The sequence below is a fragment of the Umezawaea sp. genome (assembly GCF_036375055.1).
Classification (GTDB): domain Bacteria; phylum Actinomycetota; class Actinomycetes; order Mycobacteriales; family Pseudonocardiaceae; genus Umezawaea.
Window position 1 is genome coordinate 1 of record NZ_DASUSQ010000026.1, and the last position, 56,621, is coordinate 56,621.

53 protein-coding genes (1 of these 53 running past the window's edge) are annotated in these 56,621 nt (G+C 73.0%); 40 read left to right on the top strand and 13 right to left on the bottom strand.

The annotated features are described in order from the left end of the window. Positions 1-601, top strand: a 601-nt coding sequence (locus VFZ92_RS08265; protein WP_330875214.1) for an McrB family protein, incomplete at its 5' end; no start/stop codon positions are given. Further along, positions 598-1,761, top strand: coding sequence for an McrC family protein (locus tag VFZ92_RS08270; RefSeq protein WP_330875215.1), 1,164 nt, complete (start codon positions 598-600; stop codon positions 1,759-1,761). The genes VFZ92_RS08265 and VFZ92_RS08270, both read left to right, overlap by 4 nt. A 9-nt stretch (positions 1,762-1,770) precedes the next feature. Here VFZ92_RS08270 and VFZ92_RS08275 read toward each other — a convergent pair whose 3' ends face one another. Then, positions 1,771-2,619: an NYN domain-containing protein gene (locus tag VFZ92_RS08275; protein ID WP_330875216.1), complete on the bottom strand. Its 849-nt coding sequence runs from the start codon at positions 2,617-2,619 to the stop codon at positions 1,771-1,773. Positions 2,620-2,652: 33 nt separating this feature from the next. Beyond that, positions 2,653-3,357, bottom strand: a complete 705-nt coding sequence (locus tag VFZ92_RS08280) for an SDR family oxidoreductase (RefSeq protein ID WP_330875217.1) — start codon at positions 3,355-3,357, stop codon at positions 2,653-2,655. Positions 3,358-3,469: 112 nt separating this feature from the next. Between VFZ92_RS08280 and VFZ92_RS08285 the strand changes: the two genes are divergently transcribed. The 8 genes from VFZ92_RS08285 to VFZ92_RS08320 all read left to right on the top strand — a co-directional run bounded on the left by VFZ92_RS08285 (position 3,470) and on the right by VFZ92_RS08320 (position 14,874). Beyond that, on the top strand, positions 3,470-3,937 hold the full coding sequence (locus VFZ92_RS08285) for a helix-turn-helix domain-containing protein (RefSeq protein WP_330875218.1): 468 nt from the start codon (positions 3,470-3,472) through the stop codon (positions 3,935-3,937). Positions 3,938-4,037: 100 nt separating this feature from the next. Continuing rightward, positions 4,038-4,499, top strand: a complete 462-nt coding sequence (locus VFZ92_RS08290; RefSeq protein WP_330875219.1) for a helix-turn-helix domain-containing protein — start codon at positions 4,038-4,040, stop codon at positions 4,497-4,499. Positions 4,500-4,618: 119 nt separating this feature from the next. Then, entirely contained in the window at positions 4,619-7,954 is a 3,336-nt protein-coding gene (locus tag VFZ92_RS08295; RefSeq protein ID WP_330875220.1) for a serine hydrolase, read from the top strand. Between the two features lies 1 nt (position 7,955). Further along, positions 7,956-8,897, top strand: coding sequence for a GNAT family N-acetyltransferase (locus VFZ92_RS08300; RefSeq protein WP_330875221.1), 942 nt, complete (start codon positions 7,956-7,958; stop codon positions 8,895-8,897). Beyond that, the gene (gene menC, locus VFZ92_RS08305) at positions 8,894-10,000 is read left to right on the top strand and encodes an o-succinylbenzoate synthase (RefSeq protein ID WP_330875222.1); all 1,107 of its coding nucleotides are present in this window, start codon (positions 8,894-8,896) and stop codon (positions 9,998-10,000) included. Before VFZ92_RS08300 ends, menC begins: the two co-directional genes overlap by 4 nt. Before the next feature lie 82 nt (positions 10,001-10,082). After that, positions 10,083-11,717 carry a helix-turn-helix domain-containing protein gene (locus VFZ92_RS08310; RefSeq protein ID WP_330875223.1) on the top strand — a complete coding sequence of 545 codons (1,635 nt, stop codon included), beginning with the start codon at positions 10,083-10,085 and terminating at the stop codon, positions 11,715-11,717. 113 nt (positions 11,718-11,830) lie between these two features. Next, positions 11,831-13,837 (top strand): glycosyl hydrolase family 28-related protein, encoded by a 2,007-nt coding sequence (locus tag VFZ92_RS08315; RefSeq protein ID WP_330875224.1) that lies wholly within the window; start codon positions 11,831-11,833, stop codon positions 13,835-13,837. Positions 13,838-13,875: 38 nt separating this feature from the next. Beyond that, positions 13,876-14,874: an ADP-ribosylglycohydrolase family protein gene (locus VFZ92_RS08320; protein ID WP_330875225.1), complete on the top strand. Its 999-nt coding sequence runs from the start codon at positions 13,876-13,878 to the stop codon at positions 14,872-14,874. A gap of 52 nt (positions 14,875-14,926) precedes the next feature. Here VFZ92_RS08320 and VFZ92_RS08325 read toward each other — a convergent pair whose 3' ends face one another. Next, a complete protein-coding gene (locus VFZ92_RS08325; RefSeq protein ID WP_330875226.1) occupies positions 14,927-15,499 on the bottom strand; it encodes a PadR family transcriptional regulator in 573 nt (190 codons plus the stop codon). Between the two features lie 70 nt (positions 15,500-15,569). Between VFZ92_RS08325 and VFZ92_RS08330 the strand changes: the two genes are divergently transcribed. Continuing rightward, positions 15,570-15,962, top strand: coding sequence for a nuclear transport factor 2 family protein (locus VFZ92_RS08330; RefSeq protein ID WP_330875227.1), 393 nt, complete (start codon positions 15,570-15,572; stop codon positions 15,960-15,962). A gap of 22 nt (positions 15,963-15,984) precedes the next feature. On the opposite strand, the gene VFZ92_RS08335 is transcribed toward VFZ92_RS08330, so the two are convergent. Then, on the bottom strand, positions 15,985-17,169 hold the full coding sequence (locus tag VFZ92_RS08335) for a hypothetical protein (protein WP_330875228.1): 1,185 nt from the start codon (positions 17,167-17,169) through the stop codon (positions 15,985-15,987). Between the two features lie 120 nt (positions 17,170-17,289). On the opposite strand from VFZ92_RS08335, the gene VFZ92_RS08340 reads away from it, so the two are divergent. The 5 genes from VFZ92_RS08340 to VFZ92_RS08360 all read left to right on the top strand — a co-directional run bounded on the left by VFZ92_RS08340 (position 17,290) and on the right by VFZ92_RS08360 (position 22,113). After that, the gene (locus VFZ92_RS08340; RefSeq protein ID WP_330875229.1) at positions 17,290-17,805 is read left to right on the top strand and encodes a hypothetical protein; all 516 of its coding nucleotides are present in this window, start codon (positions 17,290-17,292) and stop codon (positions 17,803-17,805) included. A 139-nt stretch (positions 17,806-17,944) separates the two neighbouring features. After that, a complete protein-coding gene (locus VFZ92_RS08345; RefSeq protein ID WP_330875230.1) occupies positions 17,945-19,339 on the top strand; it encodes an extracellular solute-binding protein in 1,395 nt (464 codons plus the stop codon). Next, the gene (locus tag VFZ92_RS08350; protein WP_330875231.1) at positions 19,326-20,240 is read left to right on the top strand and encodes a sugar ABC transporter permease; all 915 of its coding nucleotides are present in this window, start codon (positions 19,326-19,328) and stop codon (positions 20,238-20,240) included. Before VFZ92_RS08345 ends, VFZ92_RS08350 begins: the two co-directional genes overlap by 14 nt. Beyond that, positions 20,237-21,058 (top strand): carbohydrate ABC transporter permease, encoded by an 822-nt coding sequence (locus tag VFZ92_RS08355; protein ID WP_330875232.1) that lies wholly within the window; start codon positions 20,237-20,239, stop codon positions 21,056-21,058. Before VFZ92_RS08350 ends, VFZ92_RS08355 begins: the two co-directional genes overlap by 4 nt. Next, positions 21,058-22,113: an ABC transporter ATP-binding protein gene (locus VFZ92_RS08360; RefSeq protein ID WP_330875233.1), complete on the top strand. Its 1,056-nt coding sequence runs from the start codon at positions 21,058-21,060 to the stop codon at positions 22,111-22,113. The genes VFZ92_RS08355 and VFZ92_RS08360 overlap by 1 nt, the downstream gene beginning before the upstream one ends. Here the strand turns inward: VFZ92_RS08360 and VFZ92_RS08365 are convergent. Then, entirely contained in the window at positions 22,077-22,862 is a 786-nt protein-coding gene (locus VFZ92_RS08365; RefSeq protein ID WP_330875234.1) for a response regulator transcription factor, read from the bottom strand. The genes VFZ92_RS08360 and VFZ92_RS08365 overlap by 37 nt on opposite strands. A 142-nt stretch (positions 22,863-23,004) precedes the next feature. Here VFZ92_RS08365 and VFZ92_RS08370 point away from each other — a divergent pair, with 142 nt between their 5' ends. Continuing rightward, positions 23,005-23,535: an RICIN domain-containing protein gene (locus VFZ92_RS08370; RefSeq protein ID WP_330875235.1), complete on the top strand. Its 531-nt coding sequence runs from the start codon at positions 23,005-23,007 to the stop codon at positions 23,533-23,535. Positions 23,536-23,578: 43 nt separating this feature from the next. On the opposite strand, the gene VFZ92_RS08375 is transcribed toward VFZ92_RS08370, so the two are convergent. Beyond that, positions 23,579-24,343: an alpha/beta hydrolase gene (locus VFZ92_RS08375; protein WP_330875236.1), complete on the bottom strand. Its 765-nt coding sequence runs from the start codon at positions 24,341-24,343 to the stop codon at positions 23,579-23,581. A 91-nt stretch (positions 24,344-24,434) separates the two neighbouring features. On the opposite strand from VFZ92_RS08375, the gene VFZ92_RS08380 reads away from it, so the two are divergent. Both VFZ92_RS08380 and VFZ92_RS08385 read left to right on the top strand, forming a co-directional pair. Further along, positions 24,435-24,998 carry a TetR/AcrR family transcriptional regulator gene (locus VFZ92_RS08380; RefSeq protein ID WP_330875237.1) on the top strand — a complete coding sequence of 188 codons (564 nt, stop codon included), beginning with the start codon at positions 24,435-24,437 and terminating at the stop codon, positions 24,996-24,998. An 87-nt stretch (positions 24,999-25,085) separates the two neighbouring features. Continuing rightward, on the top strand, positions 25,086-25,499 hold the full coding sequence (locus VFZ92_RS08385; protein WP_330875238.1) for a hypothetical protein: 414 nt from the start codon (positions 25,086-25,088) through the stop codon (positions 25,497-25,499). Here the strand turns inward: VFZ92_RS08385 and VFZ92_RS08390 are convergent. Then, positions 25,486-26,451, bottom strand: a complete 966-nt coding sequence (locus tag VFZ92_RS08390) for a phosphotriesterase-related protein (protein ID WP_330875239.1) — start codon at positions 26,449-26,451, stop codon at positions 25,486-25,488. The two genes, VFZ92_RS08385 and VFZ92_RS08390, sit on opposite strands and share 14 nt — an antisense overlap. Positions 26,452-26,467: 16 nt before the next feature. Beyond that, positions 26,468-27,343 (bottom strand): LLM class F420-dependent oxidoreductase, encoded by an 876-nt coding sequence (locus VFZ92_RS08395; protein ID WP_330875240.1) that lies wholly within the window; start codon positions 27,341-27,343, stop codon positions 26,468-26,470. 108 nt (positions 27,344-27,451) lie between these two features. Between VFZ92_RS08395 and VFZ92_RS08400 the strand changes: the two genes are divergently transcribed. The 15 genes from VFZ92_RS08400 to VFZ92_RS08470 all read left to right on the top strand — a co-directional run bounded on the left by VFZ92_RS08400 (position 27,452) and on the right by VFZ92_RS08470 (position 45,092). Further along, positions 27,452-29,614: an acetate--CoA ligase family protein gene (locus tag VFZ92_RS08400; RefSeq protein ID WP_330875241.1), complete on the top strand. Its 2,163-nt coding sequence runs from the start codon at positions 27,452-27,454 to the stop codon at positions 29,612-29,614. Beyond that, entirely contained in the window at positions 29,611-30,372 is a 762-nt protein-coding gene (locus VFZ92_RS08405) for an enoyl-CoA hydratase/isomerase family protein (RefSeq protein WP_330875242.1), read from the top strand. Before VFZ92_RS08400 ends, VFZ92_RS08405 begins: the two co-directional genes overlap by 4 nt. Continuing rightward, positions 30,369-31,520 carry an acyl-CoA dehydrogenase family protein gene (locus VFZ92_RS08410; protein ID WP_330875243.1) on the top strand — a complete coding sequence of 384 codons (1,152 nt, stop codon included), beginning with the start codon at positions 30,369-30,371 and terminating at the stop codon, positions 31,518-31,520. Before VFZ92_RS08405 ends, VFZ92_RS08410 begins: the two co-directional genes overlap by 4 nt. Beyond that, complete coding sequence (locus VFZ92_RS08415; RefSeq protein ID WP_330875244.1) at positions 31,517-32,557, top strand: acyl-CoA dehydrogenase family protein; 1,041 nt, start codon at positions 31,517-31,519, stop codon at positions 32,555-32,557. The genes VFZ92_RS08410 and VFZ92_RS08415 overlap by 4 nt, the downstream gene beginning before the upstream one ends. After that, positions 32,554-33,339 (top strand): enoyl-CoA hydratase/isomerase family protein, encoded by a 786-nt coding sequence (locus VFZ92_RS08420; RefSeq protein WP_330875245.1) that lies wholly within the window; start codon positions 32,554-32,556, stop codon positions 33,337-33,339. The genes VFZ92_RS08415 and VFZ92_RS08420 overlap by 4 nt, the downstream gene beginning before the upstream one ends. A gap of 74 nt (positions 33,340-33,413) precedes the next feature. Then, entirely contained in the window at positions 33,414-34,739 is a 1,326-nt protein-coding gene (locus VFZ92_RS08425; RefSeq protein WP_330875246.1) for an ABC transporter substrate-binding protein, read from the top strand. Positions 34,740-34,744: 5 nt separating this feature from the next. Beyond that, positions 34,745-35,482, top strand: coding sequence for an ABC transporter ATP-binding protein (locus VFZ92_RS08430; protein WP_330875247.1), 738 nt, complete (start codon positions 34,745-34,747; stop codon positions 35,480-35,482). After that, positions 35,479-36,387, top strand: coding sequence for a branched-chain amino acid ABC transporter permease (locus VFZ92_RS08435; protein WP_330875248.1), 909 nt, complete (start codon positions 35,479-35,481; stop codon positions 36,385-36,387). Before VFZ92_RS08430 ends, VFZ92_RS08435 begins: the two co-directional genes overlap by 4 nt. Continuing rightward, the gene (locus VFZ92_RS08440) at positions 36,384-37,463 is read left to right on the top strand and encodes a branched-chain amino acid ABC transporter permease (protein WP_330875249.1); all 1,080 of its coding nucleotides are present in this window, start codon (positions 36,384-36,386) and stop codon (positions 37,461-37,463) included. The genes VFZ92_RS08435 and VFZ92_RS08440 overlap by 4 nt, the downstream gene beginning before the upstream one ends. After that, the gene (locus tag VFZ92_RS08445) at positions 37,463-38,227 is read left to right on the top strand and encodes an ABC transporter ATP-binding protein (RefSeq protein WP_330875250.1); all 765 of its coding nucleotides are present in this window, start codon (positions 37,463-37,465) and stop codon (positions 38,225-38,227) included. Before VFZ92_RS08440 ends, VFZ92_RS08445 begins: the two co-directional genes overlap by 1 nt. After that, positions 38,224-38,934, top strand: a complete 711-nt coding sequence (locus VFZ92_RS08450; protein WP_330875251.1) for a TetR/AcrR family transcriptional regulator — start codon at positions 38,224-38,226, stop codon at positions 38,932-38,934. The genes VFZ92_RS08445 and VFZ92_RS08450 overlap by 4 nt, the downstream gene beginning before the upstream one ends. 45 nt (positions 38,935-38,979) lie before the next feature. After that, complete coding sequence (locus VFZ92_RS08455) at positions 38,980-40,788, top strand: NAD(P)/FAD-dependent oxidoreductase (protein WP_330875252.1); 1,809 nt, start codon at positions 38,980-38,982, stop codon at positions 40,786-40,788. After that, a complete protein-coding gene (locus VFZ92_RS08460) occupies positions 40,785-41,519 on the top strand; it encodes an SDR family NAD(P)-dependent oxidoreductase (protein WP_330875253.1) in 735 nt (244 codons plus the stop codon). The genes VFZ92_RS08455 and VFZ92_RS08460 overlap by 4 nt, the downstream gene beginning before the upstream one ends. A 166-nt stretch (positions 41,520-41,685) precedes the next feature. Further along, on the top strand, positions 41,686-43,632 hold the full coding sequence (locus VFZ92_RS08465) for a hypothetical protein (RefSeq protein ID WP_330875254.1): 1,947 nt from the start codon (positions 41,686-41,688) through the stop codon (positions 43,630-43,632). Continuing rightward, the gene (locus VFZ92_RS08470; RefSeq protein ID WP_330875255.1) at positions 43,629-45,092 is read left to right on the top strand and encodes an ABC transporter substrate-binding protein; all 1,464 of its coding nucleotides are present in this window, start codon (positions 43,629-43,631) and stop codon (positions 45,090-45,092) included. Before VFZ92_RS08465 ends, VFZ92_RS08470 begins: the two co-directional genes overlap by 4 nt. A 7-nt stretch (positions 45,093-45,099) precedes the next feature. Here the strand turns inward: VFZ92_RS08470 and VFZ92_RS08475 are convergent, their stop codons facing one another. Beyond that, the gene (locus VFZ92_RS08475; RefSeq protein WP_330875256.1) at positions 45,100-46,536 is read right to left on the bottom strand and encodes a PLP-dependent aminotransferase family protein; all 1,437 of its coding nucleotides are present in this window, start codon (positions 46,534-46,536) and stop codon (positions 45,100-45,102) included. Here VFZ92_RS08475 and VFZ92_RS08480 point away from each other — a divergent pair. Both VFZ92_RS08480 and VFZ92_RS08485 read left to right on the top strand, forming a co-directional pair. Further along, a complete protein-coding gene (locus tag VFZ92_RS08480; RefSeq protein WP_330875257.1) occupies positions 46,535-47,437 on the top strand; it encodes a DMT family transporter in 903 nt (300 codons plus the stop codon). The genes VFZ92_RS08475 and VFZ92_RS08480 overlap by 2 nt on opposite strands. Before the next feature lie 113 nt (positions 47,438-47,550). Further along, a complete protein-coding gene (locus VFZ92_RS08485; RefSeq protein ID WP_330875311.1) occupies positions 47,551-48,591 on the top strand; it encodes an enoyl-CoA hydratase/isomerase family protein in 1,041 nt (346 codons plus the stop codon). An 8-nt stretch (positions 48,592-48,599) separates the two neighbouring features. Here the strand turns inward: VFZ92_RS08485 and VFZ92_RS08490 are convergent, their stop codons facing one another. Further along, positions 48,600-49,154 (bottom strand): YceI family protein, encoded by a 555-nt coding sequence (locus VFZ92_RS08490; RefSeq protein WP_330875258.1) that lies wholly within the window; start codon positions 49,152-49,154, stop codon positions 48,600-48,602. A 324-nt stretch (positions 49,155-49,478) separates the two neighbouring features. Between VFZ92_RS08490 and VFZ92_RS08495 the strand changes: the two genes are divergently transcribed. After that, positions 49,479-50,324 carry a hypothetical protein gene (locus VFZ92_RS08495; protein WP_330875259.1) on the top strand — a complete coding sequence of 282 codons (846 nt, stop codon included), beginning with the start codon at positions 49,479-49,481 and terminating at the stop codon, positions 50,322-50,324. Positions 50,325-50,369: 45 nt separating this feature from the next. Here the strand turns inward: VFZ92_RS08495 and VFZ92_RS08500 are convergent, their stop codons facing one another. Further along, positions 50,370-51,473: a winged helix DNA-binding domain-containing protein gene (locus VFZ92_RS08500; RefSeq protein WP_330875260.1), complete on the bottom strand. Its 1,104-nt coding sequence runs from the start codon at positions 51,471-51,473 to the stop codon at positions 50,370-50,372. Next, on the bottom strand, positions 51,470-52,501 hold the full coding sequence (locus tag VFZ92_RS08505) for an aldo/keto reductase (protein WP_330875261.1): 1,032 nt from the start codon (positions 52,499-52,501) through the stop codon (positions 51,470-51,472). Before VFZ92_RS08505 ends, VFZ92_RS08500 begins: the two co-directional genes overlap by 4 nt. 181 nt (positions 52,502-52,682) lie before the next feature. On the opposite strand from VFZ92_RS08505, the gene VFZ92_RS08510 reads away from it, so the two are divergent. Together VFZ92_RS08510 and VFZ92_RS08515 are read left to right on the top strand one after the other, a co-directional pair. Continuing rightward, the gene (locus VFZ92_RS08510; protein WP_330875262.1) at positions 52,683-53,984 is read left to right on the top strand and encodes a hemolysin family protein; all 1,302 of its coding nucleotides are present in this window, start codon (positions 52,683-52,685) and stop codon (positions 53,982-53,984) included. A gap of 273 nt (positions 53,985-54,257) precedes the next feature. Continuing rightward, complete coding sequence (locus tag VFZ92_RS08515) at positions 54,258-55,250, top strand: sporulation protein (RefSeq protein ID WP_330875263.1); 993 nt, start codon at positions 54,258-54,260, stop codon at positions 55,248-55,250. A gap of 103 nt (positions 55,251-55,353) precedes the next feature. Here the strand turns inward: VFZ92_RS08515 and VFZ92_RS08520 are convergent, their stop codons facing one another. Further along, the gene (locus VFZ92_RS08520; RefSeq protein WP_330875264.1) at positions 55,354-55,752 is read right to left on the bottom strand and encodes a MerR family transcriptional regulator; all 399 of its coding nucleotides are present in this window, start codon (positions 55,750-55,752) and stop codon (positions 55,354-55,356) included. Between the two features lie 185 nt (positions 55,753-55,937). Between VFZ92_RS08520 and VFZ92_RS08525 the strand changes: the two genes are divergently transcribed. Beyond that, positions 55,938-56,621, top strand: the 5' end (the start) of a protein-coding gene (locus tag VFZ92_RS08525) for a hemolysin family protein (RefSeq protein ID WP_330875265.1). It continues 723 nt past the right edge of the window; the window shows 684 of its 1,407 coding nt (coding positions 1-684); its start codon is at positions 55,938-55,940; its stop codon lies beyond the right edge, outside the window.

A 56,621-nucleotide genomic window follows, 5' to 3' on the forward strand; every position in this document is an offset into this window, starting at 1 on the left:
CAGCGGCGGGAGCGCGACCTTCGAACTGGTGCACGGTCCGCTGCGCCGCCTGGCCGAGTCGGCGGCGAAGGACCCGACGACGCCGCACGTCCTCATCATCGACGAGATCAACCGGGCGAACCTCCCCAAGGTGTTCGGGGAGCTGTACTTCCTGCTGGAGTACCGCGACGAGGCGATCGACCTCCAGTACTCGCCGGGCGACCGGTTCACCTTGCCCGCCAACGTCTTCGTCATCGGCACGATGAACACCGCCGACCGGTCGATCGCGCTGGTGGACGCCGCCATGCGGCGCCGGTTCGCCTTCGTCGAACTCCACCCGGACCTCCCTCCGGTCAAGGACCTGCTCGCGCGGTGGGCGTCGGCCAACGGCAAGGACGACGGACGAGCGGAGCTGCTGGCCAAGCTCAACGCCGCCATCGGGGACGACCGGGAGTTCAAGATCGGCCCGTCGTACCTGATGAAGCCGGATGCGGACCACGGCCTCGACCTCGTCTGGGAGCACTCGATCCTCCCGCTGCTCGAAGAGCACTACTACGAGCGTCTGTCCCGGCAGCGGGTGCACGACACCTTCGGCCTCGACGCGGTCCGCGCACTCCCGTGATCGTCCTGCCGGAGAACTCCGGGACGGGCAAGACCGTGCCGCTCACCCCGGCCCAGGTGGTCTACCTGAAGGGGTGCGGTCTGGTCGACGTCCGACCCAGCGGCGCCGACTTCACCCTGATCCCCAGGTCCAAGCGGGTGGGAGCCGTCCACGCCCACGGCCTCGACGTCGTGGTGACGCCGAAGGTGACCGTCCCGCGCCTGCTGTTCCTGCTCGGCTACGCGCTCAACCCCGGCTTCCGCCCGGAGAACGTCGAGGGCGTGGAGGCGGACGGGCTGTGGGCCGTCGTCGCGGAGACCCTGTGCCGCACCGTCGAACGGGCACTGGCCAGCGGCGTGCTCCTCGGCTACACCTCGCAGGACGTGACGAGCACGGTGATCCGCGGGCGCATCCGGGTCGGCGACCAGCTCGCGCGGCGGCCCGGTCGTGCGGTGCCGGTCGAGATCACGCACGACGAGTACACGGTGGACACCCCGGAGAACCGGGTGCTGCGGGCGGCGGTCGGCCGGATGCTCGCGGTTCCCCGCGTCGACGAGGGGATCAGGACCCGGCTGCGGCACCTGCGCAACCGGCTCACCGGCGTCTCACCCCTGGCCGCCGGGGCACCGCTGCCGCAGTGGCGACCGAACCGGCTCAACACCGCGTACCACCCGGCCCTGCGGATCGCGGACCTGGTGCTGAGGACGCTCTCGTTCGAGGTGGGGGAGGACGGCCTGTCGATCGCCGCCTTCGTCGTCAACATGGAGAAGGTCTTCGAGGACTTCGTGACCACCGCGTTGACCGAGGCGTGGAGTTCCGGGCCGGGGCGGACCGAGGGTCAGTACCCGGTGAAGCTCGACACCGGCGGTGCGATCTCGATGAACGTCGACGTGGTGCACCTGGTGGACGACGTGCCCCGGTTCGTCGTGGACGCCAAGTACAAGCTGGAGAGCGCGTCGGGCCGCTACCCGACCACGGACCTCTACCAGGTGCTCGCCTACTGCACCGCGCTCAGGGTCGACCGGGCCTGGCTCGTCTACGCCAGCGGCACCACCGGCGCCACGCCGCGGCGCATCCACAACTCGCCGATCACGATCACCGAGTACCCGCTGGACCTGGACGTGTCGCCGGAGGAGCTCATCGCCCAGGTCGAGCGCCTCGCGCGGTCGGCGTGGGCGTAGCCAACCCCGTCACTCGGGGCGGATCGCGTACGCCCTCGGGTACTTCCGGCCCGGCGTCGGTGTCGGTGAGCCGGTGAACGACACCCGCGTGCCGTTGGGCAGCACGGCGTGGTCCTCCGGGAGGTCGTCGCGCGAGACGAACCAGGACCCGCCGCGGGTGTCGGTGATGAACCCGTGCGACTGCCCGGCCCGCCACCCGGTCACGGTGCCGCGCCTGCGGCCGCGCGGTGTGCCGACGGGGGAGGCGACGGCCTCCGTCGACCGCACGAACGGGCTGCGCAGGGGGTAGTCGGGGCGGTCGGCGGGTGCGAACAGGGCGTCGAACGAGGGGGTGGACGTGGCCGCGGCGCGCAGCGGGGCCGCGGTGCGCGGTGTCCAGGCGGGCGGTGGCGCGCCGGGCGACGACCTGATGTCGACGACCGGCACGACCACGTGCACGCCGCGGGCGGACAGCCGCTTCGCCAGCGGGGCGAAGTCGGCGTCGCCGGTGACCAGCACGACCCACTCCAGCGGCACGGTCGTGGCGCGCTCCCACGCCTCCAGTGCGAAGTGGACGTCGACGCCCTTCTCCTTGCCGCCGTGCAGGGGGAGGTCGTGCCGGGTGATCCCGGCGGTGGCCAGGACGTTGTCGAACGACGTGGCGGGCGTCTGGATGCGTCCGCGCACGTAGTGCGCCTCGGGCACCAGGCAGTCGGCGAGGGGCGTTCCGGTCTCGGTGTGGGCGTACCAGCGCAGCGCGTCGTGGAAGCCGTCGAGCGCGATCCTGGCCGCCCGCTGGTGCGCGGTGGCGTAGAAGTCGCTCAGGTACGCGAACCAGGTGCCGTCGTAGAACACGCCGATGCGCTTGATCTGCCCCACCGGCGGAACCCTACCGCGCGCCGCCCGGCGGGCTCAGGACCCGACGAGTTGCGGGTACGCGTCGGTGACGGACTTGGCCGGGGCCGCCTTCGCCTCGCGGGCCGGCTCGCCGACGACGACCTCGTGGGCGCCCTTCTCGATCCCGTCCAGCGTCTCGTTCGCGACCCGCGAGGGCGCCAGCTTCGGCACGTCCACCGCCGCGGTCAGGTCCGTGTCGATGTAGCCCGCGTGCACGGCGACGACCTGCGTGCCCTGCCCGGCCAGGTCGAGGCGGGTCGAGTTGGTGGCCGACCACGCCGCCGACTTGGTCGCGGCGTACCCGCCGAGGAACGACGAGCCGCGCCACGACAGGTCCGACAGGACGTTGGCGACGACGCCCCCGCCGTTGGCCGCGAGCACGGGCGCGAAGGCGCGGCTCACGGCGATCAGGCCGAAGTAGTTCACGTCCATCAGCCTGCGCAGCTCGGCGTCGGAGCCGAGCACCGGTTCGAGCGAGCCGATCCCGGCGTTGTTGACCAGCAGGGTCACGTCACCGGCCCGGCGCACGGCGGCGGCGATCGTGGCGTCGTCGGTGACGTCGAGGTGCAGCGCCGTGACACGGGGGTCGGTGACGGTCGAGGTGTCCCGCACCCCCGCGTAGACCTTCGCCGCGCCGCGGTCGAGCAGCGCCTGCACGTACGCCGCGCCGAGGCCGCGGTTCGCGCCGGTGACCAGTGCCACCGCACCTGGGATCCGCATCGGGGTGCCCTTCGTCGAACGAGTTGGTCTGGTGATGAGACTGACCGTAGCACGGTAAGTCTGGTTAAGCGACTAACTGGGTCTGGTGACACGACTGAGGTAGGCTGGCGGCGTGTTGCACCGCGAGTACCAGACGCAGGTCTGCTCGGTCGCGCGCTCGCTGGAGGTCGTCGGCGAGCGGTGGTCGCTGCTGATCGTCCGCAGCGTCCTCCAGGGCGTCGTCCGCTTCGACGACCTCAAGGAGGCGCTGGGCATCACCCGCAGCGTCCTCACCACGCGCCTCCAGCACCTCTGCGCCGAGGGCGTGCTGGAGCGCACGCCGTACAGCGACCGGCCGCCGCGCTTCGAGTACCGCGTCACCGAGAAGGGCGCGGAGCTGTGGCCCCTGCTGGCCCACCTGCTGCGCTGGGGCGACAAGTACTACCCCGAGCCCGCGGGCGCGCCGCTGCTGGTGGAGCACGCCGAGTGCGGCGGGGCACCCGACGGGAACCTGGTCTGCGACCGGTGCGGCACGTCGCTGCGCGCGGCGAACGTCGAGGTCAGGCCGGGGCCGGGCAGCCCGGCGGTGGCCGAGGGCTGAGGCCCGGCGAGTCGGCCGGTCCGGCGCCGCTCGGGCCGCGGGCGGGCGTCGCCCGCGACCACTGGATCCCGATCGGCGACCCAGGGGTAGCATCGGGTGCATGGCCGACGTCAGGATGCAGGGCTCGACCTGCTCCGTCACCAGGAGCCTCGGGGTCCTCGGCGAGAAGTGGACCTTCCTCGTGCTGCGGGACGCGCTGGTCGGCACGACCAGGTTCGCCGACTTCCGCCAGTCCCTCGGCGTCGCGGCCGACGTGCTCAGCGACCGGCTGTCGACGCTGGTGGAGTTCGGCGTCATGACCAAGGTGCCCTACCAGGAGCCGGGCAGCCGGATGCGGTACGAGTACCACCTGACCGACGCGGGCCGTGCGCTGCACGTCGTCGTCGGCGCGCTCCAGCAGTGGGGCGACGAGCACCTGCCGTGGCCCGAGGGGCGCAGCATCGAGCGCCGGGCGCGCCGGACCGGCAGGCCGGTGCACGTGGCGTTCATCGACGACCTGGGCTACGAGGTGCCCGCCGACGACGTCGAGACGATCCGCACGGACGTCTACCCGGCGCGCTAGCCGGGGGGATCTTGGGCGCGGCGGACGAGTGCGGGGGCGACCACTGGTCCTTCCGCACCAAGACACGCGCGACCGGGTTCGGGAGGCTTCGGTAGGAGGACCTACCGAAGGAGAACCCGGTGACCCGTCGCCAGCGCACCGACGACCTGACCTCGTTCGCGGTACCGGAGCAGCCCGCGCTGTCCCCCGACGGGGAGCGGGTCGCCTACGTGCTCCGCACCGTCGACGCGGAGGCGGACCGGACCGATCGCGCGCTCTGGGCGGTGGGCACCCGGACGGGCTCGCCCCGGCGCCTCACCGGGGGACGGGCCGACACCGCGCCCGCGTGGTCGCCGGACGGGACGCGGCTCGCGTTCCTGCGGGCGCAGGACGGGCCCGCGCAGGTGTGGCTGCTGCCCGCCGACGGCGGTGAACCGGAGCGGGTCACGTCGCTCCCGCTCGGCGCGGGCGCGCCGGTGTGGAGCCCGGACGGGACGCGGATCGCGTTCGGCGCGGCCGTGGACCTGCACGCCGCGGACGGCGAGGACGACGGGGCGCGGGCACGGCGCGCGGGTGCGCCGGTCGTGGCCGACCGGCTGGACTACCAGGCCGACGGGGCGGGCCTGCTGCGCACGCTGCGCACGCACCTGCACGTCCTCGACGTCCGGACCGGCAGGACCGAGCGGGTCACCGACGGCGACTGGCACGCGGGCGACCCGGCCTGGTCGCCGGACTCCACCAGGCTCGCGCACTCCGCGAGCACGGCGGCGGACGGGGACCTCGTGCTCCGGGCCCCGGTGCACGTCGTCGACCTCGCCGACGGCACGTCGCGGCCCGTCGGCCTGCTCGACGGGTACGGCGGTCCGGTCACCTGGACCCCGGACGGCGCCGCGCTGCTGGTCGTCGGCACGGTCGGGCCGCCCACCGGCCACGCGGGCCTGCTGCGCGTGCCGCTGGACGGGTCGTCGCCGGTCGACCTCGCGGCCCCGCTGGACCGCAACGTCATGCCCGGCGGTCCCGGCTACCCCGGAGCCCTGCCCCGGTGGGTCGACGACGGCCGGAGCGTGCTCTTCTGCGCCCGCGACCGCGGCTGCACCCACCTGTACTCGGTGCCCCTCGACGGCGGCGGAGGTCCGGTCCCCGTGCTCGCGGGCGCCGGGCGGGTCGTGTCCGGCGTGTCCACCGCGGACGGCACGGCCGCCGTGGTGCTCGCGACGCCGGACTCCTACGGCGAGGTCGTCACCGTCGACCTGGCGACGGGGGAGGAGTCCGTGCTCACCGCGCACGGTTCCCCGGCCGACGTGGAGCTGTTCCCCCGCGTGGAGCGCGAGTTCACGATCTCCGACGGGACCACCGTGCAGGGGTGGCTCATCGGCGACACCTCCGCGGGGGGCCCGCTGCTGCTGGACGTCCACGGCGGACCGCACAACGCGTGGAACGGCGCGGCCGACGAGGTCCACCTCTACCACCAGGAGCTGGCCGCGCGCGGCTGGACCGTGCTGCTGCTCAACCCGCGCGGCAGCGACGGCTACGGCGAGCGCTTCTACACGGCGGCGCTGGGCGGCTGGGGCGAGGAGGACGCGGCGGACTTCCTCGAACCCCTCGACCAGCTGGTCGCCGAGGGCGTCGCCGACCCGCGGCGGCTGGCCGTGACCGGGTACAGCTACGGCGGGTTCATGACCTGCTACCTCACCAGCCGCGACGACCGGTTCGCCGCCGCGGTGGCGGGGGGCGTGGTCAGCGACCTCACCAGCATGGCGGGCACGGCCGACGTCGGGCACTTCCTCGCCGAGCTGGAGCTGGGCGGCCTGCCCTGGTCCGACCGCGACCGGTACGAGGCGATGTCGCCGTTCGCGCGGGTCGACCGCGTGCGCACGCCGACGCTGGTCGTGCAGGGCGCGGCCGACGTCCGCTGCCCGATCGGCCAGGCCCAGCAGTGGTACGCGGCGCTGCGCGAGCAGGGCGTGCCGACCGGGCTGGTGCTCTACCCGGAGGGCAGCCACCTCTTCATCCTCGAAGGCCGCCCGTCGCACCGCGTGGACTTCAACCGCCGGATCGTCGACTGGGTCGAGCGCTACGCGGGTGACGTCGCCGGGCCGCGCAGGCCCCGGATCGACGCCGAGCACTGGCGGCGCAGGCTCGGCGCGCTGGCCGAGCGCCACCGCGTTCCCGGTGCCGCGCTGGGGATCCTGCGGCTGCGCCCCGGCGGTGAGGACGAGCTGGTCGAGGCCGCGCACGGGGTGCTGAACCTCGACACCGGTGTGGAGACGACCACCGACTCGCTGTTCCAGATCGGGTCCATCTCGAAGGTCTGGACGGCGACGGTCGTCCTGCAACTGGTCGACGAGGGCCTGCTCGACCTGGACGCGCCGATCTCCGACGTGCTGCCGGAGCTGCGGCTGGCCGAACCGGACGTCACCAAGACCGTGACCATGCGGCACCTGCTCACCCACACCAGCGGCATCGACGGCGACGTCTTCACCGACACCGGGCGCGGCGACGACTGCCTGGAGAAGTACGTGGCGCTGCTCGCGGACGTGGCCCAGAACCACCCGCTCGGCGCGACCTGGTCCTACTGCAACTCCGGCTTCTCGCTGGCGGGCCGTGTGGTCGAGAAGCTGACCGGCGGCACGTGGGACCAGGCCGTGCGGGACCGGCTCCTCACCCCGCTCGGCCTGGAGCGGACGGTCACGCTGCCGGAGGAGGCCCTGCTGCACCGCGCGGCCGTCGGCCACGTCGGAGAGGGCGAGCAGCTCGTCACGGCGCCGCGGTGGGGGCTGCCGCGGTCGGTCGGACCGGCCGGGCTGATCACCTCCGCGGTGGCCGACGTCCTCGGCTTCGCCAGGATGCACCTCACCGGCGGCCTCGCGCCCGACGGCACGAGGGTGCTCGCCGGGTCGAGCGCCGAGGCGATGGCGGCGCACCAGGCGGACGTGCCGGAGAAGTTCACCCTCGGGGACTCGTGGGGGCTCGGCTGGATCCGGTTCGACTGGGACGGCCGCAGGCTGATCGGCCACGACGGGGCGACGATCGGGCAGAACGCCTTCCTGCGGCTGCTGCCCGACGAGGGCCTGGCGGTGGTGCTGCTCGTCAACGGCGGCAACAGCCGCGACCTGTTCCAGGAGCTGTACGGCGAGGTCTTCGCCGAACTGGCGGGCGTGACCGTGCCGACGCCCCTCGAACCGCCCGCGGAGCCCGTGGCCGTCGACGTGACCCCGCTGCTGGGCACCTACGAGCGGGCGGGCGCCCGGCTGGAGGTCCTGGACGGCCCGGTGCTGCGCACGACCGTGACCGGAGCGCTGGCCGACCTCGCGCCCGAGCCGACGCAGGAGTACGAGATGAGGGCCGTGCGCGAGAACCTGTTCGTGGTGAAGGACCCGAAGGTGCGCACCTGGACGCCCGTGTGGTTCTACTCGCTGCCGACCGGCGAGCGGTACCTGCACTTCGGTGTGCGCGCCACCCCGAAGGTGGGCTGAGGTGTTCCAGGCGGTCGGCCACGACCAACTCGACCGCCCCGGCTGGTGCGGGCGGACCATGACGGAGGGCGGCGCGGTGGCGACGATGGGTCCTGTGAACGAGCAGGAACACGCCCACGCCGCGGCCACGGCCGCCGGGGTCGAGGTGCGCGACGTGACCGGGCTGGCCGACCTCGAAGCGGTGTACCGCCTCTTCGACGGGATCTGGCGGCCCGCCCCGAACAACCCGCCGGTGACGACCCACCTGCTGCGCGCGCTGTCCAAGGCGGGCAACTACGTGGCGGGCGCGTTCGACGGGCCGGTGCTCGTGGGGGCCTGCGTCGGCTTCCTCGGGGCACCCGCGGGGCACGTGCTGCACAGCCACGTGGCGGGTGTGGCGTCGAGCGCGCTCGGCAGGCACGTCGGGTTCGCGCTCAAGCTGCACCAGCGCGCGTGGGCGGCCGAGCGCGGGATCGGGGAGGTCGAGTGGACCTACGACCCGCTGGTCGCGCGCAACGCGCACTTCAACATCACCAAGCTGGGGGCGCGGCCCGCGGAGTACCTGGCGAACTTCTACGGCGACATGGCCGACGACATCAACGGCGGCGACGACAGCGACCGGCTGCTCATCCGCTGGGACCTGCGCTCCGCCGCGGTCGCGGACGCCTGCGCGGGCACGCCGGCACCCGGTGACGTGCGGGCCGAGCTGGAACGGGGCGCGGTGGTCGCCCTCGGGCGGTCCGCGCACGGCACGCCGGTGGCGGGATCGGTGGAGGGGGAGACGCTGCTGGTGGCCGTGCCGCGCGACGTCGAGGCGCTGCGTGCCGCCGATCCCGGCGGGGCGAAGGAGTGGCGGGTCGCCGTGCGCGAGGTGCTCGGCGCCGCGCTGGCGGGCGGGGGCGGGATCACCGGGTTCGACCGGGCGGGCTGGTACGTCGTGACGAACGGGAAGGGCAGTCGATGAAGCTGACCGGAGTGGAGCTGCGCCGGGTCCGGATGCCGCTGGTGGCGCCGTTCCGGACGTCGTTCGGCACCCAGACCGCGCGGGACGTGCTGCTGCTGCGGGCGGTCACCGACGAGGGGGAGGGCTGGGGCGAGTGCGTGGCGATGTCCGACCCGCTCTACTCCTCGGAGTACGTCGACGCCGCCGCGGACGTGCTGACCCGCTTCCTCATCCCGGCGCTGGGCGGGCGCGGGCGGCTCGACGCGAACGCGGTCGCGCCCGCGCTGGAACCGTTCCGGGGGCACCGGATGGCGAAGGCGGCGCTGGAGATGGCCGTGCTCGACGCCGAGCTGCGCGCGGAGGGACGGCCGCTGGCGCGGGAGCTGGGCGCCACCCGCGACCGGGTCCCGTGCGGGGTGTCGGTGGGGATCATGGACTCGATCGGCGAGCTGCTCGACGCCGTCGGCGGGTACCTCGACGAGGGGTACGTGCGGATCAAGCTGAAGATCGAGCCGGGGTGGGACGTCGAGCCGGTGCGCGCGGTGCGCGAGCGGTTCGGCGACGACGTGCTCCTCCAGGTCGACGCGAACACCGCCTACACCGCGGCCGACGCGCGGCACCTGGCCCGGCTGGACCCGTTCGGGCTGCTGCTGATCGAGCAGCCGCTGGAGGAGGAGGACCTGCTCGGCCACGCGGAGCTGGCGAAGGTGATCAGCACGCCGGTCTGCCTCGACGAGTCGATCACCTCGGCGCGGTCGGCCGCCGCCGCGATCGCGCTGGGGGCCGCGGCGATCGTCAACATCAAGCCGGGCCGGGTCGGCGGCTACCTGGAGGCCAGGCGGATCCACGACGTGTGCGCGGCCCACGGCGTGCCGGTGTGGTGCGGCGGGATGCTGGAGACCGGGCTGGGCCGGGCGGCGAACGTCGCGCTGGCCGCGCTGCCCGGCTTCACCCTGCCGGGCGACACGTCCGCCTCGGGCCGGTTCTACCGCACGGACGTCACGGCGCCGTTCGTGCTCGACGACGGTCACCTGACCGTGCCGACCGGGCCCGGCCTGGGTGTGGAGCCGCTGGCCGACGAGCTGGAGGCGGTGACCACCTCGACGGAGTGGGTGCCGGTCTGAGTCGTCCGCCCGGACGAGTGAACGACCCGATTTCGTCCGCTCCGACGAACCCCCACCCGGCCGAGGGGCCTAGGTTTCGGGTATGACCCCGCGACCGCACGCCAGCCTCGGTCGGGTGCTCGACGACCTCGGCGCGACCCTGCTGGAACTCGTCCACGGCGGGCCCGACGTGGCGCGCGCCATCGGGGGCGTCGCCATCCACGACCCGCTGGACGACGCCGCGCCGCCGCCGGACGCGCTCGTGCTGGGCGTGGGGCTGGGGTCGCCCGCGGAGATCGCCGCCCTGCTGCGCTCGCTGAGCGGTCACGCCGCGCTCGGGCTCGTGGTGCGGGCACCCGTGCCGGTGTCGGAGGAGGTGGCCGCGGCCGTCGAGGACTCCGGGGTCGCCCTGCTCGGCCTGACCCGCGGCGCGTCGTGGGCGCAGCTCGCCGCGATGCTGCGGTCGCTGCTCGCCGAGGGCGACATCGGCGGGGTGGGGCCGGAGACGTTGGGCGGAATGCCGTCCGGCGACCTGTTCGCGCTGGCCAACGCGGTCGCCGCGCTCCTGGACGCCCCCGTGACGATCGAGGACCGCGGGACGCGCGTGCTGGCGTTCTCCGGCCGCCAGGACGAGGCCGACTCGTCCAGGGTGGAGACCATCCTCGGCCGCCAGGTGCCCGAGAAGTACGCGCGGGTGCTGTTCGAGCGGGGCGTGTTCCGCGACCTGTACAGCACCGACCAGCCGGTGTACATCGAGCCGGTGACGGCGTCGTCGCTGCCCCGCGTCGCGGTGGCCGTCCGCGCGGGCGACGAGGTGCTCGGCTCCATCTGGGCCGCCGTGCGCGCACCGCTCACCGCGGACCGCACCACGGCCCTGGTGGACGCGTCCAGGCTGGTGGCGCTGCACATGCTCCGCATCCGCGCCGGGGTCGACGTGGAGCGCAGGCTGCGCACCGACCTGCTCAGCACCGCCCTCGAAGGCGGTCGGGGAGCCCGCGACGCCCTGGACCGCCTCGGCCTCGCGGGCCGTCCGGTGGTCGTGCTGGCGATGGCGACCACCCACCCCGACGGGACCACCGCCACCGAGGCCGCGCTGGCCACCGAGCGCCAGCGGCTCGGCGACGCGCTCGCGATGCACCTGAGCGCGCTGCACCCGCGCTGCGCGACCGCCCTGATCGGCGACGTCACCTACGGGCTCGTGCCGTCGACCGCCGACGGCGACGAGCGCGCCCTCACCATCGCCGCCGACTTCCTCGACCGCGTCGGCGAGCGGACCAGGGCCGTGATCGCCGTCGGTCCCGTCGCGGCCGAGACCGCCGACCTGCCCGCGGCCCGCGCCAACGCCGACCGCGCCCTGCGCGTCCTGCGCGCGGGCGGCGCCCGGCGCACCGCCCGCCTGTCCGACGTGCACGTGGAGGCGCTGGTGCTGGAGCTGCGCGACCTGGCCGCGTCGCAGGGCGACCGCCCGACCGGCGCCATCGCGAAGCTGATCGCCTACGACGAGCGCCACACCGCCAACCTGGTCGAGACCCTGAGCGCCTGGCTGGACGCCTTCGGCGACGTCATCGCCGCCTCGGCCGCCGTCCACGTCCACCCGAACACCTTCCGCTACCGGCTGCGGCGGCTGGCGGAGATCGGCGACCTCGACCTCACCGACCCGGAGGCGCGCTTCGCGGCGATGCTCCAGCTCCGCGTCCTGTCCACGTCACCGCGCACCTCTTCGCAAAGAATCGACTGACATTCGCAAATCATCATTCAGTTCATGAAACTTCCCTACATCTCCTTGTGGCTGCGCTGACCGCAACCTAAGGTCGTCTCACCCTGTCGCCGGACGGAAGAGGCGGGTTCCCGATGTCACGGAGCACCAGTGGAGTCGCCGCTCGGCGGTGGACGGCGGTCGTGGTCGCCTCGGTGGCCGCCGCGAGCCTGTGCGCGGTGGGCACGGCGGTCGCCTCCGCCACCCCGGTGGTCACCCGCGCGGGCCTGGCCCCGTCGCTGGTCGCGGGCCGGGGCGCGGCGGTCGCCTTCCTCGAACAGGAGGCGGAGAACGCGGTGACCACCGGCACCGTCATCGGGCCGGACCGGGACGCGTACACGCTGCCCGCGGAGGCGTCCGGGCGCAGGGCCGTCAAGCTCGTGCCGGGTCAGCACGTGGAGTTCACGCTGCCCGCCAGGGCCAACGCGGTCACCGTCCGCTACAGCGTCCCGGACGCGCCGACCGGCGGCGGCATCACCGCGCCGCTGGACGTGTCGGTGAACGGCAGGCACAGCAGGACCGCCACCCTGACGTCGCAGTACTCGTGGCTGTACAACCAGTACCCGTTCACCAACGACCCGAACGCGGACCTGCTGCACCCGGACTGGTGGATCACCGAGTGCTCCTGCGTGCCCGCGGCGACGACGCCCGCCCCGACGATCGCGAAGCCGTTCCGCCCCAGCCACTTCTACGACGAGGTGCGGGTCAAGCTCGACCGGACCTACCCGAGGGGCGCGAAGGTGCGCCTCACCGCACCCGTCGGCACCGCCGCGGCGTGGACGGTCGTCGACCTGCTGGACTCCGAGCTCGTCGGCCTGCCGCACGTCGCCCCCACCGCCGTGAACGTGCTGCTGCTCGGCGCCGACCCGACGGGCCGCCGCGACTCCGCCCCCGCGTTCGACGCGGCCATCGCGCTGGCGAAGCGCCTGCACCGCCCGGTGTACCTGCCGCCGGGCACCTTCCAGGTGAACCGCCACATCGTCGTCGACGACGTGACGATCGAGGGCGCGGGCAACTGGCACACGGTCGTCAAGGGCCGCGAGGTCGCGCTGAGCACGCCCGCGCCGGACGGTTCGGTGCACACCGGCGTCGGCTTCTACGGCCGGGACGCCTCCGCTGGCGGCAGCCGGAACGTGCACCTGTCCGGCTTCGCCATCGAGGGCGACGTCCGCGAGCGCGTCGACACCGACCAGGTCAACGGCGTCGGGGGAGCGATGAGCGACTCGACCGTCCGGGGCCTGCACATCCGCCACACCAAGGTGGGCCTGTGGTTCGACGGGCCGATGAGGAACGTCCGCGTGAGCGACAACGTGATCGTCGACCAGATCGCCGACGCCCTCAACCTCCATACCGGCGTCACGGACTCGGTGGTGTCCGGCAACTTCGTCCGCAACTCCGGCGACGACGGCCTGGCCATGTGGTCGGAGAAGACCCTGAACGCGCGCAACACCTTCGACCGCAACACCGTGCAGACGCCGACGCTGGCGAACGGCATCGCGATCTACGGCGGCGCGGACACCACCGTCTCCCGCAACCTCGTCGCCGACCCGGTCCGCGAGGGCAGCGCCGTCCACGTCGGGTCGCGCTTCGGCGCCGAGCCGTTCACCGGGTACGTGCGGATCACCGACAACACCACGGTCCGCGCGGGCACGTTCGAGCTGAACTGGAAGATCGGCCTCGGCGCGATCTGGCTCTACGCGCTCGACCGGGACATCGACGCCGACGTCCAGGTCGTCGGCGACCACTTCCTCGACAGCACCTACAACGCGATCATGCTCGTCTCCGACTTCCCGGTGAGGGACCGGTACTCGATCACGAACGTCCACTTCGCGGACATCAGGGTCGACGGGACCGGCACGTCCGTCGTCAGCGCCCGCTCGGCCGGGTCGGCGTCCTTCGAGAACGTGGACGCCCGCAACGTCGGCGCGGTCGGGATCAACAACTGCGGCTCGTTCGGCTTCACCCCGGCGGGCTCGGAGTTCTCGGTGGCCGACCTCGGCGGCAACGACGGCGGCTGGCTCGCGCCGTGGCTGCTGCCGAACACCACCACGTGCGACGACCGGCCGCCGGTCGTGCCGCCGCCCGCGCCCGCCGCCTGGTAGCCGCGTGCCCGCGGCTGTCCGAAGTAGAGTCGCGGGCCATGGAGCGGATCGCGGGATCGTTGTACGGACTGGCCTTCGGGGACGCGCTCGGCAGGCCCACGGAGTTCCTCACCGTGGCCGAGATCGACCGGAGGTTCGGCCCCACCGGGCCGGACGACCTGGAGGGCGACCCGGCGACGGTCACCGACGACACCCAGATGGCGCTCGCGGTCGCGTGGGCGCTGCACGGGGTCGACCGGTACACCGCCGAGGTCCTCGAACCGCGCCTGCGGGAGCGGTTCGTGGCGTGGGCGCACAGCCCGGAGAACGACCGCGCGCCGGGCACGACGTGCCTGCACGCGTGCGGCGGGCTCGCGGAGGGCCTGCCGTGGGTGGAGGCGACCGTCGCGGGGTCCAAGGGGTGCGGCGCCAACATGAGGGTGACCCCGGTCGGCCTGCTGCCGGGGCTCGACCTCGACGTGCTCGCCGGGGTGTCTCAGCTCCAGGCCGCGATGACCCACGGCCACCCCACGGCGCTGGCCGCGTCCGAGCTGACCGCGTACGCGACGCGGCTGCTGGTCGACGGTCTCGCGCTGGCCGACGTGCCCGCCGCGCTGCTCCAGCGCTGCGCCGACCGGCGTCGGGTGTACCAGGGCGACTGGCTCGGCGCGCTGTGGGAGGCGCCGGGTGCGACCACGCCCGCCGACTTCATCGCACGCGGCTGGGACGAGTGCGCCGAGGCCGTCCAGCGGGTGGTCGCCGCGCTGGCCGCGCCGGACGACGGCCAGGACGCGTGCCTGGCCACCGGGGCGGGCTGGATCGCGGAGGAGGCGCTGGCGACCGGCCTCTACTGCGCCCTCCGCCACGCCGACGACCCGGTCCGGTCCCTGGTGCGGGCCGCGCGCACCAGCGGTGACTCGGACTCGATCGCCGCGCTGGCCGGGGCGTTCACCGGTGCCGCGCACGGGCTGGCGGCGTGGCCCGCGGACTGGGTCGACCGCATCGAGTACGCCGACCAGCTGGCCGCGCTGACCCGGGGTGCGCACGAGCGGGCCTGAGGGTCGGCGGGCGGCCCCGTCGGGACGGCCGGACATCGACACCCCGCGGGGGTCACGCGTCCGCGGTCGGCAGGGCGGCGCGGCGGGCGAGGATCGCGAGCGTGCGCTCGCACCAGCCGGTGGTCGCCTGCTCGACCGCCCGGCCGCCCATGAGGGTGAGGTAGGGGCCGATCCGGTCGGACCCGGCCAGGAACTCCTCCTCGGTGCGGCCGTCCAGCAGCCGGGCCCGGAGCCGGTCGTAGCGGGCGAGCTTGGCGCGGGACCACTCCAGGCGCTCCTGGACCGCCGCCGCGACGGCCCGCGCGTCGCCCGCGTCCACGGCCTGGACCTTGATCAGCAGGTCGTCCCGGAGCGCGGCCGGCTTCGCGGGCTCGGTGGAGAACGCGAGCAGCTCCCGCTCCCCGGCCCCGGTGAGGGTGAACAGGCGCTTGTTCGGCCTGCGCTCCTGCTGGACGACCCGCGCCGCGATCACGCCCTCGACCTCCATCCGGTCGAGTTCGCGGTAGAGCTGCTGCGGGGTCGTCGTCCAGAAGTTCGCCACGGAGGCGTCGAAGCGCTTGGCCATGTCGTAGCCGGACGCCTCGCCCTCCAGGAGTGCGGCCAGGACCGCGTAGCGCAGAGCCATCTGGACAACCTAACAGCATGCTGACTAATGTTCGAAGTTACTAGTCAACAAGTTGTCTATGGAGGTAGCGGTGCACCCCTTCCGCAAGGCGGTCGAGGCGGGCGACCTCGACGCCGTCGAGGCGCTGCTGGCCGACGACGTCGTGTTCACCAGCCCGGTGGCGTTCGCGCCGTACCCCGGCAAGCCGCTCGTCGCCGCGATCCTGCGCGGGGTCTTCCGGGTGCTGGAGGACTTCCGCTACGTGCGGGAGATCGGCGAGCCGGACGGCCGGGACCACGCGCTGGTCTTCACCGCCCGCGTCGGCGGCCGGGAGGTCAACGGCTGCGACTTCCTGCACCTGGACGACGACGGGCTGATCGACGACCTCGTGGTCATGGTCCGCCCGCTCACCGCCGCGCACGCGCTGTCCGAGGCGATGGCCGCCCAGTTCGAGCGGATCACCCGCGAGGCCTCGGGCGGCTGACCGCGCCGTCGCCGCGCCGGGATCACCGGCCCCGCCAGGGGATCGGCACCTTCCGGCCGCCGTGCGGTGGCCGCGCGCCCTCGGCGGTGATCGTCCCCCGGACGATCCGCAGGAACTCCCGGCGGGCGGAGTCGACGCCCCTGGGCGAGTCCAGGAGCGCCTGCGTGAACGTGGTGGCGTCCCACGTGACGTGCAGACCGTGCCGGGCCAGGTAGAGGCCGACCACGCGAACGCGGTAGCGGTCGGTGGTGTCGAGCCACGTGTAGGCCGCGAGCCGCCACAGCCAGCGCGCCACCCGCTCGGGCTCGTCGACGTCCGCGACGGCCTCCACGTCCAGCAGCCGCGACCCGACGAGCAGGTCCGCCTCGGCCCAGCGGGGGACCAGCACCGGAGCGGACACGCCCCACACGCCCGCGGGCAGCCCGTCGTCCAGCGGCCCGGTGGTGGCCCGCCTGAGCGCCGCGGGCCCGGCGGGTTCGGCGTAGTCGCGGCCCCAGCGCCGCCACAGCTCCAGCGGCCGTTCGCGCGGATCGCTCTCGTGCACGCGGAGCCGCTCGGCCAGCTCGACGAGTTCGACGACCACCGCCTCGGCGGGCAGGTCCCACAGGTCGTCGACCGAGTAGTCCTCGCGCGCGTGCAGCGCGAGGAGCCGCTCGGGGAGGTCGGCCGAGCCCCAGGCGGCGAGCAGGGCGCACATCCGCGCGAACCCGGCCTCCACGTTGGGCGTCCCCAGGACGCCCGCGCGGGCGTGCCCGTCGAGGTAGCCGACCAGGCGGCCGAAGAACTCCGCGAGCACGGGCTCGTGCCGGGTCGGCGGCCGTCCGCCCTCCTGCCCGGCCAGGTCGACCCACCCGCCGGGAGCGGGGCGCAGCTCCAGCCCGCGCGCGGCGCGGTCGCGGTCCAGACCCCGGTGCGACGGGAACGCCGCCGCGGTCCGGTCGGCCCACTCGCGCGACACCAGGCCGGCGCGCACGAGACCGTGCAGGGCGCGGTACGGGGGAGCACCGTCGACCAGCAGCGCGAGCCGGGCGCGGAACGCCCCCGCCACCTCGGTCCGGTGATCCGGCTCGACCGGCCCGGCGGGCCGCACCGGCTCGATCCGCCGCGCGGCGGTCGTGATCGACCGGGCCAGGCGCTCGGTGCCGGGGAAGCGGCCCGCGAACCAGGTTCCGAGCGCTCCACCGTCGAGCTGGCTGGTCAGGCTCACCGGAGCATCATCCCCTCGCCGCCCGCCGACGCGGGAACCGCGCGCCCGTCGGCGTGTTGCCGTGGCGCACGGGGCTCACGCGGCCAGGGTGGTGCCACCACCGAGGCGGAAGGGGAGCACGTGGACGAGGGCGAGGAACTGCTGGAGGTCTTCGGCCAGGTCGCGGACGTCAGCCTGGAGCTGGCCGTCGCGCTGGACGAGCACGGCTGCGACGTGGCTCGGGCCGCCGCCGACGGGGAACTGCTCGCGGCGTGGACCGGGGCCAGGCCCGACGCGCGGTCCGCGGTGCTGCTCGCCACGGCCTGGGGGTCGCGCGACCGCGAGCTGGAGGCCACCGACGACCAGCCGGGCAGGCACGCGGCCGAGCTGCACGGCCTCGCCCGCGAGCACACCGGGGACGCGGACGGCTTCCGGCTGGCCTGGGCGCACCGCGGCGGCGGTGGGACCTCGGCCGTGGACGCCGACCTGCGCACCTTCCTCCGCGAGGTCAAGGGCGACGAGGCCCTCCCGCTGCACGGCGGGGCGGGCGCTCTGGCGTCCCGGCTCGGCTCCGAGGACGGGGAACCCCTGACCGGGTTGAGGACCGCGCTGGTCCTGCTCGCCCCGGTGCGCCGCGCGGCGGCCTCCGCCGGGTGACCCCGCCGGTCCACCTCCCACCCGCGCGGAGGCACGACCGGCCGCGGGGAATCCCCCGATAGGGCGCTGCGGCTGGGCGGACCGGGTGCCAAGTTGGAAGGTGACGTACCGGCGGAACCTGTGGGCGGGGGATCACGCGATGCGGCGGACAACGGCGTTCGTGCTGCTGGCGGTGAGCGGTGTGCTGGCCGGGTGCCTCGGCCGGACCGGGAACGAGGACCCGGCGCGCAACGCCGACGCCAAGGAGGTGACGCTGACGATCGTCGCGAACGCGGTGTCGGGCGGGAAGAACGCGCGCGGCGCGGACTGGATCACGAACTGGGTCATCCCCCGGTTCACCGAGCAGCAGAAGGCCAAGGGCGTCACCGCGACCGTGCGGTTCGAGCAGAGCGGCACCGCCGACGAGGCCTACAAGACCAAGGTGGCGCTGGACTTCAAGACCGGCGGCGGCGGTGACGTCGTCGAACTGGACGGCATCTGGCTCGGCGAGTTCGCGCAGGCGGGCCAGATCAGGCCGCTCGACGACCTCGTGGGCGCGGCGGACGTCGACGCGTGGGACGGCTGGCGGCAGATCCCGAAGGCCGTGCAGGGCCTCGGCGAGTTCGAGGGCAGGCGCTACGGCGTGCCGATGGGCACCGACGGCAGGGTCCTGTTCTACAACAAGAAGCTGTTCGCGGCGGCGGGCCTGCCCGCCGATTGGCAGCCCAGGAGCTGGGACGAGATGCTGGCCGCCGCGGCGGAGCTGAAGAAGCTCCCCGGTGTCACGCCGATCCAGCTCAACGCGGGCACCGCGATGGGCGAGGCGACCACGATGCAGGGCGTGCTGCCCATGCTGGTGGGCACCGGGACACCCGTCCACGACAACGGGAAGTGGCAGGGCGCGACGTCCGGCGTGAAGGACGTCCTCGGGCTGTACCAGCGGATCTACCGCGACGGGCTCGGCGATCCGGTGCTCCAGCAGGAGGCGAACGGGCGCGACCGCTCGTTCGCGCTGTTCGCCGAGAACCGGATCGGCATCCTGCTGGAGAGCGACTACTTCTGGCGCTCCGTCGTGGAACCCCGCACCGGCGTGGCCGCGATGGCCGACCGCGACACGGCCGTGGGCTGGGCGCTCGTGCCCGCGCGGGTGCCCGGAGCGGGGGTCGGCGGGCAGGACTTCGTCAGCACGTCCGGCGGCGGCGTGCGCGTGGTCAACCCGAACTCGCGCTACCCCCGGCAGGCATGGGAGTTCCTCCGGTTCCTCAACTCCGCCGAGGCGGTGAAGTCGTCGCTGGCGGGCACCGCCCAGATCACCCAGCGCGAGGACGTCAACGACGAGGTCCTCGCGGGCGACCCGGTGCTCGGCTTCGTGGCCGACCGGGTGCTGCCGATCACCCGGTACCGGCCCGGCCTCGCGGACTACCCCGAGGTGTCGGCGGCGCTCCAGCAGGCGACCGCCGACGTCGTGGCGGGCAAGAGCCCGGACGAGGCGGCCGAGGCCTACCAGGACGCCGTGGTGAAGGCCGTCGGCGAGGCGTCCGTTGCCGTCGGTTGACGCCCCGGCGCGGCGGTGGGGGTCGGCGGGCGCCAGGGACGTCGCGGGCCTCGGGGTCGCGCGGGCGATCGGGTTCGTCGCGCCCGCGCTGCTGCTGATCGGCGTCTTCCTGGTCTTCCCCGCGCTGTGGACCCTGTACATCGGGATCACCGACTACCAGCTCACCGGGCCGTCGGCCGCGGCGCCGAGCGTGGTGGGCCTGGACAACTTCGCCGCCGCCCTCGACGACGCCCTGTTCGCGAACTCGGTGTGGCTGACGGCGCTGTTCGTGCTGGGATCGGCCGTGGTCGGCCAGAACGTCCTCGGTTTCTCGCTGGCGTGGCTGCTGAGCCGGGTGCGGCCGTGGCTGCGGCGCACCACCGAGGGACTGGTGCTGCTGGCGTGGATCCTGCCGGGGCCGGTCGTCGCCTACCTGTGGTTCGCCGTGCTCAGCAGGGACGGCGGCACGCTCGGCCTGCTGCTGGGCGACCCGACGACCGCGTGGCTCGTGCGGTACCCGATGGCCAGCCTCATCGTGTTCAACGTGTGGCGCGGCACGGCGTTCTCCCTGCTGCTGTACACCTCCGCGCTGGCCGCCGTGCCGCCGTCGCAGGTCGAGACCGCGCGGCTGGCGGGCGCGAGCGGCTGGCAGACCGTCCGCGACGTGGTGTTCCCGCACGTCCGCGGGCACGTGCTGACCAACACGCTGCTCATCAGCCTGTGGACCGCCAACGACTTCACGCCGTTCCTGCTCACCGCGGGCGGCCCCAACCACGAGTCGGAGGTGCTGCCGGTGCTGATCTACCGGCAGGCGCTGGAGAGCGGGCGCCTCGGGTACGCGTCCGCCGTGTCGCTGCTGCTGCTCGTGGGCAACCTGCTGGTCGCGCTGGTGTACCTGAGGCTGCTGCGGAGGCGGTCGTGACGCCCGCGTGGGTGGTGCGGCGGATCGGCTTCTGCACGCTGATCGGCGTCGTGCTCGCGTTCTTCGCCGTGCCGATGCTGTGGCTGGCCTCGGCCCCGTTCGACGCGGACCCAGGGCTGGGCCTGCGGTGGCCGGACTGGACGCTCGCCAACGTGGCGACCACCCTCCGCCACCCGCACGCCCTCACGTCGCTGGTCAACTCGCTGGTGCTGTGCGTCGTCGCGACGGTCGTGACGACGGTCTTCGCCGCGCTGGCGGCGTACTCGCTGTCGCGCGTGCGGATTCCGGGCCGCGACGCGCTGCTGTACCTGCTGCTGCTGCTGTCCAGCGTCGTGACGGGCACCGCGGCCATGGTCCCGATCTTCGTGATGGTGCTCCAGCTCGGCCTGATCGACTCCCGGTTCGGCACGGCGCTGGTGATCGCGGGCGGGATGCTGCCCGCCGCGATCTTCATCCTCAAGGACTTCGTCGACTCCGTGCCGCGCTCCTACGAGGAGTCCGCGCGGGTGTTCGGCGCCTCGCCCCGCCAGGTGCTCGGCCACGTCGTCCTGCCGGTCGCCCGGCCCGGTGTCGCGACGATCCTGGTGTGGTCGTTCGTCAACGCGTGGGGCAACTTCCTGCTGCCGTTCCTGCTGCTGCGCGACGTCGGCAAGCAGCCGGCCGCCGTGCTGCTGCGCACGTTGCAGGACGAGGGCGGCAGCGCCAACCTGTCCGTGATCCCGGTGTTCTCGCTGCTGTACTCGATCCCGGTGGTCGTGCTCTACCTGTTCGTCAGCACGCGCTACGGGTTCCGATTCCACGGAGGCATCAAGAGCTGATGGCGGGCATCGAGATCGCCGGACTGTCCACCGTGTACCCCAACGGGGTCCGCGCCGTGGACGACCTGGACCTGGGCGTGGTCGACGGCGAGCTGTTCGCCCTGCTCGGCCCGTCCGGGTGCGGCAAGACCACGCTGCTGCGCACCATCGCGGGCCTGGAGCCCGCGACCGACGGGAAGGTCCTCATCGGCGGGCGCGACGTCACGCGCGAACAGCCCGGCGCGCGCGGCGTCTCGATGGTGTTCCAGGACTACGCGCTGTTCCCGCACATGACCGTGGCGGAGAACATCGCCTACCCGCTGCGGGTGCGCCGGGCTCCGAGGGCGGAGCAGCGGCTGGTCGCCGAGCGGACGGCCGAGGGCCTGAGCCTGTCCGGCCTGCTCGACCGCAGGCCGGGCCAGCTCTCCGGCGGCCAGCAGCAGCGCACCGCGCTGGCCAGGGCGGTCGCGCTGGAGACCGACGTCCTGCTGCTGGACGAGCCGCTGTCCAACCTGGACGCCCGCCTGCGCCTGGAGGCGAGGACGTTCCTCAAGCGCCTGCAACGGGAACTGGCGCTCACCACGGTCTTCGTGACGCACGACCAGGCCGAGGCGCTCGCGCTGGCCGACCGCGTGGCCGTCATGGAGTCCGGCCGCGTCCGCCAGCTCGGCACCCCGCGCGAGGTCTTCCAACGCCCGGCCGACACGTTCGTCGCGAACTTCATCGGCTCGACCCCGATGAACCTGGTGGACGGCACCGTCCGCGGCGACCGCGTCGAGGTCGCGGGCACCCTCCTCCCGAGCCCGCTCGACCTGCCGGACGGGACGCCGGTCGTGGTGGGCGTCCGCCCGGAGTACCTGGTGGTCGCGGAGCACGGTTTCGCGGGCCGGGTGTCGACCGTGGAGAACCTCGGGGTGACGTCGCTGGTGACCCTGGAGTGCGCCGACGGGACCCTGGTGGGGTTGGTGGTGCCGGAGCAGGAGGAACCGGCGGTCGGGGCCGAGCTGCGCGCGACCCCGACGCCGGGGCGGTCGCTGTTCTACGGCGAGGACGGTCTGCTGCTCGCGACGGCGTAGCCGGGTGGTGGGGTGAGCACCCCGAGCGCTTGCGCCTTGAGCACCGCCGACACGCGGTTCGTCACACGCAGCTTCGCGTGAATGTGCTCGACGTGCTTCTGGACGGTCCGGGGTGAGATCAGCAGCCGTCGCGCGACTGCTCGGGCGGTGAGACCTTGAGCGAGGAACCCCAGCACCGCGACCTCCTGGTTCGTGAGGGCCGCGTCGTGCGACGGCGTGCGCGGCATCCACCGCGCCAGCGCTCGTGCTTGCCGATCGAGGCCGATGAGCAGCGCCTGCAACCGCCGAGCCAACCGCAGGTCCTCATCGGTGGCGTCCGAACCGGACAAGACGATCACGAAAGCACGGTGCCACACACCCCGCACGCTCAGCGGGATGGCCATCTGGTGCTCCAAGTCCAGCCCGCCGAGCACTTCGTTCCACGTTTCGAACCTGGGGTCGCGCAGCGACCGCGGAACCCGGCCCAACGTGTACGCGGTCAGGTCCTCGGTGGCCGCGAACCAGCAGGGGAGCGGGTGCTGGTCCAAGCGGTTCCGCAACCACGCGAGCGTGTCCTGGTCCACGGTGATGCCCGACTCCCACAGGTGGTGTTCGACGTGTCCATCGGGCTGCCGGTCGATCCACGAACCCGCTGCGCCACCGAAGGTGCGCACCAGTTCGTCCAGCAGGGTCACGTGCGGCATCTCGGTCAGCGGTTGCGCGAGCAGATCGCGGACGACGTCGAGCCAGTGTTCCAGTCGGTTCTGCACGACACGCCACCTTCCCGGCGGGTCGGCTCCGTGGTCACCAGCAGGATACGCCGTCATCCCTACGCGGTTGTGCGTATTTGTCCAACAGCCTGTCACCGCTGACGATTGTTCCCTCCTCTTCGTCTGACAGCAGGGAGGTTCCATGTTCACGGAACTCGCGCGCAGGATCGCGGTGGCGGTCGTGACGGGTGCGGCGCTGCTCGTCGGCACCGCTCCACCGGGTGTCGCGACCACGAGCAGATCGCCGATCCCGCCGGACGCCAACTACCACCTGGTTCTCGAGTGGGGTGGGCGCTGCCTGGAGGAACGGTCGCAGGACGGGCACGTCAGCCAGTGGGGGTGCCACACCGGCCCCACTCAGGTGTGGCGGTTGGTCCTCGACCCGACCACCGGCTACCACCGGATCATCAACGGGGCCACCGGGAGGTGCCTTGAGGTCCGAGGTGGTTCGCTCAGCAACGGGGCCCGCGTCGTCGGTGTCACGTGCCAGCCGAACGTGAAGCACCAGACCTGGCTGCTCAACCCCAAGCCAGGGGTCGTGGTCCACGAGATCAAGCCTCGCCACAGTGCGAAGTGTCTCGACATCGCGCACGGGGGTGAAGGATCGGTGGCGCACCAGTGGGAGTGCCACGGCGGTGGGAACCAGAGGTGGCTGATCATGCCTGAGCGGTGATCGACGACGTGCCCCCGGTGGCAGCCCCGCCGGGGGCACGTCCTCAGCCTGGCAGGCCCGCCGCTGCTCCGACCGACTCGTGGAACCCGCGCAGCACGGCGGCCACCCGTGCCGGGTCCTGGAGCATCCAGTAGTGCGTCAGCCCGTCCAGCTCGACCCACCGGGCCCCGAGGCGGGTCGCGACCTCGACGTCCAGCTCCGCCCCGCCGAACGGGTCGCCCGCCGGGATCAGCACCAGGCCGGGGACGCGGGCGGGGCGGTCGAGGCCCGTGCCCCAGTCCGCGTGCAGGTTCGGGACCGCCGAGCGGTACAGGTCGAGGATCGCCCGGCTCATCGTGACGTCGTGCGCGGCGTCCACGGCGGCGGCCACGCGGGCGGTCATGCCGCGCGGGCGCAGGAGGTCGCCGAACGTGCGGCCGCTGCCGGGGACGGCCTCGCGCAGGCCGGCTAGCGACTCCTCGCCCGCCGGGGTCTGCCAGAGCTTCGCCGCGTCGTGCCATTCGTGGTCCGGGTGCCAGCCGTGGGCGACGTCGGCGACCCAGCTCCGCAGCGGGACGTCGAACGCCGTGACGACCCGGTACACCAGGTGGGCGCCCCAGTCGTGGCCGACCAGGTCGATCGGGCCGTCGATCTCGCGCAGCGCGTCGGCCAGCCAGCGGGCGTGGTCGTCCTTGTCGCGCACGCCCTCCGGGCGCGGACCGCCGAAACCGGGCAGCCGCAGGGCCACGGTGTCGCCGGGCAGGTGCGCGCGGACGTCGTCCCAGAGGTCGGGTGTCTCCGGGACGCCGTGGACGAAGACCGTGGTCACGGGGATCTCCTTCGAGTTGATAAGCTATCCACTTAGACCGTAGCGACTAAGTCGATAGCTTGTCCACTTCGGTGGCCGGGTGGAGGGGGACGTGGTGCGAGCGGACGCGCGGCGCAACCAGGAGCGCATCCTTGAAGAGGCTCGCGGTGCGGTCGGCGCGGGCGACACGGGGATCACGCTGAACGAGCTCGCCCGCCGGGCCGGTGTCGGCGTGGGCACGGTGTACCGGCTCTTCCCGACGCACCAGGCGATGCTGGAGGCCGTGGTGGAGGACGGCCTCCGCGCGATGGTCGACCGCGCGACGGCCGCGGCGGAGGTCGAGGACGTCGCGGAGGGCCTCGCCGGGTTCTTCCGCGCCTCGCTCCTGCACGCCGTGCGCGAACCCGGCCTGGTCAGCGTCCTCGTCGCCGTCGACGACGCGGTGACCGGCACCTCGGGGACCAAGGTGGAACTCGCGCTGGCGGTGTCCCGCCTCCTCGACCGGGGCCGCGCGGCGGGCGTCGTCCGGTCGGCCCTGACCGGCGAGGACCTGCTGAAGCTGCTGTGCGGGCTCCAGCACGCCATCGCCGCGTCCGGCGACGACCAGGCCGCGGTCACCGAGCGCTACCTGGACCTGGTCCTCGCGGGACTCGGGCTGCCCGGCCGGTCTACGTAGTTCTCGCCGACGCGACGGGACGCGCCCGCGCGGGATCGTCGGTGCCGCGCGAGGAGGAACCCCGCGCTCACCACGGGGAGGACCGCCATGACCGTCGGAGCCGTCGTCGACCGCCCGATCTCCACCGGGGACCGGATCGGACGCGCGCTGCTCGCCCTCTGCGCCGTCGCGACCCTCGGCGCCTTCGCGAACGGCGTCGTGATCATGACGGAGGTGTCCGACGACCGCGTCCTCACCGAGGCGTGGCGGACGTTCGCCTACCTCGTCTTCGCCGGGCTGTGGGTGCTGCTCGCCGCGGGCCCGCGCAGGCAGCCGGGCGTGTGGGAGCTCGTGCTCCTCCAGAAGACCGCGATCACCGTGTTCGCGGTCGCGGCGCTGGACCTGCCCGACGCGCCGACGACCTTCGTCGTCGACCTCTCCCTCGTGGTGGCGACCACCGCGGCCTACGTGCTGTGCCGGGGCTGGGAGAGCTGGCGCCCCGCCGCCGTCAGCGCGCGCTGAGGATGCGGCGGGGGTTGTCGACGAGCATCTGGTCGATCTGCCCCCTGGTCGTGCCCAGGTCGAGCAGCGCCGGGATCACCTCGTCGTGCAGGTGCGTGAAGCGCCAGCGGGGCAGCAGTTCCCTCTTCACGTCCACGTCGAAGTTGTGGGTGAAGCAGGCCGCGTCGTGCGACAGGACCATGCGCTCGGCGTAGCCCTCCGCGCACAGGGCGGCGACCGTCGCGACGCGGTCGGCGAACGGCAGCATCAGGTCGAGGCCGAAGCGGTCCATGCCGATGTAGGACCCGGCGTCCATCAGCTTGCGCAGGTACACCAGGTCCGTGGTGTCGCCGGAGTGGCCGATCACCACGCGCTCCAGGTCCACGCCCTCCTCGCGGAAGATCGCCTGCTGCTCCAGCCCGCGCTCGGTCAGGGCGTGGGTGTGGGTCGAGATCGGCACGCCGGTCTCCAGGTGCGTGCGGGCGACCGCGCGCAGGACCCGGTCCACGCCCTCGGTCACGCCGGCGCGGTCGGTGGCGCACTTGAGGATCGCGGCCTTGACTCCGGTGTCCCCGATGCCCCGCGTGATGTCGCGGATGAAGAACTCGGTGAGCAGCTCCGGACCGTCGACCAGCTTCCCCGGCCCGCGGAACCGGAAGAACATGGGCACGTCGTCGTAGGTGTACAGGCCGGTGGCGGCGAGGATCTGCACGTCCACCTGCTCGGCCACCTCGACGACGCGGGAGACGTCGCGCCCCAGTCCCAGGACGGTGAGGTCGACGATCGTCCGCACGCCGCGCGAGGCGACGTCCTGGAGCTTCTGGCGGGCGTCGGCCATCCGCTCCTCGGTGTCCCAGCGGCCGGGGTAGTTCGACTCGATCTCCTGGTCGAGGACGAACACGTGCTCGTGCATGAGGGTCTGACCTAGGTCGTCGGCGTCGATGGGGCCGAGGACGGATTCGACCGAAGGCATCGGATTCTCCTGGGGGCTAGAACTTCGCGATCACGGTGTCCTGGAAGCGGGCCAGCTCGTCGGCGACGTGCTCGTGGTCGAAGAGCAGCGTCGACACGGTCACGCGGTCCACGCCCAGGTCCGCCAGTTCGCGCAGGACGTCGAGGTTCGCCAGGTCGTCGCGGTTCTTGGTCCACCGGCTGGTGATCTCGACGGCGTCGGGGTCGCGGCCGTGCGCGACCGCCTCCGCGCGGCACCTCCTGATCAGCACGCCGAGGCGCTCGCGGTCGTAGCCGCCGGGGAAGAACCCGTCGCCCAGCCTGCCCGCGCGAACGGCGGCGGGGACGGTGAAGCCGCCGACGTGGATCGGCACCGACGCCCCGTGCGGGCGCGGCGAGCTGACCACGCCGCGGAAGTCGACCGAGCCGCTGCTGAAGTCGGCGGGCTCGCCCGACCAGAGGGCGCGCATCGCGCCGATCGTGTCGTTCATCCGCGGTCCGCGGTCGTCGAACCCGACGCGCAGCGCGTCGAACTCCTCGCGCAGCCACCCCGCGCCCACGCCGAGCAGCGTCCGCCCGCCGGAGAGCCGGTCGAGCGTCGCCACCTCCTTCGCCGTGATCAGCGCGTTGCGCTGGGGGAGGACCAGCACGGCGGTGCCGAGCTTGATCGTGGTCGTGCGGGCCGCGACGAACGCCATCCAGACCAGGGGATCGGCGATCGGGTGGTCGGGGGCGAAGGGGATCCGGCCGTCGGCCGTCTCGGGGTAGAGCGGCTCGTACTCGGTCGGCAGCACGACGTGCTCGATGGTCCACAGCGAGTCGAACCCGCTGGCCTCCGCCGCCACCGCGACCTCGACGGCCGCCTCCGGGTCCGCGTAGCGGCCGGTGTTCCCGTGGGTCAGTCCGAATCTCATGCCCGGCGACTCCTTGATCTTGTGTGTTCCAGAACACTACTTGACACTGAATTCAGGTTCAAGTTACATGCTCGCAACACCCCAGCCAGTGAGAACGGGAGCCGCCAGGTGTCCGACGCCGTAGCCCTCGCCCCGCCTGCCGCACCCGCGAACGCCGAGCTCTCGGCGATGTTCCGGCCTCGCGCCATCGCCGTCCTCGGCGCGTCCGGCCGGGTCGGCAACCCCTTCGCCCGTCCGCTGACCTACCTCGTCGAGCACGGGTTCGCGGGCGAGGTCTACCCGGTCAACCCCGGCTACGAGACCCTCGGCGGCCTCACCTGCTACCCCTCGCTGGAGGAGCTGCCGGGGCCGGTCGACCTGGTCCTGATGCTGGTGTCCGCCTCCGAGGTCGTGCGCCTGCTGCCCGCCGTGGCCGCGGCGGGCGCGCGGGCGGCGGTCGTGTTCGCCTCCGGCTTCGCCGAGACCGGGCCGGACGGCCAGGCGCTCCAGGACGAACTCGTCCGCCTGGCCCGCCTGCACGGCGTCCGCCTGCTCGGCCCCAACTGCCAGGGGCTCGTCGCGGTCCACGACCACGTGGTCGCGTCGTTCACCGCGGCGCTCGAACTGGGCGTGCCCGAGCCGGGCAACATCGCCTACGTCGGCCAGAGCGGCGCGGTCGGCGGTTCCATCTTCAGCCTGGCCAGGGAGCGCGGCCTGCGGATCGGCACCTGGGCCAGCACCGGCAACCAGGCCGACCTCGGAGCGGCGGAGATCGCGAACTTCCTGGTGGAGGACCCGAGGATCGAGGTCATCACGATGTACCTCGAAAGCCCGGTGCCCGGTGCCGAGTTCGACCGGCTCACCGCGCGGGCGGCCGAGCTGGGCAAGTCGGTCCTGGTGCTGCGGTCCGCGCTGTCGCGGTCCGGGGCCAGGGCGGCCACCTCGCACACCGGCGCGATCATCGGCGACCACGCGGCGTTCACCGCGATGTGCCGCGAACGCGGTGTGGTGCAGGCCGACGACGTCGAGGACTTCATCGCCACGGCCCACGCACTGAGCGTGCTGCCCCGCTCCGGCGGCGGCAGGATCGGCATCATCACGACCTCCGGCGGCGCGGGCAGCCTGGCCGCCGACCAGGCCGAGGCGCACGGGATGTCCGTCGACGACCTCACCGAACCGGTGCGGCGCAGGCTCTCCGAGGTCGTCCCGGACTTCGGCGCCGTGTCGAACCCGGTCGACGTGACCGCGCAGATGTTCAAGGCGAACGAGACCGACGGCTTCATCGCGGTCTGCGACGAGGTGCTCGCCGACCCCACCGTCGACTCGGTCCTGGTCGTCCTGACCATGGTCACCGGCGACCTGGCGACGTCGATGGCCCGCGGGCTGTGCGAGCTGTGGGCCCGCGCGACCAAGCCGGTCGTCGTCGTGTGGCTCGCCGCCCGGCAGCAGACCGCCGAGGCGCGGGAGATCCTGCGGGCCGCGGGGAAACCGGTGTTCGACTCGCCGCGCGTCGGCGTCGGCGTGCTGCGCGCCCTGGCCACCACCGTGCCGCCGCCGTCCCGGTCCTCCAGCCGGGTGACCACGTCCGACACGACCGTCGCGGACGTCCTCGGCGGACTGCGCGGCGGGGTGGTCACCGAGCACGCGGGCGCCGAGGTGCTGGCCGCGCTGGGGGTCGACCGGCCCGGTGAACGGCTGGTCGGGTCGGCGGAGCGGGCGGCCGGGGCGGCGCGCGAGCTGGGCGGGCCGCTGGTGCTGAAGATCCAGTCGTCCGAGGTCGTGCACAAGACCGAACGCGGGGGCGTGCGCCTCGGGGTCGGCGTCGACGAGGCGGCGGCGGTCTACGACGAGCTCGTGGTCCGCTTCGCCGCCGAGGGCGCGACCGAGGTGCTCGTGCAGGAACAGGTGGCGGACGGGCCCGAGCTGCTCGTCGGGATCACCAACACCGAGCCCGGCTTCCCCCCGCTGCTCACCGTCGGCACGGGCGGCGTCACCACGGAGCTGTACCGCGACACCACGACCAGGCTCGCCCCCGTCGACGCGCGGACGGCCGGGGAGATGCTGCTCGAACTGAGGTCGGCGCCGCTGCTCACCGGGTTCCGCGGGCAGCCGGGGCACGACCTGGCCGCCGCCGCCGAGGCCATCGCGACGCTCAGCAGGCTCGCCGTGCTGGTCGGCGACCGGCTGGTCGAACTGGAGGTCAACCCCCTGCGCCTGGTCGACGCCGGACGGCGGGCCGTCGCGCTGGACTTCCTGCTCCGCCTAGGTCCTCTTGAGGAGACGACCGCATGACACCCGAGACCCGCTTGGACGTCGAGAACGGGATCGCCGTCCTCACGATCAGCAACCCGTCCATCAGGAACGCGCTCACGCTGACGATGTCGCACCAGCTCACCGAGTTCTGCGACCGGATCGACGCCGACCCCACCATCGGCGCCGTGGTCGTCCGGGGTGACGGCGGCACGTTCTGCTCCGGCGCGGACACCCGCTCGTGGAGCGGGACCTACGCGGACCCCATGAGCGACAGCGCCTACGCCGAGACCGACGACGTCTACGGGGCGTTCTACCGGGTCGGCCAGATCAGGGTGCCCACCATCTCCGCCGTGCGCGGCGCGGCGGTCGGCGCGGGCCTGAACCTGGCGCTGGCCACCGACCTGAGGATCGTCGCGGAGGACGCCCGGCTCATCGCGGGCTTCCTCAAGGCGGGCATCCACCCCGGTGGCGGGTTCTTCACGATCTCCTCCCGCGTGGCGGGCCGGGAGGCCGCCGCGGCGATGGGCTTGTTCAGCGAGGAGGTGTCGGGAACGAGGGCCGTCCACCTGGGACTCGCGTGGGAGGCGGTCGCGGACGACCGGGTCGAGGCGCGGGCGCTGGAACTGGCGGGCCGGGTCGCCGGTGATCCCGTGCTGGCCCGGCGGGTGGCGAAGTCCTTCCGCGCGGAGGCCGACCCGTCGCCGCTGCCGTGGTCCACGGCCATCGAGGTCGAACGCGGTGTGCAGATCTGGACCCAGGCCCGGCGGCTCCGGGGCGACGTCGAGGAGGGCCGATGATCGACTTCCGGCCGTCGGGCCTGACCGAGGACGAGGAAGCCCTGCGCACGCGGGTGCGCGGGTTCGTGGCGGAGGAGTTCCCGAGCGGCACCTACCTGCCCGAGCTGGGCATCAACGCCGCCGCCGACGCGGAGTTCAGCCGCAGGCTGGCCGCGCGGGGCTGGGTCGGCATGGTCGTGCCCGAGGAGTACGGCGGGCCGGGCCGGTCCGCGACCGAGCGCTTCCTCGTCGTGGAGGAGCTGCTCGCGGCGGGCGCCCCGGTCGGGGCGCACTGGGTCGCCGACCGGCAGACCGCACCGGTCATCCTGACCTTCGGCAGCGAGCGCCTCAAGCGCGAGTTCCTGCCCCGCATCGTCCGGGGCGAGGCGTTCTTCTGCCTCGGCATGAGCGAGCCCGACAGCGGGTCGGACCTCGCGTCGGTGCGCACCAGGGCCACCCGCACCGACGGCGGCTGGCTGCTCAACGGCCGGAAGGTCTGGACGTCCGGCGCGCACTACTCCGACTACGTGATGACCCTGTGCCGCACGTCCCCGCAGGAGGGCCGCAAGCACGCGGGCCTGAGCCAGCTCATCGTCGACCTGTCCTCCGACGGCGTGACCGTGTCGCCGATCAACCTGCTCAACGGCCACCACCACTTCAACGAGGTGCTGTTCTCCGACGTGTTCGTGCCCGACCACATGGTGCTCGGCGAGATCGGGTCCGGGTGGCACCAGGTCACCTCCGAGCTGGCCTACGAGCGCTCCGGTCCGGACCGGTTCCTGACGACGTTCCCGGTGCTGCGGTACTTCCTGGACTTCCGGGAGGCGGCGGGCCCGGAGGCGGAGCTGCGGCTCGGCGCGCTCGCCGCCCGGTACTGGGTGCTGCGCAACATGTCCCTGTCGATCGCCAGGTCGCTCGACGGGGGCGAGGTGCCGGTGGTCGAGGCGACCCTGGTCAAGGACCTCGGCACGTCGTTCGAGCAGGACGTGCTCGACGTCGTCCGCGACCTCACCGGCGGCGAGCAGGACCCGGACGGCGACCTGTTCAGCAGGCTGCTGGCCGACGCGACGATCACCGCGCCGACGTTCACCCTGCGCGGCGGTACCAACGAGGTGCTGCGGTCCGTCGCGGCCAAGCACCTCCTGCGCGAGAGGCGGCGAGCGGTGTGACCGACGAACTGGAACTGCTGGACGGGACCCTGCGCGCGATCTTCGCCAAGCACTGCGACCGGTCCGCGCGGCTCGCCGCCGGACGCGGGTTCCCGCGCGAGCTGTGGACCGTGCTGGAGAGGGCGGGGCTGACGACGCTGGGCGGCGACGGCGCGGGACCGGCCGAACTCGTCGTGCTGGCGAGGGCCGTCGGCCGGGCGGCCGCGCCGGTGCCGCTGGTGGAGACGGCGGGGCTCGCGGCCTGGCTCGTGGCGGAGGCGGGGGTCGAGCAGCCCGACGGCATCACGACCTGCGCGGTCGGCCACCCCGACGACGACCTGCGGGTGGTCCGCGACGGCGACGGCTGGACCGCCACCGGGACGCTGCACCGCGTCCCGTGGGGTCGAGACGGCGACCACGTCGTCGCGCTGGTCGACGGGGGGACGCTCGTCGTCCTGCCCACGCCCCAGCGGGTCAGGCCCGGCGCGAACCTCGGCGGCGAGCCGCGCGACGCGCTGGAGTTCGACGGAGCCGCCGCGTCGGCCGTGGCGGACAGTCCGATCGGGACGGACGCGCTGCGGGCGCGGGGAGCGGTGCTGCGCGCCGCCGCGATGGCGGGGGCGATGGAGTCCGCGCTGGAGCTGTCCCTGGCCTACGCCGGGGAGCGCGAGCAGTTCGGCAAGCCGATCTCCTCGTTCCAGGCGGTGCAGCAGCACCTGGTCGCCATCGCCGAGGAGACGCTGTGCGCCGGGATGGCGGTGCGCCTGGCCGTGGCCGCCGCGCCGGAGCAGGAGGTGTTCGCGGTGGCGGCGGCCAAGAACACGGCGGGCTGCGCCGCCGCGGTCGTGACCAAGAGGGCGCACCAGGTGCACGGGGCCATCGGCGTCACCGACGAGCACGCGCTCCCGTGGTTCACCACGCGGCTGTGGGCGTGGCAGGACGAGTTCGGCACGACCCGCGAGTGGGCCGCGCTGCTGGGCCGGGGCGTGGTCGCGGACGGCGGCGCCGGGCTCTGGCCGCGGCTCAGCGCGAGCGTGGGCGCGGGGGAGGACCGATGAGCACGCCACCGCCGCTGCTGCTCGACGTCACCGACTCCGTGGCGACCGTGACGCTCAACCGCCCCGACCACCTGAACGCGCTGAGCACCGAGCTGCAACGGGACCTGGTCGAGGTGTTCGCGGACCTGGACCGCGACGACGCCGTCCGGGTCGTGGTCCTGACCGCGAACGGCGACCGCGCGTTCAGCGCGGGCGCCGACCTGAAGCAGATGAACGGCCACGACCGCGCGGGCGCGGCGGCCTACCTGCCGATGAGCGGGCCGGGGCGCAACCTGTACGAAACGGTGCTGGAGTGCGGGAAACCGACGCTCGCGGTGCTGCACGGCTGGGTCGTCGGAGGCGGCCTGGAACTGGCGATGGCGTGCGACCTGCGCCTCGCCGCCGACGACGCGCGGCTGATGCTGCCGGAGTCGAAGGTGGGACTGGGGGCGAACTTCGGCAGCCAGATGCTGCCGAGGCTGGTGCCGATGGGGATCGCGTTCCAGGTGCTGTACCTGGGCGAGCCGCTGGAGGCCGTCGAAGCCCACCGGGTCGGGCTGGTCAACTGGCTGGCCCCGCGGGAGGAGCTGGCGGAGCGGGCCCGCGTGATCGCGGCGCAGCTCGTGGAGCGCGCCCCGATCACCCTGCGCCGGTACAAGGCGATGGTGCGGGTGGGCTCGACGCTGCCCATCTCGACCGCGCTCCGCCTCGACCCCGGCCCGAGCCCGTACACGAGCGCCGATCGGCTTGAGGGGGCCGCGGCGTTCGTCGAGAAGCGAAAACCGCGGTGGACGGGGCGTTGACCCGGTTTCGCACGCACGACAGCAGGACCACTCCTCGGGCGCGACGCGCCTCCCACTGGCGAGAGGTACGAACGATGGCCGGCAACAACTTCGACGGGCTGCTCGACATCCAGGCGTCCAGGCGCCGCTTCCTGATCGGCGCGGGCGCGCTGGGCGCCACCGGACTGCTCGCCGCCTGCGGTGACGGCGGTGCCGCGTCCGGCGGCAGCGGCGGCGACAACCCGATCACCATCGGGTACGTCGCCTCGCTGACCGGCGCCACGGCCGCCTACGGCACCCAGACCCTCAACGCGCTCCAGCTGGCCGCGAAGGACCTCAACGGGCTCGGCGGGATCCTCGGCCGCCAGGTCGTCATCAAGGCCGTCGACAACCAGTCCAAGCCGGACGCCGTGCCCGCGCTGATGAAGCAGCTCGTGCAGGACGGCTGCCGGATCATGCTCGGCGCGTCCGCGAGCCCGCCCACCGTCGTGGCCGCGACGACGGCCGACCAGATCAAGGTGCCGCTGCTGGTGCCGATGGAGGCCGCCGCGTCGATCATCGGCGACGGCCGCAAGTACGCGTTCAAGCTCGAACCCACCATGCTCGCCGAGAAGGGCTGGGCCGCCGCGTCGGTGCGCGCCGTCGTGGCGGGCGCGAAGGCCGCGGGCAGTCCCGTCAGAACCGCGCTGATCGTCCACGCGAGCCTCGGCGCCTTCCCGGAGGCCAAGACCGCCTGGGAGCGCACCCTGAAGGAGGAGTTCCCCGACGTCCGCCTCCTGGACACGATCTCCTACGACGAGGCGTCCACGAGCGACTACGCGCCGCTGGTGAGCAAGGTGCAGGCGGCCAACCCGGACGTGCTGATCTTCGGCGGCAACCCGCAGGGCGCGTTCCAGTTCTACCCCGCCCTCAAGGCGTCCGGGTTCGTCCCGCGCGCGACGGTCGGCGTGCTCGGCGGCAACACCAACACCAAGTTCGTCGAGTCCGCGGGCGACATCGCCGAGAACGACCTGGCGGGCAGCTACTGGACGGAGAAGCTGAAGGGCAAGGAGGGCTCCAAGTTCTCGCCGCAGAAGTTCTACGACGACTACGTGGCGGCCTACGACGGCCAGAAGCCCGACGGCATCGGCGCCTGCTACTACTCGGCGCTCGCCGTCGCGGCCGAGGCCATCACGATCGCGGGCACGGCCGACGACTCCGAGAAGATCGCCCAGGCGCTGCGCGAGGTGGACTTCGACGGGCTGGGCGGTGACAAGAACGGCATGTACATCATCGGCCACGGCGTGAAGTTCGACGAGAAGGGCCTGAACACCAAGGCCGAGGGCATCGTCACGCAGTTGCAGGGCGGCGAGTTCATCCCCGTGTACCCGGAGAACGTCGCCACCGCCAAGATGGTCTACCCGCGCCCCGGAAGCAAGTGAGCGCCATGACCACGTTGGAGATCGAGGGCCTCACCGTCAGGCGGGGCCGCTCCGAGGTGCTGCACCAGGTCGACCTGGTGGTCCGCGAGGGGGAGTGCGTCTGCCTCGTCGGGTCCAACGGCGCGGGCAAGACGTCCCTCATCGAGGGCGTGCTGGGACTGCTGCCCACCAGGGCGAAGACCCTGTCGTTCCTGGGGACGTCGCTGCTCGGCGTCCGCCCGTGGGACCGCGTCCGCCGCGGCCTGGTCGTGGTCCCGCAGAACCGGGACCTGTTCGCGGGCATGACCGTCGAGGAGAACCTGCGGCTCGGAGCCGTCGCGGCGGGTGACCGCACGGCGGCCGACGCCGGGCTGGCCGAGATCTACGAGCTGTTCCCGCGCCTGGCCGAGCGCTCCGAACAGCTCGCCGGAACGCTCAGCGGAGGGGAGCGGAGCATGTTGGCCATCGGCCGGGGACTGATGTCGCGACCGAGGATGCTGGTGTTCGACGAACCCTCGCTGGGGCTCGCGCCCCTGGTGGTCACCTCGATCATGCGCACCATCGCGCGGATCAACGAACGCGGGACGACGGTGCTGCTGGTCGAGCAGAACGTGCACCAGGCGTTCGCCCTCGCCTCCAGGGCCTACGTCCTGGAGAACGGGGTCATCGCGGGCGAGGGCCCGACCGACGAGCTGGCCGACTCCGAGCTGATGCGGCGCGGTTACCTCGGCAGCGCCGCGACCGGAGGGGTGGTGGCCACGTGAGCACGGTGCTCCAACTCGCGTCCACCGGACTGCTGCAAGGCCTGATCTACTCGTTGATCGGCATCGGCCTGTACCTGGTGTTCACGGTCATGCGGGTGGTGAACTTCGCCCACGGCTACTTCGTGCTCATCGGGATGTACGGCGTGCTCTCCCTGGAGCCGAAGGGGTTCTTCCCGTTCCTCGGGGCGGTCGTCGCCGCGGCGCTCGGCGGCGCGCTCGTCGGGTACCTGGTGCAGCGGCTCCTGCTGGAGTCCGGGCTGGCCAAGGGCGGGCACAGCCAGCTGGTGATCACCCTGAGCCTGGGGATCGCCATCCAGTACCTGTTCCAGGTCCTGCACCCCGAACCGTTCGAGACGATCCCCAACCCCTACCCGTTCGAGGCCTTCACCTCCTCCGGCGTGACGATCAGCGCGCCGAGGATGGCCGCGGGCGTGCTGAGCCTCGTGCTCGTGCTCGCCGTGTCGTTCCTGGTCTACCGCACCAGGATCGGCACGATCATCCGCGGCTGCTCGGAGAGCCTCAACGGCGCGATCCACGTGGGCATCAACGTCCGCCGCGTCTACCGGCTCACCTTCGCGCTCGGCTGCGGGCTCGCGGCCGTCGCGGGCGGCCTGCTGCTGCCGATCCAGCCGGTGTCGCCCGCCCTGGGCCTCGAACTGACCATCAAGGCGTTCATCGTCGTGGTCATCGGCGGCGCGGGCTCGCTGTGGGGGACGGTCGCGGCGGGCGTCCTGCTCGGCCTCGCCGAGGCGCTCGGGAGCCTCTACGCGCCGGGGACCTTCGCGACGGCGCTCGTCTACGCGCTGTTCTTCCTGGTGATCCTGATCAGGCCGCAGGGCCTCGTGGTGCGGGCGACTTCGCGGATCAAGCCGCCGAAGTCCTTGACGAAGGTGGGTGTGGGATGACGCTGGGGAATCCGCTGCGGTACCTCGACACTCCACTGAGGAGGGTCAACGCCGTCGTCGTCACGCTCGCGCTGGCCTTCGCGCTGGTCTACCCGTTCCTGGTGCCGCCGCCCATGGTGGGCGTGGGGTTCGTCGCGCTGCTCTACGCGCTGCGCAACTTCACCTGGAACATCGCGGGCGGCTACGTCGGCCAGCTCTCCCTGTCGCACATCGTCGCGTTCGGCACGGGCGCGTTCTCCGTCGCCGTCCTGACCTGGCGCCACGAGGTCAACGCGTGGATCGCGCTGGTGGTCGGCGTCGTCATCTCGGCCGTCGTCGGCTTCCTCATCAGCCTGCTGATGAGCCGCTTCGGGGTGAACGCGTTCTTCCTGGCGCTGGGCACGCTCGCGCTGAGCCTGGCCGCCGCGGGCGTCGCCGCGTCGTGGAGCTTCCTGGGTGACACCAACGGGATCTCCTACTCGGGCAGCGAGGAGGGTTTCGCGCACCTGATGTGGTACATCGACCCGAGCGGCTTCTACTACACGACGCTGGGCTTCCTCGTCGTGATCACGATCGGGACCGCCGCGCTGATGAGGTTCACCCACTTCGGCCGGTCGCTGCCGTTCATCCGGGAGGACCCGGTGATCGCCGCGAGCATGGGCGTCAGGGTCGTCCGCAACCAGGCGCTGGCGATGGCGCTGAGCATGGGGCTCACCTCGATCGCCGGGACGCTCATCGCGCAGTACGTGCAGATCGTCAGCTACGAGTCCGTGCTCACCGTCGAGATCGGCGTGGCCATGATGGTCGGCTCGATCATCGGGGGAGCGGGCACGCTGGCCGGTCCGATCGTCGCGGGCATCGGCATCGCGGTGCTGGAGGAGTTCCTCCGCTCGTTCGCCGTCTCCTCGGCCAACGTCAGCAGCTACACGCAGATCGCCTACGCCGTGGTGGTGATCCTGCTGCTGCGCTTCGGAACGGGCGGGATCATGCCGCTCTGGGAAGCCGGGGTGCGGCGCGTGTTCGGCACCGGGCGGAAACCGGTCGCGCCCGTCGCGGCCGAACCGGTCGGCGAACTGGTCGACGGGAGGGTGGGCTGATGCTGACCGTCGCGAACGTCGCCAAGAGCTTCGGCGGCCTCCACGTGCTGCACGACGTGACCTTCACCGCCGCGTCCGCGTCCATCACCGCCCTGATCGGCCCGAACGGCGCGGGCAAGTCGACGCTGGTCAACATCATCGGCGGCGTGCTGCGACCGGACGGGGGCGCGGTCCACCTCGACGGTGAGGACGTGACCGGCGTGCCGTCGGCGACGGCCTTCGCCAAGGGCATCACCCGCACCTTCCAGATCTCGGGCAACGTCGGCGCGCTCAACGTGTTCGAATCGGTCGCGGTCGCGGCCTACCGGCAGGCCCGCGGCTACCGGCGGGCCAACGCGCTGGCCCGCGCCGAGCTGGAGCGGTTCGAGCTGTGGGAGTACCGCGACCAGCAGCTCGGCAGCATCCCGACGGCGCTCACGCGGCTGGTCGACTTCGCGCGGGCCATGGTGTCGCGGCCCAAGGTCCTGCTCCTGGACGAGGTCATGGCGGGCCTCACCCCGCACGAGGTCGACCTGGTGATCAGGCAGGTCGGCACGTGCCGGGAGCAGGGGGTGGCGATCGTTATGATCGAGCACGTCATGCAGGCCGTCGAGGCACTGGCTGACCACGTGGTCGTGCTGAACCAGGGCCAGGTGATCGCGAGTGGCTCACTCGGGGACGTGAGCCGCAACGCGGAGGTCGTCGAGGCGTACCTCGGTACCCCTGCCTCGGAGCGCGACGACGTTCGCGTCCCCGCCGAGGATCCGGCGAAGGGGCAGCAGTGAGTTCAGCCACGGGTGGTTCGTCCACGGAGGACCCGGTCGAACGGGGCGACGCCGCGGCGCCGCCGCCCGCGTCCGAGGAGGACTGGAGCGCGGGCATCCTCGTCCCGAGGACCGAGCGCGGGTTCCGCACCCAGGAACGGCTCCTGGAGGCGGCGAAGGAGATCTTCGTGCGCGACGGCTTCCTGGACGCGAAGATCACCGACATCACGGCGCTGGCGCGGATGTCCAGCGGCTCGTTCTACACCTACTTCGACTCGAAGGAAGCCATCTTCACCGCGGTCATCCGCAAGGTGAACGAGGGGCTGTACGTCGCGGCGTCCGTGCCCACCGGATCGTCGCGGGACCCGTTGGAGCGCTTCGAACTCGTGACGCGCGCCTACGTCAGGGCCTACCAGGAGAACGCGGGCCTGCTGGCCATCCTGGAGCAGGTCGCGACGATCAGCCCCCGGTTCCGCGAGATGCGCCGCAACATCCGGCAGATCTTCCGGAACCGGTCGGAGAAGGGCATCCGCCGCCTCCAGAACGAGGGCAGGGTCGACCCGACCCTGTCACCGCGCTGCGTGGCCGAGGCGATCACCTCGATGGTGAGCAACTTCTGCTACGTGTGGCTGGTCCTCGGCGAGGACTACGAGGAGGAAGAGGTCATCCAGACCTTGACCACCCTGTGGGCGTCCGGGATCGGCCTGAAGCCCGCCGCGGGGTCCTGACCACGGGCACCGCACGCACCCACGACCGTCGCGGAAAGGAACACCATGACCGTCCCCGATGAGGCACGGGGCCAGGAGCGGCGGGAGATCGCCGCGGCCTGGCTGTCCGCCCTCGGCTCCGCGCTGGAGGGCAGCGACCACGCCGCGGCGGCGTCGCTGTTCGCCCCGGAGTGCTACTGGCGCGACCTGCTTGCCCTGACGTGGGACATCCGCACGTTCCGGGGACCGGACGAGGTCGAGGCGGCGTGGCGCGCGGCGCTGAGCCCCAGCGGCTTCACCGATCCCGTGCTGGAGGCCGGGGACCCGGTCGAGGGCGTGCTCGGCGAGCTGACCGGCACGATCGAGGCGTTCTTCGGCTTCCGCACCGCGCTCGGCCGCGGGCGGGGGTTCGTCCGGCTGGTGGAGACCGAGCCGGGGACCTACCGCGCCTTCACCTTCCTCACCACGCTCCAGGAGCTGGACGGGTACCCGGAGAAGACCGGTCCCCGCCGCCCGAGGGAGAACCGGCGCTCCGCCGACCAGGGCCGGGAGAACTGGCTCGACCGCCGGACGGCGACCGCCGAGTTCCGGACCGCCGACCCCGAGGTCGTGGTGATCGGCGCCGGGCAGGCCGGGTTCACCCTGGCCGCGCGGCTCGGGCAGCTCGACGTGCCCACGCTGGTCGTGGACCGGATGGAGCGGATCGGCGACAACTGGCGCCACCGCTACCACTCGCTGACGCTGCACAACGAGATCTGCGTCAACCACATGCCGTACCTGCCCTTCCCGGACACGTGGCCGGTCTACATCCCGAAGGACATGCTCGCGGACTGGTTCGAGTCCTACGCGAAGGCCCTGGAGCTGAACGTGTGGACGTCCACCGAGTTCCTCGACGGCCGCTTCGACGAGACCGACCGGCGGTGGACGGTCCGGCTGCGCCGCGCCGACGGCACCGTCCGGACCCTGCGGCCGAGCCACGTCGTCATGGCCACCGGGGTCAGCGGCATCCCCAACGCGACCTCGTTCGAGGGGGTGGACCGCTTCCGGGGCCGGGTGATCCACTCCAGCGGGCACACCGAGGACCTCGACGTGGACGGCCGCACGGCGCTGGTCGTCGGGGCGGGCAACAGCGCCCACGACATCGCGCAGGACCTCTGCCTGCGGGGCGCGGACGTGACGATGCTCCAGCGCTCCTCCACGACGGTCGTGAGCCTGGAGCCGAGCGCGGCGCGGGTGTTCGCGCTGTACAGCCAGGCCGACGGGGTGCGGCCACTGGAGGACACCGACCTGCGCAGCGCCTCCGTGCCGAACGTGCTGCTGCGCGAGCTCCACGGGCCGCTGAGCCGGGTGATGGCCGAGGACGACCGCGAACTCCTCGACGGCCTGCGCGCCGCGGGCTTCGCGCTGGACAACGGCGAGGACGACACCGGCTTCTACCTCAAGCTCATCCGGTACTTCGGCGGCTACTACATCAACGTCGGGGCGTCGGACCTGATCATCGAGGGCCGGATCAAGCTCAAGCAGGGCAAGGGGGTCGACCACTTCACCGAGGACGAGGTGGTGCTCGCCGACGGCTCCTCGGTGAAGGCCGACCTCGTCGTGCTCGCCACCGGCTACCAGCCGATGCAGGAGGGCGTGCGGGCCCTGTTCGGCGACGAGGTCGCCGACCGGGTCGGACCCGTCTGGGGTCCGGGGCCGGACTGGGAGCTGCGCGGCATGTGGTCGCGGACCGGCCAGGACAACTTCTACGTCGTGGGCGGGAGCTTCGCGATGTGCCGCATCTACTCGCGGTTCGTGGCACTGCAGATCAAGGCGGACGTCGAGGGCATCGCGCCGCCGAGGTGGACACCGGACACGACGGGGAGAGCGCTATGACCAGGGTGTGCGTCGTCAGCGGATCGGCACGGGGGCTCGGAGCGGCCATCGCCGAACGGCTGGCCGAGGAGGGGTGCGCCGTCGTCGGGCTCGACGTCGGCTACCCGGTCGACCGGGACCTCTCGACGCTCCCGGCCGCCGCCGCGCCCGGCGTGCACCCGGTGCACGGCGACGTGAGCGACCGCGCGACGGTCCTCGCCCTGGTCGACGTGGTGGCGCAGCGGTTCGGCGGCGTGCACGTGGTCGTCAACAACGCCGCGTGGATCCACTACGCGCTGCTGCCCGACGTCGAGGAGGAGGCGCTCGACCGGATGATCGCGATCGGCATCAAGGGCATGGTCTGGCTCAGCCAGGGCGCGGCCAAGGCCATGGGCGACGGCGGCGGCTCGATCATCAACATCACCTCCATCACGGCCACGACCGGGTTCCCGAAGGCCACGATGTACGGCGCGCTCAAGGGCGCGGGGGCCAGCATGACCCGGCAGCTGGCCGTCGAGCTGGCGCCGAACGGCATCCGCGTCAACGCCGTCGCGCCCGGTTTCATCCCCACCCCCGGCTCGCTCACGGTGGTGGACCAGGCGGGCGTGGACCGCCGCGCGAGCCGCACCCCGCTGCGCCTCGCGACACCGCGGGACATCGCCGACGCCGTCGCCTTCCTGGCCTCGGACCGGGCGGGCGCGATCACCGGGCAGACGCTGGTGGTGGACGGCGGGCTGACCGTCTCGCTCTGACGCGGTGACGCGCCGCAGTTGTGCGGTGGTGGGCTAGGCCGTTCCGGTAGCCGCTGGGCCTGAAGGGGTGAACCGGTGCGGAAGCGGCGGCGTGGTGCGGGGTGGCGTCCGCAGACTGTTCGGACCTTCGACCGGACGCGCGGTCTACCGGCACGCCAGGAGTCAGATGTCCGAGGGCAGTCGTCCGCTACCAGGGGTGCGAGGGATCTCCTACAGCCTGGTGGACCAGGTCGTGCCGCGCTCGGGCGACGGCGGTCGCAGGCTGCCGGTCGTGGCGGCGCTGGGGCCGAGGGGCAGCGGCAAGACTGCGCTGCTGAACGAGATCGGCCGCCGGTGCGTGAACCGCGTCCCGTGGGCGTCGCTCGACTTCGAGGAGGTGGGCGACGCCCGGCCGAGCAAGATCCTGACCGAGCTGGCGTTCGACCTGAGCCGCGAGGTGGCGCAGTTCGGCAGGCTCGCCTTCCCCCGCCTGTGGCTGTGCGCGCTGGTGCTGGCGGGCAACGTGAACACCGGCAACCGCCCCAAGGCGCTCGCGGAGCTGAACGAGCTGATGCGGGCCGACCGGCCGCTGGAGGTCCACCGCGAGCAGGTGCTCGACCTGGCGCGGCTGGCGGGCGAGACCGGTGGCCTGCCCGGCTGGGCGCCGACGGCGACCGGCACGCTGCTCAACGGCCTCAACTGGGTGTCGCGGCGGCGCGCGCTGCGGCTCGTCCGCAGCCTGTCGTCCGACTTCGACGGCGACGCGCGGGACCTGCTGGTGGACCTCAACAAGAAGGACCGGGGGTCGAGCGCGGACCGGGCCGCGGTCGACGGCCTCGTGTTCGAGGCGTTCCTCGCCGACCTCGACCAGGCGTTCGCCGGTCCGCTGCGGCGGATGCGGCGCACCGCGAACTGCGTGCTGCTGCTGGACAACGCCCACACCCGCGAGGGCAGGGCCTTCCTCACCGGACTGCTCGCCGCGCGCGAGCGGTTCGGGGTCACCGACGACCACGCCGCGGTGTTCACGACCAGCCGCACCTGGAACGTCGGGTGGAACGGCGCGTGGCGACGGCCGGGCACCGACGCCGTGGCGGGCCGGGAGACGCGCCTGCCCCGCACGCCCGCCGAGGTGGAGCTGGACAGCGGCACCCGGACCGACTGGGACACCTGGTACCTGGTGTCGCTGGGTCGGCTCGGCGCGGCGGACACCGAGGAGGTCGTCGGCGGGCGCGGTGCCGTGCTGCCCGAGGGGTTCGCCCACCGCCTCACCCACGGCCGTCCCGGCGCGCTGCACGACCTGGCCGACGCGCTGGCACAGCAGGACGTCCCGCCGACCGGCCACGCGCTGCGGGGCGTGCTGTCCGTCCCCGCCGACGAGGAGAGCGGCAAGTCGTTGGCGGAACTGGCGTTGCACAGGGCGGGGCAGGACCTGTCCGACCGGCAGCTGCGCGACCTGGTCTCGGCGAGCGCGGGCCGGGGGATCGAGTTCATCACCGACCCGGTGGTGCTGCGCTCGGACCTGCCGGACGGGGGAGGGTCGCTCTACACGTTCCTGGCCAACAACTTCCTGCTGGACGTGGAGCACGACGAGGAGGACGGCGCGCGGCCGGTGCTCGACCCGTGGCTGCGCACGCTGCTGCTGCACGCCCTCGCCGCCCGCGCCGACGACGACCCGCTCGGCTGGGACGCCGTGAACCGCCGGTGCCGCGACCACCACGAGGCGCAGGGCGACCCCGCCGCCGCCCGCTACCACGACCTGGCCGCGGGTGACGTCGGCGCCGTGGTCGCCCACCTGGCGACGCCGTTCACCGACCCCGCGCGGGTGCTCGACCAGGACACCGCCCTGCGCTGGCTGCGGGACCTGGACCTGATCACGTCCGCGCCCAACCGCCTCGCTCGGGACGTCGACCCGCTCAGCCAGGTCGAGGACCTCGTCCGGGACGTCCCGGCGGCGGACGCGCTCACCCTCGTGCTGTCCCGGCTGGTGATCGCCCTGTGGCTGACGAGCGACCCGCTCGGCGACCCCGAGGGCGTGCTGCGCGGTCGGGTCGAGCACGGCTACGGCCACCTGGCGCAGCACCGCGGCCGGGGATCGATTCTCCTGTACGACCGGGCGGAGAGGTACCGCGCATGAGTTCGTCCATCCCCGTTCCCCCGTCCCGGCTGCGCCGACCCCTGTGGATCGCGACCGCCGTCGTGGTGGTCGTGCTGCTCGCCGTCGGGTTCGTGGTCGTGCGCGACCGCCTGGGCCGCTGCGACGGGATGGACGACGTCCGCGTGAACGCCGCGGGCGAGTGCGTCGGCATCAGCGCCGGTGGCAGCGACTTCGACCAGGAGGCGCTGTCGGCCGTGGTCGAGCGCGTGCGGCAGGCGAACGCGGAGGTCGAGAAGGGCGAGTACGTCAGCGTCGCCGTGTTCCTGCCGATGACGCCGAGCAGGACGTCGATCATCACCCCGGAGTGGGTCGTCGACCAGGTGGAGGGCGCGCGCCTCGCCCAGGTCCGGCACAACAGGTCCGGGGTGACCCCGAAGGTCCGCCTGCTGCTCGCGAACCCCGGCGGCGACATGGCGCACTGGCGGGAGGTCGTGGACGAGATCGACGCCCGGCGCCGCACGGAGGACCACCTCGTCGCGGTCACGGGCATCGGGCTGAGCCTGGAGAACGCCCGCCAGGCCATCGGCAGGCTCACCGACGCCAAGATCCCGGTGATCGCGTCCACCATCACCGCCGACGACATCCGCTTCGACGGCCTCCTGCTGCCCGCGCCGACCAACTCCCGCCAGGCCGCCGCCGCGGCCAAGCAGGCCAAGAACTTCCCCGACACCTCCGCGCTGATGGTCGTGGACACCAACAGGGAGGACCTCTACCCCCGGACGCTCGCCGACGCGTTCACCAAGCAGTACGAGGACGGTCAGCACGTCGTCGTCGAGCAGGAGCAGCAGTACGACTCGCTGCTCGGCAGCGTGGACAACGCCTTCGGCCAGATGATGCCCAACATCTGCGCCACCGGCACCGGTCTCGTCTACTTCGCGGGCCGCGGCCGGGACCTCGTCCTGCTCGTCGCGAAGCTGAAGGACCGGGCGTGCGCGGACAAGCCGATCCGCATCTTCACCGGCGACGACGTGACGGCGGCCCAGTTGACGGCGATGGACCTGAGGAGCAACTCCATGAGGAACGTGGAGATCTACTACACCGAGGTGGCCTCGTCCCACGCCTGGGTCGTCGACCGGGACAACCCGCTGGAGGAGACCAGGAAGTTCCGCAGCGCCGCCGTGGAGGGCTTCCTCGGCCGACCGCTGGTGTTCGACGACATCCCCTCGTTCGACGCGGGCCGGATCATGGGCTACGACGCCGTGCTCACGGCCACCTCCGCCATCAAGGGGGCGGCGGGCAAGGACGGCGGGCTCGTCGACTCGGCGCAGGTGATGCAGACGGTCAAGCTGCTCAACCTGGAGAACGCCGTCTACGGGGCCAGCGGCGAACTCTCCTACGGCAACGACGGCCGGGCGCGGCACAAGGTGGTGCCGCTGATGAGGGTGACCGCCGAGGGCAGGTCGCAGTACGTCGCGCTGGACTCGGAACCGACGCCCTGACTGCCCCTCAGCCCTCCGCGAGGAGGGGGCCGAGGCGGCGGACGGCGTCGCCGACGTCCGCAGCCGACGGCGCGGCCACGTAGCTGAGGCGGACGTGGGGCGCGCTGTTGTCGGTGGGGTAGTAGTTGTCGCCGGGGGTGAGGGCGACGCCGTTCGTCAGCGCGGCGGCGCTGAACTGCCTGCCGTCCAGGTGGTCGGGCAGCGACACCCACAGGTGGTAGCCGCCGCGCGGGACCACGGCGAGGGCGTGCGCGCCGAACGTGGCGGACACCGCGTCCACGGCGGTCCGCCGCCGGTGGGCCAGCGCCGAGCCGAGCGCGGCCAGCCCGCGCTTCCAGCCCGGCGCCGTCACGACCTCCAGCGCCGTGAGCTGGAGCGGCGCGGGCACGAACATCGTGTCGACGACGAGGGCGGCCCGCAGCCTCGCCACGACCGGCCCCCGCGCGGCCAGCGCGCCGACGCGGAGGTTCGGCGAGGTGGCCTTCGTCAGCGACCGGATGTGCACGACGGTGCCGTCCGGGTCGTCGGCGATCAGCGGCGGCGGGGTCGGACCGGAGTCCGCGTGCGCCATGTGCCGGGCGAAGTCGTCCTCGACGACGAACGCGCCGTGCCCGCGGGCGATGGCGCGGATCTCCCGCCCGCGCTCGATCGGCGCGCTCGTCCCGGTCGGGTTCTGGAACAGCGGCTGCACGACGACGACCCGCGCCCCGGTGCGGGTGAGCGCCTCGTCGAGGTAGTCGGCGCGGATCCCGTCGCCGTCGAGCGGCACCGGGACCATCCGCAGCCCCGCGGCGTGGGCGGCGGCCATCGTCCCCGGGTACGTCGGCGACTCGACGACGACGGGGTCGCCCGGCTGGCCGAGGGCCCGCAGCGCGGTCGCCAGGGCGCTCTGCCCGGCGCCGCAGACCAGGACGTCGTGCCTGCCGAGACCGCCGCCGATGTCGGCGGCGAACCAGTCGCGCAGTTCGGGCACGCCGCCGACCGGCGGCCGGTCCCACGCCCCCGTGCGCCGGGCGGCGCGGGAGAGCGCGGTGGCGAGGGCCGTGAGCGGTTGCAGCTCCGGGTGCAGGTAGCCCCCGTTGAGGTCGACGACGTCCGGCCCCGCCGTCGCGAGCGTGCTCAGGAGCGCGGGCGCCTTGAAGCCGCGCGGGGTGCCCGAGGGCGAGCCGATGTGGTTGGTCAGTTCGAGCGCGGCCTCCTGCCACGCCGTGTCCCCGGCGCGCGCCTCCGGTCGGGCCGCGGTGCGGTACGTGCCCGCGCCGGGGCGGGAGTCGATCAGGCCCCGGCGGGTGAGGATGGCCAGCGCCCGGGAGACGGTGGTGGCGCTCACGCCGAAGCGGCGCACGAGTTCGCGGTGGGTCGTGATGCGCGTCCCCGCGGGCAGGTCGTGGATCTCCCCCGTGAGGGCGTCGGCCAGATCCTGCGAACTGCTACTGTCGAACATGACGAACGATAGTAGCGCTATCGTCTCCACCCGAGTATCACCACTGTCGAACGGCACCTTCCTCGCGGCGCTCGGCGTCCTGGCCTTCTCGTTCACGTTCCCGGCGACCACCTGGGCGTTCGAGGGCTTCGGACCCTGGAGCGCCGCCGGCGTCCGCGGCGTGGTGGCGGCGCTCATCGCCCTCGTCGCGCTCCTCGCGAGCCGCGCGCCGCTCCCGGCCCGCGCGGACGTGCCCGCGCTCGTCGTGGTCGCCGCCGGGTGCGCGATCGGGTTCCCGCTGCTGTCGACGCTCGCCCTGCGCACCTCGTCCACGGCGCACTCCGCGGTCGTCATCGGGGCGCTGCCGATGGCCACGGCGGTCGTCTCCGCGCTGCTCACCGGACGTCGGCAGGCGACGGCGTTCTGGGCGGCGGCGGGCACCGGGGCCGTCACGATCATCGCGTTCACCCTCGCGCAGAACCACGGGCGGCCGACGGTCGCGGACCTCTACCTCTTCGGCGCGCTGGTGGTCTGCGCGTTCGGCTACGCCGAGGGCGGGCGGCTCTCGGCGCACCTGCCGGGCTGGCGCGTCATCGCGTGGGGCGTGGTGATCGCCGCCCCGGTGAACCTCGTCGTGGCCGGGTGGGCGCTGGCGCAGGAGCCGGTGCACCTCACGACGAAGGCCGTCGTCGGCCTGGCGTACACCGCGGCCGTGTCGCAGCTCGGCGGGTTCGTCGTCTGGTACCGGGGGATGGGCCTGATCGGGGTGGCGAGGGCGAGCCAGCTCCAGCTCGCGCAGCCGCTGCTGACGCTCGTGTGGGCCGTGCTCCTGCTGGGCGAGGAACTCGGCCCCGCCGTGCCGCTCACCGCCGCCGTCGTGCTCGCGTGCATCGTCGTGACGCAGCGGTCGCGGCCGTCGTGAACCCCGGTGTGTCGTCGTTCACCCGGCGGCCGGTTTTCCGGCGTCCGAACAGTCGGACGTCCTACGGTACGGGTCCACGGCCGTGATCATCGCGGTGGACCGACGGGAGCAGCCTGGTGGAGCACGACGTCCTCCTGGGGCACGACGGCGGCATCGGCCGCGTCGTCCTCAACCGCCCCAGGGCGATCAACGCCCTCACCCACGACATGGTGACGCGGATCGAGGCGGCGCTGACGGCCTGGGAGGCCGACGACTCGGTCCGCGCGGTGGTCGTCTCCGGCGCCGGTGAGCGGGGCCTGTGCGCGGGCGGCGACATCCGCGGCATCCACGCCGACGCCGTCGCGGGCGGCACGGCCTCGCTGGACTTCTGGCGCGACGAGTACGCGCTCAACGCCCACGTCGCCCGGTACCGCAAGCCCTACGTCGCGATCATGGACGGCATCGTGATGGGCGGCGGCGTCGGGATCTCCGCGCACGGCGGCGTCCGCGTGGTCACCGAGCGCACCAGGCTCGCCATGCCCGAGGTCGGCATCGGCCTCGTCCCGGACGTCGGCGGCACCCACCTGCTCTCCCGCGCGCCGGGCGAACTGGGCACGCACCTCGCCCTGACCGCCGCGGTCATCGGCGCGGGCGACGCCATCGCGTGCGGCTTCGCCGACCACTTCGTGCCCGCCGAGCACCTGGCGGACTTCGTCGACGCCCTCGCCGGGGGCGTCGACGCCGCCGTGCGCGACCACGCCCGCGCCGCACCGCCCGCCGACCTCGCGGGGGAGCGGGGGTGGATCGACCGGTGCTACGCCGCCGACACGGTGGAGGAGGTGCTGCACCGCCTGCGCGACCTCGGTTCGCCCGAGGCCAAGGAGGCCGTCGAGCGGATCCTGGGCGGGTCGCCGACCGCGCTGAAGGTCACCCTGCGGTCCCTGCGCCGCGCCCGCGACCTGCCGTCGGTCGAGGCCGTCCTCGCGCAGGAGTACCGGGTGTCGACCGCCTGCTTCCGCTCGCCCGACCTGGTCGAGGGCATCAGGGCGCGGGTCGTCGACAAGGACCGCGCGCCGCGCTGGAACCCGGCGACGCCGGAGGAGGTCTCCGACGCCGCCGTCGAGGGCTTCTTCGCCCCGCTCGGCGACCGGGAACTCGTGCTCCGACGCCGCTGACGCCCGGCTCAGGCCTGGAGCACGGCCTCGATCTCCAGCGAGATGGCGATCTTGTCGCCGATGACCACACCGCCGCCGTCGAGCGGCATGTGGATGTCGATGCCGAAGTCGTTGCGGGAGATCTCCGCGGTCGCGGAGAAGCCCGCGCGGGTGCCGCCGTACGGGTCGGGGCCGAAGCCGTTGAGCTCGACGGTGAGGGGCACGCTCCTCACGACGCCGTGCAGGTCGAGTTCACCGTCGACGACGTAGTCGTCGCCGTCGACCCGCAGACCGGTGGAGCGGTAGGTCATGGTCGGGTACTTCTCGACCTCGAAGAAGTCCGCCGAGCGGATGTGGTTGTCGCGGTCCTCGTTGTTGGTGTCGATGGACGCCAGGTCGATCGTCGCGGTCACGGAGGAGGCCGCGGGGTCCTCCGCGGTGACGATGGTGCCCTCGAACGTGCGGAAGCCGCCGCGGACCTTGCTGACCATCAGGTGCCGGACGCTGAACGAGACGGCCGAGTGGGTCGCGTCGATGACCCAGGTGCCTGCGACGTAGCCGGGGATCTGGATGGCGGTGGTCATGGGGGTTGTCCTCCGTGATCGGGTCCGGGTTCCGGTTCAACATAGGACCACCGCGGTTGACGCCTCAAGTTGTTCCCGTGGAATTCCCGAAGCACTCGTAACGGCACCGCACGGGGCGGCGACTGCCAGGGCGGGTACGTCGAACGAGGTGACCGGCGGCGGCCCGGTCGCCGTCGTGCCGCGCGCGTCGCGGACCACGACGGCCAGGTCCGCGCCCCACCCCTCGTGCTCTTCCTCGACCTCCGGGCGCACGACGCCGGGTCCGCCGCCCCTCGCCCGCCCCGGAGGTCGGGTCGTCGACGGAACGACGGATGGAGGGTTGTCGTGGAGGACAACAACGCCAGGCAGACCTACCTCGCACTGCGGTTCGCCATGCTCCTGCTGGCGACGCTGCTCGCCGTGTCGATCGCGGCGCAGGTGGTCTTCATCGATTCCTTCTGCACGCTGCGGTCGATCAGCGCGTACTACCACACGTCCGTGCGCGGCGTCTTCGTCGGCGCCCTGTGCGCGATCGGCGTCTGCCTCGTCGTCTACCGGGGCAACACGGACCGCGAGAACGTGGTGCTCGACCACTCGGGCTTCATGGCGTTCGTGGTCGCCTTCGTGCCGACCGAGTTCGACCGCACCTGCACCTCGGCCGGATCCCCGGTGCCCGGCAACCCCGGTCTCGCCGACGCCGTCGCGAACAACGTGGGCGCGCTGCTGGTGGTCGCGCTGCTCGCCGCGCTCGCCGCGTGGCTGCTGCCGCGGGTCCGCCCGAACCGGGACGTCCCGCCCAGCGGGTTCGCCAAGGGGGCGCTGGTCGTGACGCTCACCCTGCTCGCGGCGGGCCTGGTGGTCTTCTTCACCTGGCGCGACCTGTTCCTGCGCTACGGCCACGCCACCGCGGCCATCCTGCTGTTCGCGGGCATCGTCGCGGTGGTCTGGCTCAACGCCCTGGACTTCGCCGCCAAGAGGAGCGTGAGCCCCTGGCGGAACCGCTACGGCGCCACGGCGGTCGCCATGGCGCTGACCGTGGTCGGCTCCGTGGTGCTCTACCAGCTCGGGGTCCCGCACGCGGTCCTGGCCGTCGAGGCGCTGCTGATCATCGAGTTCTCGGTGTTCTGGGGCATGCAGACGGTCGAGCTCGGCACCAGCGAGGTCCGCGCCGCCACCACGACGACGGCGTGAGCACCGGTCTCCGGAGCACACCGCGGGGTGCTCCGGAGACCGCGGTCAGCCGACCTCGGCGATCGACGCCCGCGCGCTCGCGCCGTCGGAGAGGAACGACGCCACCCGCTCCCCCTCCTCGGTCACGGCGGTGCGCTCGGCGCGGGTGAAGGCCCGCAGCGGGGTGACGAGCACGGTGCCCTCCTTCGCGGTCCACGTCGCCGCGACCCGGCCGTCCACGAGCGCGACGCGCTCACCGGCGACCGACAGGCCGCGGTGGGCGTCGTCGATGATCCGGCTCCGGTCGTCGTAGCCGAGGATCGCGTTGTCGAACGCGGGCAGGAACCGCACCGGGGCCGGGGTTCCGGCGTCCGGGCGGGGTGCGTCGGGCAGGTCGAGCAGCTCCCGGCCCCGCTCGTCGCGGAAGCCGACCAGCTCGTCGCGCAGCGCGGCCACCGCGGCGGGCAGACCGGCCAGACCGCTCCAGGCCCGCAGGTCCGCCGTCGCCGCGGGCCCGAACGCGGCCAGGTAGCGCCGCACCAGAGCCTGGCCGACCGGGTCCGAACCGTCCTCCGGCAGGGGATCGACCTCGCGGCCCAGCCACGAGGAGACCGGCACGTTGCGCACCCCGCCCTTGGCGCGCCACAGCCCGCGCGGCGGCAGCTGCACCATCGGGATGAGGGCGGCGACCAGCAGTTCGCCCAGCGGCCGGTGGCCGGGCGCGGGCCAGCGGTCGGCGACCGCCCGCGCCAGGTCGCCCATCGAGCGGGGCTCGCCGTCGGCCATCACCGCCCGGCCCGCCTCCGCGAGCTCGCCGAGGTCGATCCCGGCGAGTTCGCGGCGGTAGGTCCCGAGGACCCGTTGGCGCAGCATGGCGTCGTGCCTCGCCCGCCACGCCAGGACGTCGGCGGACGCGAGGAGGTGGACGGTGCGGCGCATGAGGTGCGTCCGCACCACCCGCCGCCCGGTCAGCAGGTCCGAGAGCGCCGCCGGGTCGAACGCGCGCACCCGCGACCAGAGCCCGACGAACGGTTCCTGCGGCTCCTGCGCCTGGAGGCCGCCGAGGTGCGCGACGGCGTCGAGCACCGGCAGGTCGGCCCGGTCGAGCAGCAGCTGCCGGGCCAGCGCGGCGCGGTTGAGCGCCCGCGCGTCGAGGACGGTTCCGCTCATGCCGCCGCGCGCTCGTCCGCCGCGCGCCTGCGCAGGTCCGTGCGGGTGATGGCGGGCGGGACGTAGGACACGTCGATCGGGCCGACGTCCGTGCCGGGCGGCACGATCGCGTCGATCCGGTCCAGGACGTCGTCGGTGAGGGTCGTCGTCGCGCCCGCCAGGAGGTCCTCCAGCTGATCCGCGGTGCGGGGGCCGATGATGGCCGAGGTGATGCCGGGGTGGGCGACGGCGAAGGCCATCGCCAGGTGGGTCAGCGACAGACCCGCCTCGCGCGCCAGGGGGAGGAGCCGCTCGACCGCGTCGAGCTTGCCCTCGTCGGTCAGGTGCCGGGGCACCCAGCGCATCCGCGGGTTGACGGGCGCGGGCCGCCCCTTGCGGTAGCGGCCGGTGAGCAGACCCGACGCGAGCGGGCTCCACACGAGCACGCCCATGCCGTACCTGCGGCAGGTCGGCAGGATCTCGCTCTCGATCCCGCGGTTGAGCACGGAGTACGTGGGCTGCTCGGTGCGGAAGCGCTGGAGGCCGCGCCGCTCGGCGACCCACTGCGCCTCGACGATCTCGGAGACCGGCAGGTTCGACGAGCCGATGGCGCGCACCTTGCCCGCGCGCACCAGGTCGGTCAGCGCGGACAGCGTCTCCTCGACGTCGGTCAGCGGGTCGGGGTGGTGGACCTGGTAGAGGTCGATGTGGTCGGTCCCCAGGCGCCGCAGCGAGTCCTCGACCGCGGTGGTGATCCACCGGCGGGAGCTGCCGCCGCGGTTGGGGTCCGCGCCCGTCGAGCCGTTGACCTTGGTGGCCAGCACGACGTCGGCGCGCCTGCCCTTCAACGCCCTGCCGACGATCTCCTCCGACTCGCCGCCCGAGTACACGTCGGCGGTGTCGATGACGTTGATCCCGGCGTCGAGCGCCCGGTGGACCATGCGCACGCAGTCGGCGCCGTCGGTGTTCCCCGCCCGGCCGAACATCATGGTGCCCAGGCAGTAGGGGCTGACCCGGATCCCGGTCCGCCCCAGATCGCGCATCTTCACGGTGACATCTTCCCTAACGTCGGTCGAGGTTGCCGACAGGACGTTCGCACGGGTGGAGGACAGGGTGTGTCCGCTTCTCCGGCGTGCGCGCGAACTCGTCGTCCGGGGCCGTGTCGCCGAAGATCGGCCGATGCGGTCCAATCATCCGGACGGGTGAATTCGGAGTCTGGACGGGGATCACGTGGGCGAGAACGGCTTCGACATCGTGCTGGTCGCGGTGCTGGTGCTGATCAACGCGGTGTTCGCGGGCAGCGAGATGGCGCTCATCTCGCTGCGCGAGGGGCAGCTGCGGACCTTGGAGCGCGAGGGCGGCCGGAGCGCCCGCACGCTGGTGCGGCTGGCCCGCGACCCGAACCGGTTCCTGGCGACCATCCAGATCGGCATCACGCTGGCCGGGTTCCTCGCCTCGGCGACCGCGGCGGTGTCGCTGGCCGAGCCGCTCGTGCCGCTGCTGGGTTTCCTGGGGGGCGCGGCGAACGCGGTCGCCGTGGCGCTGGTGACGGTCGTGCTGACCTTCGTGACCCTGGTGTTCGGGGAGCTGGCGCCCAAGCGGCTGGCGATGCAGTACGCCCTGCGGTGGGCGCTGCTGGTCGTGCGCCCGCTGGACCTGCTGTCGACGATCTCCCGTCCGGTGGTGTGGACGCTGAGCGCCGCGACCAACGTGGTCGTGCGGGTGTTCGGCGGCAACCCCGACGCGGGCGGCGAGGAGCTGAGCCCCGAGGAGCTGCGGGAGCTGGTCGCGGGCCAGCGTGGCCTCAACCCCGAGCAGCGCATGATCATCAGCGGGGCGCTGGAGATCCACGAGCGGCGCCTGCGCGAGGTGCTGGTCCCGCGCCGGGCGGTGTTCACGCTGGCCGCCGACCTGACCGTGCCCGAGGCGCGGGAGGCGCTGGTCGCCTCGGGTCACTCGCGCGCGCCCGTGGCGCACGAGGGTCACCTGGACGACGTGGTCGGCGTCGTCCACCTGCGCGACCTGCTCGCCGACGACAGCGTGCTCGTGGAGGTCGCGCGGGAGGCCGTGCTGCTGCCGGACTCGCTGCGGGTCGCCGACGCGCTGCGCCGGTTCAAGGCGGAGCACGAGCAGTTCGCGCTGGTCGTGGACGAGCACGGCGCGGTGGACGGCATCGTGACGCTGGAGGACCTGCTGGAGGAGGTCGTCGGCGAGATCTACGACGAGACCGACCGCGACGTGCTGTCCGTCCGCACCGACGCCGACGGGTCGATGGTGCTGACCGGCACGTTCCCGATCCACGACCTGGAGGACATCGGCGTCGAGCTGCCCGACGCGCCGGACGGCGACTACACCACCATCGCCGGGCTCGTGCTGGTCGTGCTGGGCCGCATCCCGGAGAAGCCGGGGGACCGGATCGAGGTCTCGGACTGGACCGTCGAGGTGCTCGGGGTGGAGCGCCACGCGATCACGTCGGTGCGCCTGCGCCGGGTCGTGGAGGTCGGGGAGCCCGAGGGGTCGGAGGTTCCCTGACCCCGGTCGGCCGTCGCGCCGACGGGTGATCTTCCGGGTAACCGTACAGCGCTACGTGCTAGTGTTGGCTTGTGTCTGCTCCGGCCGGTTCCGCCGTCGTGCACTCGGGGGATTCCCTTGTGCGGCAGGCGATTCCGGCCGGCGTCGAATCGCGGGACGCTCCGGCGCGCCGGCGGTTCGCCGTGATCGACGGCAGTGCGTCCCCGCTCCACTCCTCGGCGCCCGACTGGGTTCCGTCACCCCCTCGAAGTCCCCACTCGGAGGAACGACTCCATGTTCAAGCGGATGCTGAGCGCCTTCGGCGTCGGCGGCCCGACCGTCGACACCGTCCTTGACTCCCCGCACGCCGTGCCCGGCCAGGTGATCACCGGCCAGGTGCGCATCCAGGGTGGCAGCTCCGACGCCACCATCGACCAGGTCGTGCTGTCGCTCGTCACCCGCGTCGAGGTCGAGAGCGGCGACCACGAGTTCGGCGGCACGGCCGAGTTCCTCCGCGTCGTCGTCGCGCACGGCGTGCGGGTCACCGCGGGCCAGCCGCTGGCGGTGCCGTTCCAGCTCCCCGTCCCGTGGGAGACGCCCATCACCACCGTCGGCGGGGCGAACCTGCACGGCATGACCGTCGGCGTCCGCACGGAACTCGTCATCTCCGGGGCTCCCGACAAGGGCGACCTCGACCCGATCGCGGTCTCGCCGCTGCCGTCGCAGGACCGCGTGCTCGACGCCTTCGGAGCGCTGGGCTTCCAGTTCCGCAGCGCCGACGTCGAAGCGGGGCGCATCCACGGCGTCCACCAGGACCTGGGTTTCTACCAGGAGATCGAGTTCTTCCCGCCCTCGCGGTTCGCCGGGCGGATCAACCAGGTCGAGCTGACCTTCGTCGCCAACCCGCACGAGCTGGTCGTCGTCCTCGAAGCCGACCGGCGCGGGGGGATGTTCAGCTCCGGCGGCGACTCGTTCGGCCGCTTCGCGCTGTCGCACCAGGACGCCATGGGCGTCGACTGGGCCTCCGAGATCGACGGGTGGCTGGCCCAGGTCGCCGAGCGCGGCGGCCACTCCGCCTTCGGCGGCCAGCCGGGCTACGGGCAGCAGCACGGGTACCAGCAGCACGGGTACGGCCACGACGAGCACCACCGCCGCGGTCCCGGCATGGGTGCCGTCGTCGGTGGCGTGGCCGCCGGTGTCGTGGGCGGCATGGTCCTGGGCGAGGTCGTCGACGAGGTCGGCGACGCGTTCGAGGACGAGGGGGAGGACTTCGCGGGCGAGGAGTGATCCCGCTCGAACCGGGGGCCCGGCGGGCGAGGAGCCTGCCGGGCCCCCGGTCGTCCACCGGTGCGGGGGTCGCGCCGTCGTGGTGCCGCAGTCGGGGGCCCGGTCAGGTCAGGGGGAGGTCGGGCGGTATCTGGAGCGCGATGGTGACGAGCGAGTGCACGCGACCGGCGATGGCGGCCAGCAGGCCGTGCGTCTCGGGGTCGGCGGCGCTGATCGCCGCCTGGAGGACGTCGAGGTCCGCGGTGATCCGCGTCAGCAGGTCGGCCACGTCGGCGGGCTGGGAGCCGAGCGCGCGCGAGATCTCCTCCAGGCTCACGCCCTGCGTCTCCAGGCGCTGGATCACGCCGATGCGGTCGGCGTCGGCGGGGGAGTAGAGCCGGTAGTTCGACGCGGTGCGCTTCGCGGGGGCGAGCAGGCCGAGGCCGGTGTAGTAGTCGATGGTGCGGATGCTGACACCGGAGCGGGCCGCGAGTTCGCCGATCTTGAGCAGGGCTTCGCTCATCCCCGTGCTCCTCTCGGGTCGTCGGTGATCCACCTGAACCATACAGTGCCGCGTGCTAGTGTTGACTGCATGCCTTCCACCGCTGACCCCGAGGGGTGCAGTAGTCAGCCGGGCCACGCCCGGCTGAACAGCCTGTTCGACCCCGGTGCCGCTGTCCTGCCTGGTCTACCGGGTGGGGACGCGGCATGTTGATTCTCTGGGGCCTGGTCGCGATCGTGCTGCTCACCGCGGCGACCGGGTACTTCGTGGCCCAGGAGTTCGCCTACATGGCGGTGGACCGGGGCCGCCTGCGGCAGATGGCCGAGGAGGGCGACAAGCCCGCGGAGCGCGCGTACCGGGTGACCCAGCGCCTGTCGTTCATGCTCTCCGGCGCCCAGTTCGGCATCACGGTCACCGCGCTGCTGGTCGGCTTCGTCGCCGAACCCCTGCTCGGCTCCGGCCTGGCGGACGTGCTCGGCTTCACCGGCCTGTCGGAGGCCACGAGGCTGTCGCTGTCCGTGGCCGTCGCGCTGGTGTTCGCCACCGTGGTGCAGATGGTGCTGGGCGAACTCGTGCCCAAGAACCTCGCCATCGCCAAGCCCGAGGCGCTGGCCAGGGCCCTCAGCTCGTCGACCCTGCTCTACCTCGTGGTCGCCGGACCGGTCATCCGGTTCTTCGACGCCGCCGCGAACAAGCTGCTGCGCTCCGTCGGCATCGAGCCGGTGGAGGAGCTGCCGCAGGGCGCGACGCCCGAGGACCTGCACCAGATCATCGACGAGGCGGGTGCCCAGGGCCACCTCGACCCCGAGCTGTCCCGGCTGCTCGACCGCGGCCTCGACTTCCGCGAGCTGGTGGCCGAGCAGGCCATGACGCCGAGGGTGTCGGTGCAC

What these genes read in the sequence shown, in the direction of transcription:
- VFZ92_RS08345 (WP_330875230.1), top strand. Translation starts at nt 17,945, where the DNA reads ATGCGGCGGACAACGGCGTTCGTGCTGCTGGCGGTGAGCGGTGTGCTG.
- VFZ92_RS08515 (WP_330875263.1), top strand. Translation starts at nt 54,258, where the DNA reads ATGTTCAAGCGGATGCTGAGCGCCTTCGGCGTCGGCGGCCCGACCGTC.
- VFZ92_RS08310 (WP_330875223.1), top strand. Translation starts at nt 10,083, where the DNA reads ATGACCCCGCGACCGCACGCCAGCCTCGGTCGGGTGCTCGACGACCTC.
- VFZ92_RS08455 (WP_330875252.1), top strand. Translation starts at nt 38,980, where the DNA reads ATGACCGTCCCCGATGAGGCACGGGGCCAGGAGCGGCGGGAGATCGCC.
- VFZ92_RS08520 (WP_330875264.1), bottom strand. Translation starts at nt 55,752, where the DNA reads ATGAGCGAAGCCCTGCTCAAGATCGGCGAACTCGCGGCCCGCTCCGGT.
- VFZ92_RS08430 (WP_330875247.1), top strand. Translation starts at nt 34,745, where the DNA reads ATGACCACGTTGGAGATCGAGGGCCTCACCGTCAGGCGGGGCCGCTCC.
- VFZ92_RS08445 (WP_330875250.1), top strand. Translation starts at nt 37,463, where the DNA reads ATGCTGACCGTCGCGAACGTCGCCAAGAGCTTCGGCGGCCTCCACGTG.
- VFZ92_RS08490 (WP_330875258.1), bottom strand. Translation starts at nt 49,154, where the DNA reads ATGACCACCGCCATCCAGATCCCCGGCTACGTCGCAGGCACCTGGGTC.
- VFZ92_RS08405 (WP_330875242.1), top strand. Translation starts at nt 29,611, where the DNA reads ATGACACCCGAGACCCGCTTGGACGTCGAGAACGGGATCGCCGTCCTC.
- VFZ92_RS08410 (WP_330875243.1), top strand. Translation starts at nt 30,369, where the DNA reads ATGATCGACTTCCGGCCGTCGGGCCTGACCGAGGACGAGGAAGCCCTG.
- VFZ92_RS08465 (WP_330875254.1), top strand. Translation starts at nt 41,686, where the DNA reads ATGTCCGAGGGCAGTCGTCCGCTACCAGGGGTGCGAGGGATCTCCTAC.
- VFZ92_RS08370 (WP_330875235.1), top strand. Translation starts at nt 23,005, where the DNA reads ATGTTCACGGAACTCGCGCGCAGGATCGCGGTGGCGGTCGTGACGGGT.
- VFZ92_RS08325 (WP_330875226.1), bottom strand. Translation starts at nt 15,499, where the DNA reads ATGGCTCTGCGCTACGCGGTCCTGGCCGCACTCCTGGAGGGCGAGGCG.
- menC (WP_330875222.1), top strand. Translation starts at nt 8,894, where the DNA reads ATGAAGCTGACCGGAGTGGAGCTGCGCCGGGTCCGGATGCCGCTGGTG.
- VFZ92_RS08360 (WP_330875233.1), top strand. Translation starts at nt 21,058, where the DNA reads ATGGCGGGCATCGAGATCGCCGGACTGTCCACCGTGTACCCCAACGGG.
- VFZ92_RS08470 (WP_330875255.1), top strand. Translation starts at nt 43,629, where the DNA reads ATGAGTTCGTCCATCCCCGTTCCCCCGTCCCGGCTGCGCCGACCCCTG.
- VFZ92_RS08425 (WP_330875246.1), top strand. Translation starts at nt 33,414, where the DNA reads ATGGCCGGCAACAACTTCGACGGGCTGCTCGACATCCAGGCGTCCAGG.
- VFZ92_RS08475 (WP_330875256.1), bottom strand. Translation starts at nt 46,536, where the DNA reads ATGTTCGACAGTAGCAGTTCGCAGGATCTGGCCGACGCCCTCACGGGG.
- VFZ92_RS08390 (WP_330875239.1), bottom strand. Translation starts at nt 26,451, where the DNA reads ATGCCTTCGGTCGAATCCGTCCTCGGCCCCATCGACGCCGACGACCTA.
- VFZ92_RS08440 (WP_330875249.1), top strand. Translation starts at nt 36,384, where the DNA reads ATGACGCTGGGGAATCCGCTGCGGTACCTCGACACTCCACTGAGGAGG.
- VFZ92_RS08420 (WP_330875245.1), top strand. Translation starts at nt 32,554, where the DNA reads ATGAGCACGCCACCGCCGCTGCTGCTCGACGTCACCGACTCCGTGGCG.
- VFZ92_RS08460 (WP_330875253.1), top strand. Translation starts at nt 40,785, where the DNA reads ATGACCAGGGTGTGCGTCGTCAGCGGATCGGCACGGGGGCTCGGAGCG.
- VFZ92_RS08480 (WP_330875257.1), top strand. Translation starts at nt 46,535, where the DNA reads ATGACGAACGATAGTAGCGCTATCGTCTCCACCCGAGTATCACCACTG.
- VFZ92_RS08385 (WP_330875238.1), top strand. Translation starts at nt 25,086, where the DNA reads ATGACCGTCGGAGCCGTCGTCGACCGCCCGATCTCCACCGGGGACCGG.
- VFZ92_RS08395 (WP_330875240.1), bottom strand. Translation starts at nt 27,343, where the DNA reads ATGAGATTCGGACTGACCCACGGGAACACCGGCCGCTACGCGGACCCG.
- VFZ92_RS08280 (WP_330875217.1), bottom strand. Translation starts at nt 3,357, where the DNA reads ATGCGGATCCCAGGTGCGGTGGCACTGGTCACCGGCGCGAACCGCGGC.
- VFZ92_RS08290 (WP_330875219.1), top strand. Translation starts at nt 4,038, where the DNA reads ATGGCCGACGTCAGGATGCAGGGCTCGACCTGCTCCGTCACCAGGAGC.
- VFZ92_RS08500 (WP_330875260.1), bottom strand. Translation starts at nt 51,473, where the DNA reads ATGAGCGGAACCGTCCTCGACGCGCGGGCGCTCAACCGCGCCGCGCTG.
- VFZ92_RS08315 (WP_330875224.1), top strand. Translation starts at nt 11,831, where the DNA reads ATGTCACGGAGCACCAGTGGAGTCGCCGCTCGGCGGTGGACGGCGGTC.
- VFZ92_RS08320 (WP_330875225.1), top strand. Translation starts at nt 13,876, where the DNA reads ATGGAGCGGATCGCGGGATCGTTGTACGGACTGGCCTTCGGGGACGCG.